Source organism: Paenibacillus turicensis (genome assembly GCF_050461185.1).
Taxonomy (GTDB): Bacteria; Bacillota; Bacilli; order Paenibacillales; family Paenibacillaceae; genus Fontibacillus; species Fontibacillus turicensis_A.
In genome coordinates this window covers 1-57,671 of sequence record NZ_JBCMOR010000012.1, presented here as the reverse complement: position 1 = coordinate 57,671, position 57,671 = coordinate 1, and the positions used below count along the sequence as shown (strand labels likewise).

54 protein-coding genes (1 of these 54 running past the window's edge) are annotated in these 57,671 nt (G+C 38.4%); 15 read left to right on the top strand and 39 right to left on the bottom strand.

The window, feature by feature from the left end:
• The 5 genes from ABE099_RS16425 to ABE099_RS16405 form a co-directional block, all read right to left on the bottom strand.
• Positions 1-1,032, bottom strand: partial view of an alpha-N-arabinofuranosidase gene (locus tag ABE099_RS16425; RefSeq protein WP_430032168.1) — the 5' portion only. Its footprint begins 477 nt before the window's first position; 1,032 of the gene's 1,509 nt are visible here — the first part of the coding sequence; it begins with the start codon at positions 1,030-1,032; the stop codon falls past the left edge of the window.
• Positions 1,033-1,259: 227 nt separating this feature from the next.
• On the bottom strand, positions 1,260-2,702 hold the full coding sequence (locus ABE099_RS16420; RefSeq protein ID WP_430032167.1) for a glycoside hydrolase family 1 protein: 1,443 nt from the start codon (positions 2,700-2,702) through the stop codon (positions 1,260-1,262).
• 39 nt (positions 2,703-2,741) lie between these two features.
• Positions 2,742-3,086, bottom strand: a complete 345-nt coding sequence (locus tag ABE099_RS16415; protein WP_430032166.1) for a PTS lactose/cellobiose transporter subunit IIA — start codon at positions 3,084-3,086, stop codon at positions 2,742-2,744.
• Positions 3,087-3,106: 20 nt separating this feature from the next.
• The gene (locus ABE099_RS16410; RefSeq protein WP_430032165.1) at positions 3,107-4,336 is read right to left on the bottom strand and encodes a PTS sugar transporter subunit IIC; all 1,230 of its coding nucleotides are present in this window, start codon (positions 4,334-4,336) and stop codon (positions 3,107-3,109) included.
• Positions 4,337-4,349: 13 nt separating this feature from the next.
• On the bottom strand, positions 4,350-4,676 hold the full coding sequence (locus ABE099_RS16405) for a PTS sugar transporter subunit IIB (protein ID WP_430032164.1): 327 nt from the start codon (positions 4,674-4,676) through the stop codon (positions 4,350-4,352).
• 214 nt (positions 4,677-4,890) lie between these two features.
• On the opposite strand from ABE099_RS16405, the gene ABE099_RS16400 reads away from it, so the two are divergent.
• Entirely contained in the window at positions 4,891-6,795 is a 1,905-nt protein-coding gene (locus ABE099_RS16400; RefSeq protein WP_430032163.1) for a BglG family transcription antiterminator, read from the top strand.
• 91 nt (positions 6,796-6,886) lie between these two features.
• On the opposite strand, the gene ABE099_RS16395 is transcribed toward ABE099_RS16400, so the two are convergent.
• Positions 6,887-7,819: an alpha/beta hydrolase fold domain-containing protein gene (locus ABE099_RS16395; protein WP_430032162.1), complete on the bottom strand. Its 933-nt coding sequence runs from the start codon at positions 7,817-7,819 to the stop codon at positions 6,887-6,889.
• A 388-nt stretch (positions 7,820-8,207) separates the two neighbouring features.
• Between ABE099_RS16395 and ABE099_RS16390 the strand changes: the two genes are divergently transcribed.
• From ABE099_RS16390 to udk, 3 genes are all read left to right on the top strand, one after another.
• A complete protein-coding gene (locus ABE099_RS16390) occupies positions 8,208-9,365 on the top strand; it encodes a hypothetical protein (protein WP_430032161.1) in 1,158 nt (385 codons plus the stop codon).
• Between the two features lie 139 nt (positions 9,366-9,504).
• On the top strand, positions 9,505-9,927 hold the full coding sequence (locus ABE099_RS16385) for a hypothetical protein (RefSeq protein ID WP_430032160.1): 423 nt from the start codon (positions 9,505-9,507) through the stop codon (positions 9,925-9,927).
• Between the two features lie 359 nt (positions 9,928-10,286).
• On the top strand, positions 10,287-10,925 hold the full coding sequence (udk, locus tag ABE099_RS16380; RefSeq protein ID WP_430032159.1) for a uridine kinase: 639 nt from the start codon (positions 10,287-10,289) through the stop codon (positions 10,923-10,925).
• A gap of 79 nt (positions 10,926-11,004) precedes the next feature.
• Here the strand turns inward: udk and ABE099_RS16375 are convergent, their stop codons facing one another.
• Positions 11,005-11,997, bottom strand: a complete 993-nt coding sequence (locus ABE099_RS16375) for an Ig-like domain-containing protein (protein ID WP_430032158.1) — start codon at positions 11,995-11,997, stop codon at positions 11,005-11,007.
• A gap of 280 nt (positions 11,998-12,277) precedes the next feature.
• Positions 12,278-12,475 carry a hypothetical protein gene (locus tag ABE099_RS16370; protein WP_430032157.1) on the bottom strand — a complete coding sequence of 66 codons (198 nt, stop codon included), beginning with the start codon at positions 12,473-12,475 and terminating at the stop codon, positions 12,278-12,280.
• Positions 12,476-12,793: 318 nt separating this feature from the next.
• On the opposite strand from ABE099_RS16370, the gene ABE099_RS16365 reads away from it, so the two are divergent.
• Positions 12,794-13,162: a hypothetical protein gene (locus tag ABE099_RS16365; protein WP_430032156.1), complete on the top strand. Its 369-nt coding sequence runs from the start codon at positions 12,794-12,796 to the stop codon at positions 13,160-13,162.
• Positions 13,163-13,326: 164 nt separating this feature from the next.
• Here the strand turns inward: ABE099_RS16365 and groL are convergent, their stop codons facing one another.
• The 5 genes from groL to ABE099_RS16340 all read right to left on the bottom strand — a co-directional run bounded on the left by groL (position 13,327) and on the right by ABE099_RS16340 (position 18,952).
• Positions 13,327-14,955 (bottom strand): chaperonin GroEL, encoded by a 1,629-nt coding sequence (gene groL / locus ABE099_RS16360; protein WP_430032155.1) that lies wholly within the window; start codon positions 14,953-14,955, stop codon positions 13,327-13,329.
• A 72-nt stretch (positions 14,956-15,027) separates the two neighbouring features.
• On the bottom strand, positions 15,028-15,309 hold the full coding sequence (groES, locus tag ABE099_RS16355; RefSeq protein WP_210087233.1) for a co-chaperone GroES: 282 nt from the start codon (positions 15,307-15,309) through the stop codon (positions 15,028-15,030).
• A 345-nt stretch (positions 15,310-15,654) separates the two neighbouring features.
• Positions 15,655-17,406: a carboxylesterase family protein gene (locus tag ABE099_RS16350; RefSeq protein ID WP_430032154.1), complete on the bottom strand. Its 1,752-nt coding sequence runs from the start codon at positions 17,404-17,406 to the stop codon at positions 15,655-15,657.
• 319 nt (positions 17,407-17,725) lie between these two features.
• Positions 17,726-18,211: a MogA/MoaB family molybdenum cofactor biosynthesis protein gene (locus tag ABE099_RS16345; RefSeq protein WP_430032153.1), complete on the bottom strand. Its 486-nt coding sequence runs from the start codon at positions 18,209-18,211 to the stop codon at positions 17,726-17,728.
• 105 nt (positions 18,212-18,316) lie between these two features.
• Positions 18,317-18,952 (bottom strand): 5-formyltetrahydrofolate cyclo-ligase, encoded by a 636-nt coding sequence (locus tag ABE099_RS16340; protein ID WP_430032152.1) that lies wholly within the window; start codon positions 18,950-18,952, stop codon positions 18,317-18,319.
• Between the two features lie 307 nt (positions 18,953-19,259).
• Between ABE099_RS16340 and ABE099_RS16335 the strand changes: the two genes are divergently transcribed.
• Complete coding sequence (locus ABE099_RS16335) at positions 19,260-21,224, top strand: ABC-F family ATP-binding cassette domain-containing protein (RefSeq protein WP_430032151.1); 1,965 nt, start codon at positions 19,260-19,262, stop codon at positions 21,222-21,224.
• Positions 21,225-21,570: 346 nt separating this feature from the next.
• On the opposite strand, the gene ABE099_RS16330 is transcribed toward ABE099_RS16335, so the two are convergent.
• Positions 21,571-22,086, bottom strand: a complete 516-nt coding sequence (locus tag ABE099_RS16330; RefSeq protein ID WP_430032150.1) for a hypothetical protein — start codon at positions 22,084-22,086, stop codon at positions 21,571-21,573.
• A gap of 132 nt (positions 22,087-22,218) precedes the next feature.
• Between ABE099_RS16330 and ABE099_RS16325 the strand changes: the two genes are divergently transcribed.
• The 3 genes from ABE099_RS16325 to ABE099_RS16315 all read left to right on the top strand — a co-directional run bounded on the left by ABE099_RS16325 (position 22,219) and on the right by ABE099_RS16315 (position 24,478).
• Positions 22,219-22,605 carry a rhodanese-like domain-containing protein gene (locus ABE099_RS16325; RefSeq protein WP_430032149.1) on the top strand — a complete coding sequence of 129 codons (387 nt, stop codon included), beginning with the start codon at positions 22,219-22,221 and terminating at the stop codon, positions 22,603-22,605.
• Between the two features lie 382 nt (positions 22,606-22,987).
• Complete coding sequence (locus tag ABE099_RS16320) at positions 22,988-24,028, top strand: M23 family metallopeptidase (protein ID WP_430032148.1); 1,041 nt, start codon at positions 22,988-22,990, stop codon at positions 24,026-24,028.
• Positions 24,029-24,478 (top strand): bactofilin family protein, encoded by a 450-nt coding sequence (locus ABE099_RS16315; RefSeq protein WP_430032147.1) that lies wholly within the window; start codon positions 24,029-24,031, stop codon positions 24,476-24,478. It abuts the gene before it with no gap.
• 188 nt (positions 24,479-24,666) lie between these two features.
• On the opposite strand, the gene tsaD is transcribed toward ABE099_RS16315, so the two are convergent.
• The 5 genes from tsaD to ABE099_RS16290 are packed head-to-tail and all read right to left on the bottom strand — an operon-like array spanning position 24,667 to position 27,647.
• The gene (tsaD, locus tag ABE099_RS16310; RefSeq protein WP_430032146.1) at positions 24,667-25,695 is read right to left on the bottom strand and encodes a tRNA (adenosine(37)-N6)-threonylcarbamoyltransferase complex transferase subunit TsaD; all 1,029 of its coding nucleotides are present in this window, start codon (positions 25,693-25,695) and stop codon (positions 24,667-24,669) included.
• Positions 25,696-25,741: 46 nt separating this feature from the next.
• Entirely contained in the window at positions 25,742-26,236 is a 495-nt protein-coding gene (gene rimI, locus ABE099_RS16305; RefSeq protein WP_430032145.1) for a ribosomal protein S18-alanine N-acetyltransferase, read from the bottom strand.
• 12 nt (positions 26,237-26,248) lie between these two features.
• The gene (gene tsaB / locus ABE099_RS16300) at positions 26,249-27,073 is read right to left on the bottom strand and encodes a tRNA (adenosine(37)-N6)-threonylcarbamoyltransferase complex dimerization subunit type 1 TsaB (protein ID WP_430032144.1); all 825 of its coding nucleotides are present in this window, start codon (positions 27,071-27,073) and stop codon (positions 26,249-26,251) included.
• Complete coding sequence (gene tsaE, locus ABE099_RS16295) at positions 27,074-27,553, bottom strand: tRNA (adenosine(37)-N6)-threonylcarbamoyltransferase complex ATPase subunit type 1 TsaE (protein ID WP_430032218.1); 480 nt, start codon at positions 27,551-27,553, stop codon at positions 27,074-27,076.
• Complete coding sequence (locus ABE099_RS16290; RefSeq protein WP_430032143.1) at positions 27,525-27,647, bottom strand: hypothetical protein; 123 nt, start codon at positions 27,645-27,647, stop codon at positions 27,525-27,527. The genes tsaE and ABE099_RS16290 overlap by 29 nt, the downstream gene beginning before the upstream one ends.
• A 76-nt stretch (positions 27,648-27,723) precedes the next feature.
• Here ABE099_RS16290 and ABE099_RS16285 point away from each other — a divergent pair, with 76 nt between their 5' ends.
• Positions 27,724-28,638: a Ku protein gene (locus ABE099_RS16285; protein WP_430032142.1), complete on the top strand. Its 915-nt coding sequence runs from the start codon at positions 27,724-27,726 to the stop codon at positions 28,636-28,638.
• Between the two features lie 6 nt (positions 28,639-28,644).
• Here the strand turns inward: ABE099_RS16285 and ABE099_RS16280 are convergent, their stop codons facing one another.
• On the bottom strand, positions 28,645-29,592 hold the full coding sequence (locus tag ABE099_RS16280) for a DNA ligase (RefSeq protein ID WP_430032141.1): 948 nt from the start codon (positions 29,590-29,592) through the stop codon (positions 28,645-28,647).
• A gap of 95 nt (positions 29,593-29,687) precedes the next feature.
• Here ABE099_RS16280 and ABE099_RS16275 point away from each other — a divergent pair, with 95 nt between their 5' ends.
• Positions 29,688-30,584, top strand: coding sequence for a DNA polymerase domain-containing protein (locus tag ABE099_RS16275; protein ID WP_430032140.1), 897 nt, complete (start codon positions 29,688-29,690; stop codon positions 30,582-30,584).
• A 7-nt stretch (positions 30,585-30,591) separates the two neighbouring features.
• Here ABE099_RS16275 and cls read toward each other — a convergent pair whose 3' ends face one another.
• The gene (gene cls / locus ABE099_RS16270; RefSeq protein ID WP_430032139.1) at positions 30,592-32,022 is read right to left on the bottom strand and encodes a cardiolipin synthase; all 1,431 of its coding nucleotides are present in this window, start codon (positions 32,020-32,022) and stop codon (positions 30,592-30,594) included.
• A 140-nt stretch (positions 32,023-32,162) separates the two neighbouring features.
• Here cls and ABE099_RS16265 point away from each other — a divergent pair, with 140 nt between their 5' ends.
• Together ABE099_RS16265 and ABE099_RS16260 are read left to right on the top strand one after the other, a co-directional pair.
• Positions 32,163-33,206 (top strand): M23 family metallopeptidase, encoded by a 1,044-nt coding sequence (locus ABE099_RS16265; protein WP_430032138.1) that lies wholly within the window; start codon positions 32,163-32,165, stop codon positions 33,204-33,206.
• A gap of 42 nt (positions 33,207-33,248) precedes the next feature.
• Positions 33,249-33,638 (top strand): bactofilin family protein, encoded by a 390-nt coding sequence (locus ABE099_RS16260; RefSeq protein ID WP_430032137.1) that lies wholly within the window; start codon positions 33,249-33,251, stop codon positions 33,636-33,638.
• Between the two features lie 33 nt (positions 33,639-33,671).
• Here ABE099_RS16260 and ABE099_RS16255 read toward each other — a convergent pair whose 3' ends face one another.
• From ABE099_RS16255 to ABE099_RS16200, 12 genes are all read right to left on the bottom strand, one after another.
• Complete coding sequence (locus ABE099_RS16255; protein ID WP_430032136.1) at positions 33,672-34,448, bottom strand: ABC transporter permease; 777 nt, start codon at positions 34,446-34,448, stop codon at positions 33,672-33,674.
• Positions 34,432-35,340 (bottom strand): ABC transporter ATP-binding protein, encoded by a 909-nt coding sequence (locus tag ABE099_RS16250; protein WP_430032135.1) that lies wholly within the window; start codon positions 35,338-35,340, stop codon positions 34,432-34,434. Before ABE099_RS16250 ends, ABE099_RS16255 begins: the two co-directional genes overlap by 17 nt.
• A 187-nt stretch (positions 35,341-35,527) precedes the next feature.
• A complete protein-coding gene (gene mtnN / locus ABE099_RS16245; protein ID WP_430032134.1) occupies positions 35,528-36,250 on the bottom strand; it encodes a 5'-methylthioadenosine/S-adenosylhomocysteine nucleosidase in 723 nt (240 codons plus the stop codon).
• A 14-nt stretch (positions 36,251-36,264) separates the two neighbouring features.
• Positions 36,265-37,122 (bottom strand): MetQ/NlpA family ABC transporter substrate-binding protein, encoded by an 858-nt coding sequence (locus ABE099_RS16240; RefSeq protein ID WP_430032133.1) that lies wholly within the window; start codon positions 37,120-37,122, stop codon positions 36,265-36,267.
• Between the two features lie 19 nt (positions 37,123-37,141).
• Complete coding sequence (locus ABE099_RS16235; RefSeq protein ID WP_430032132.1) at positions 37,142-37,912, bottom strand: SDR family NAD(P)-dependent oxidoreductase; 771 nt, start codon at positions 37,910-37,912, stop codon at positions 37,142-37,144.
• Between the two features lie 6 nt (positions 37,913-37,918).
• The gene (locus tag ABE099_RS16230; RefSeq protein ID WP_210087256.1) at positions 37,919-38,380 is read right to left on the bottom strand and encodes an S-ribosylhomocysteine lyase; all 462 of its coding nucleotides are present in this window, start codon (positions 38,378-38,380) and stop codon (positions 37,919-37,921) included.
• A gap of 258 nt (positions 38,381-38,638) precedes the next feature.
• On the bottom strand, positions 38,639-39,319 hold the full coding sequence (locus ABE099_RS16225) for a methionine ABC transporter permease (RefSeq protein WP_430032131.1): 681 nt from the start codon (positions 39,317-39,319) through the stop codon (positions 38,639-38,641).
• A complete protein-coding gene (locus tag ABE099_RS16220) occupies positions 39,316-40,386 on the bottom strand; it encodes a methionine ABC transporter ATP-binding protein (protein WP_430032130.1) in 1,071 nt (356 codons plus the stop codon). Before ABE099_RS16220 ends, ABE099_RS16225 begins: the two co-directional genes overlap by 4 nt.
• Before the next feature lie 236 nt (positions 40,387-40,622).
• Entirely contained in the window at positions 40,623-41,489 is an 867-nt protein-coding gene (gene rfbD / locus ABE099_RS16215; RefSeq protein WP_430032129.1) for a dTDP-4-dehydrorhamnose reductase, read from the bottom strand.
• Positions 41,490-41,593: 104 nt separating this feature from the next.
• A complete protein-coding gene (gene rfbC, locus ABE099_RS16210; protein ID WP_430032128.1) occupies positions 41,594-42,145 on the bottom strand; it encodes a dTDP-4-dehydrorhamnose 3,5-epimerase in 552 nt (183 codons plus the stop codon).
• 197 nt (positions 42,146-42,342) lie between these two features.
• Positions 42,343-43,824 carry a DHA2 family efflux MFS transporter permease subunit gene (locus tag ABE099_RS16205; RefSeq protein ID WP_430032217.1) on the bottom strand — a complete coding sequence of 494 codons (1,482 nt, stop codon included), beginning with the start codon at positions 43,822-43,824 and terminating at the stop codon, positions 42,343-42,345.
• A 351-nt stretch (positions 43,825-44,175) separates the two neighbouring features.
• A complete protein-coding gene (locus ABE099_RS16200) occupies positions 44,176-47,430 on the bottom strand; it encodes an S-layer homology domain-containing protein (RefSeq protein ID WP_430032127.1) in 3,255 nt (1,084 codons plus the stop codon).
• A 223-nt stretch (positions 47,431-47,653) separates the two neighbouring features.
• Here ABE099_RS16200 and ABE099_RS16195 point away from each other — a divergent pair, with 223 nt between their 5' ends.
• Complete coding sequence (locus tag ABE099_RS16195) at positions 47,654-48,850, top strand: hypothetical protein (RefSeq protein WP_430032126.1); 1,197 nt, start codon at positions 47,654-47,656, stop codon at positions 48,848-48,850.
• On the opposite strand, the gene ABE099_RS16190 is transcribed toward ABE099_RS16195, so the two are convergent.
• From ABE099_RS16190 to ABE099_RS16175, 4 genes are all read right to left on the bottom strand, one after another.
• Positions 48,786-50,414 (bottom strand): xylulokinase, encoded by a 1,629-nt coding sequence (locus ABE099_RS16190; RefSeq protein ID WP_430032125.1) that lies wholly within the window; start codon positions 50,412-50,414, stop codon positions 48,786-48,788. The genes ABE099_RS16195 and ABE099_RS16190 overlap by 65 nt on opposite strands.
• 221 nt (positions 50,415-50,635) lie before the next feature.
• Positions 50,636-51,628 carry a PHP domain-containing protein gene (locus ABE099_RS16185; protein ID WP_430032124.1) on the bottom strand — a complete coding sequence of 331 codons (993 nt, stop codon included), beginning with the start codon at positions 51,626-51,628 and terminating at the stop codon, positions 50,636-50,638.
• 65 nt (positions 51,629-51,693) lie between these two features.
• Positions 51,694-52,431, bottom strand: a complete 738-nt coding sequence (locus tag ABE099_RS16180; RefSeq protein ID WP_430032123.1) for a class I SAM-dependent DNA methyltransferase — start codon at positions 52,429-52,431, stop codon at positions 51,694-51,696.
• 132 nt (positions 52,432-52,563) lie between these two features.
• Positions 52,564-53,520 (bottom strand): DMT family transporter, encoded by a 957-nt coding sequence (locus ABE099_RS16175; RefSeq protein ID WP_430032216.1) that lies wholly within the window; start codon positions 53,518-53,520, stop codon positions 52,564-52,566.
• A gap of 235 nt (positions 53,521-53,755) precedes the next feature.
• Here ABE099_RS16175 and ABE099_RS16170 point away from each other — a divergent pair, with 235 nt between their 5' ends.
• On the top strand, positions 53,756-55,261 hold the full coding sequence (locus ABE099_RS16170; protein WP_430032122.1) for a PLP-dependent aminotransferase family protein: 1,506 nt from the start codon (positions 53,756-53,758) through the stop codon (positions 55,259-55,261).
• 163 nt (positions 55,262-55,424) lie between these two features.
• Here ABE099_RS16170 and ABE099_RS16165 read toward each other — a convergent pair whose 3' ends face one another.
• The gene (locus ABE099_RS16165; protein ID WP_430032121.1) at positions 55,425-55,727 is read right to left on the bottom strand and encodes a hypothetical protein; all 303 of its coding nucleotides are present in this window, start codon (positions 55,725-55,727) and stop codon (positions 55,425-55,427) included.
• Between the two features lie 22 nt (positions 55,728-55,749).
• Positions 55,750-57,671 (bottom strand): RHS repeat-associated core domain-containing protein (locus ABE099_RS16160; RefSeq protein WP_430032120.1); only part of this gene is annotated, 1,922 nt, incomplete at its 5' end.

Genomic DNA, 57,671 nt, shown 5'->3' with positions numbered 1-57,671 from the left:
TTTCACACGATTCGCATGCTTCAACAAGCTAATTAACATACACCCTACCACTAAAGCATCTTCATGGTTATATACGTCTTCCAGTTGTGGGGGAGCAATTTGCCATGGATCTAGCTTTTGATCATTTTCATTAGAGTGGAACCATACATTCCATTCATCAAAGGAAAGGAACATCGTCTTTTTACTACGTTTTTTCGCTTTAATATAGTCACAAGTTGCATTTACAGTATCAATAAAACGATCCATTTCAATGGAGCGAGCTAAGAAAGTAGGGGTATCCTGATCATGATTGCCATAATATTGATGCAAGGATAAGTAATCCACATGGTCATAAGTATGATCTAAAACTGTCGCTTCCCATTCAGGGAAAGAAGGCATGCCAATGTTCGAGCTTCCGCAAGCAACTAGCTCAATACTTGGATCCGTCCATTTCATTACTTTTGCCGCTTCTAAAGCAACTCTTCCATACTCTACTGCATTTTTATGTCCAATCTGCCAAGGTCCATCCATTTCATTCCCAAGACACCACGTTTTTATATTGTGTGGTTCCTTGTAGCCATGCTTCACACGTAAATCACTATAGTATGAGCCACTTGGATGATTGCTGTATTCTACAATATTACGTGCCGCGTCAACGCCACGAGTTCCTAAATTTACTGCCATCATCACTTCGGAATTGGCTTGCTTGCTCCAATCCACGAACTCATTAAATCCAAATTCATTGGTCTCAACGGTACGCCACGCTAACTCCAATCGACGTTTACGCTCAGCTACTGGACCTACTGAATCCTCCCAATTGTAACCGGATACAAAATTTCCACCAGGGTAACGGACAATCGGCACTTGGAGTTCTTTTACAAGCTCCAACACATCCTTACGAAAGCCGGCTTCATTTGCCTCAGGATGTCCTGGTTCGTAAATACCCCCATACACCGCACGTCCTAAATGCTCAATAAAAGAGCCATATAAACGTTTATCTACTTCGCCAATTGTAAAATGTTTATCTACTGTCATTTTTGCTTTTGCTACCATAATGTCCAACTCCCTGAATTAATAATATTGTTAATTCTATAATATTGAATTAATGATTACATTTATATTAAAAGACATTACAGCAAAAATTGCAAGGATGTTCTCAGAAAAAATTAATGACTAAAAGAAATGAAACAACTGATGTCAGCTTAAAAATACAAAAGACAAAAAATCTTTAATCCCTAGTACAAGGGATTAAAGATTTGATCCTGCTAAACACTATAAAATCAGGCTAGGTCTTCACCATTTGAAGAGATTACTTTCTGCATCCAGTAGAAGCTATCCTTACGTAAGCGCCGCTGACTTCCTTGACCATAATCATCCTGATCTACGTAAATAAATCCGTAACGTTTACTCATTTCTGAAGAAGAACAGCTAACAATATCAATAGGTCCCCAAGCATAATAGCCTCTTAAATCTACACCGTCTTTAATCGCTTCTTTCATTTGTTCGATATGAGCGCGGTAGTATTCAACACGATAGGGATCGTGGATACTATTATCTTCTTCTAACTTATCATGGTAACCAATGCCATTCTCCGTAATATAAATTGGACACTGATAGCGATCATAAAATAAATTTAACGTTGTACGTAGACCGATTGGATCAATTGTCCATCCCCATGGATTAGCTGGTAGCTCTAAATTGCGATATGGCCCTGTTTTATTTTTCATACTTTCTTGGTCAAAGATACGAGTATAATAGTAGGAGAAAGACATAAAATCAGCCGTATGTTTTAGTGCTTCTTCGTCTCCTTCACCGAATTCCACGGTAATATTATTATCATCAAAATAGCGAAAAGCATATCCTGGATAATAACCACGTAGCAGCACATCAGAGAAGAAATATTCCATTTGATTATTACGTACTGTCGCAAATACATCTTCTGGTTTACATGTTGCTGGATACGCGGGTCCACCGCAAAGCATCATCCCAATTTGCAAGTCAGAATTTAACTCTTTCGCATATTTCGTAACCAAACCACAGGCCACCATCTCATTATGCACACCTTGATATTTAGCAGATAACAAATCATCCACTTTATCTTCAGCAATCCCTAAGTGATTAAAGGATTCATGAACAATTAAATTGATCTGGTTAATAATTATCCATTTATTCACCTTAGTATGATAACGATCCAGAATAACTTTGCTAAAACGAACAAAGAATTCAATCATTTCTCTGGAGTACCAGCCCTTATAAGCTAGCGTTAGGTGTAACGGCATTTCATAATGTGATATCGTAATCATTGGCTCCATACCATTAGCTATAATTTCATCAATCAATTGATCATAAAATTTCAGTCCTTCTTCGTTAGGTTCGAGTTCATCACCCTTAGGGAAAATTCTTGTCCAGTTAATGGAGGTACGAAACGTTTTGAGCCCTAGTTCGCTTAACATTTTTAAATCTTCACTATACGTATGATAAAAGTCAATGCCCCATCGTTTAGGAAAGACACCATCTTCTTTATTCATTGCATCCTTGATATAATCTGTTGTCAGTTCCATATTATATTTTTTATCTAATGGAATTTTATCTGTATATTCATTAATATCTGCTACACTTAATCCTTTTCCACCTAGATTATAAGCACCCTCTGCCTGATTAGCAGCAATAGCACCTCCCCACATGAAATCTTTTGGAAACCCTGATGGGATACTTTTCTTCATTCTAGATACCATCCTCTCCTCAATTGATCACAATATCAGTTATTGTTTGTTTTCTAATTGGCTTAATCTATCGTTAAAGCTCTCAAAAATATTTAAAAGCCGCTTTGCAAGGTTAATTTCACTGTATACGGTCATTAATGTGTCTTGAGCGTGCGCAAACAGCACAGAGTATTCTCCCGCTTCACCATCTGTTTCCTTTTGAATACAATTCGTTTGTACTCGATGCGCAATCACAATTTTATCATTGGCTAATTTCATGTTTTCCTTAGCAGCATCAAATTCACTATTTTCAATATTTTTTAATGCATCCATACATAATTTTCTTGCCTCCCCGGCATGCAAAATTATCTGCATTGCATTTTGAGCTACTTGTTCCGTAATCATAATAAGCTCTCCTTACTAAATTAATGAGTTTGTACAGCTTCTTTATCAACTTCTTGCTTTTCATAGGTTTTGAAAAATGGATACCAAATCAATGTAGATACTGTCGCACAGATGAGCATTAGTAAAATACCTGAAATCGTTCCTGTCGTAACCCAAGTAGATATTGGGAAAGGAACATACCACATATCGAAAATTACTTTCGGTATAGGTGCAAATGCAATCACTTTTGTACCGATCCATACAATGGCTGGCAAGATAATCCCATTAATCCACATGGGTAACATCATAATTGGATTCCATGCAATAGAACCAAATACCATAGGTTCATTAATATTAAAAATTGAAGGAACTAGACTGGCTCTTCCTAGCGCTTTCAGCTTACTACTCTTGGAAACCACATGCATAATAACAAGTGGGAATGTACATCCAATTCCGCCAATCCATAAATAAGCTGAAAAAATCGTTTCTGATGTTACAAGATTGTGAGCCCCCATTGTCGCATTTGCTGTTATCGCAGCCAAAAAAATAGGCTTAGTTACCGGGGTTAATACCCAGCTTGAAATCCCCATCGAATATAGGAAGCAATAAATAAACATAATGAGAATAAATCCCCAAGGTGTCTCGATCACATTGGCTAGAGGCATAAAAATATTTAAAATGATATTGTAAATATCAACATGCACAATATCCACGACTATCCAAGCTGTAACTAAAACAATTCCAATTGGTAGCATAGAGTCAAACCATGATCTTACAAAATCGGGAATGACTGAATATTCTTTGAAAAAGGAAAACTTACCAAACAGTCCCATAATATATCCGGTAAAAACAGCCGCTATGATGGCTACGAACATACCTCCAGCACCTAAGGAGCTATGACTAAAACCAATTGTGCCATCTTTAATCACTTGTGGAGAAACAACGATTAAAAAAGTGATTAAGCCTGTACAACCAGCAATGAGGCGCTGTTTTCTTAATTTTTTCTTCTCCATTAAATTAAAAGGAATAAGGAAAGCAATTAGAAGTGACAACATCCCCATCGTCCAACCAAATGGAACCCAAAAATTCGGATAATTTTTTATTTCATAAGCAGCACCTGGTATAGTGAGAAGGCAAAATACCGAACCTAAAAGGATAAAGGGTAACAATTGCATGACTGAATCTTTAAGAGTTATAATCCATACATTGTTATTGATTTTAGTCATCTTTGGAGAGAAGTCATTTTTGAGCCATTCCATGAGTTTGTTCATTTCTCTATCCCCTTTATTTATTCAACTCACTTAACAAATCGTCTAAAGCCGCTTCTCCATCTAAGGTGGAGTAATAATCAGATTTCATTAATAGCATAATAACATTAGTGTTTTTTGTAATTTCCTGAATATCTTCCATAATGTAAGCCAAGTGAGGACCTACTAATAACGCGTCAATATCATCAATATAGTTTTCAATTTCTGCCTCTCCTCTAGCTTTGATGTCCATATTGAAGTTCCGATTTTTTGCAGCCTTACGAATATTAGCAGCCATAAACCCTGAGCTTGCCCCTGATCCACATACTAATAGTACCTTTAATGCTTCAGTTGAATTTACCATGGTAATCCCCCTCACTTTTTTTAATCATCAATTATTAAAGCTTTCTTGCGCCATGATCCTCCTAACTGCAAAACTGTACATTGTCAGAAGTTTTTCTTATAATCATGATTGATAGCGCTATCTCTTTACAAGTCAACTATATTACATTCATGAAAGCGATCTCAAATAAAAAACTGCACTGCTATGGTGCAATAGTTTGAAGTGAGGACATCATATGAAGACACAGTACATTGATCTTATTCAATATTTAAACTCCTGTAATCAATGGATTTCATCACAGACCTTAGCAGCCAAATATGGTGTATCCAAACGGACTATTAAATCATATATCGGAGAAATTAATCAAATACACCCCGGATTAATAAGTTCATCTAATAAAGGCTATAAAGTAGATAGTGATCAGATAAATACCTTTTTAATTCATGAACAACAAGCAATTCCCCAGACACAATCTGAACGTATTGCTTATATTTTGAAAAAATTAGTTCAATCCAATCAGCCTATCTATATATATGATTTAAGCGACTCCCTTTTTATTAGCGAGTCAACGTTAAGGCTAGATTTAAAGCAGGTCAGGGAAAAACTCGCGAAAAATAATTTAGAAATAAATATGATTAAAGATCAATTAAGTCTTCAGGGTAATGAGAAGGATAAACGTAAATTAATGAGTAGGATTTTACATGAGGAGGCCAATGGAAGCTTCATTGATATTGATAAAATCAAAGAAGTTTATAAAGAATTAGATGTAGATTATATTCGTAAAGTCGTGATTGAGACCTATTCTTCACACCACTTCTTCACAAATGATTTTTATCTATCAAATGTTATCATTCACATTACTATTGCTCTGGACCGGATGAAGCATGACTTCCAGTATTTGAATAAAAACGTCATTTATCATACGGATAATAATGCTTATCGTATTGCCAAAGATATGGCTATCAAATTAGAGTCTTATTTTAATGTGATGTATTCAGATGAAGAGGTCGCAGATTTAGCCATTTTAATTGCCTGTAACGGGACAAATGTTAACTTTACCCAAATTGAAGCCAGTGACCTAGAGCAGATTGCGGGGAGAGCTTGTATTGAGCTAGTCAGTCAAATTGCATTCAACTTAGATAAATACTATTATGTAAGCATTGCTGATACTGAATTTATTACAAGGTTTACGTTACATGTTAAAAATTTGTTAATGCGATTACAAAACAACCATACGGCAAAAAATCCATTAACCAATACGATTAAAAAAGAATGCCCTCTCATTTATGATTGTGCCGTCCATGCTTCACATGTAATAAAGGAAAAAACAGGCTATCAAATCAGTGATGATGAGATCGCTTATTTAGCTTTTCATTTAGGGTATGCAATTGAATTACAGCGTCAGACGAACATCAAAATTTCTTGTACTGTACTGTTTCCTCTCTACTACAATATGAATGTCCAACTCATTAATAAATTGCAACAGTATTTTGGTGATGATATTTCTATTCATGCTATTGTTACAGATGAGAGCGATTTAAACAATGTGGTCAGTGATTTAATTATTTCCTCTGCACAGCTTCATAAAATTCCTGAAGTTCCATACGTCGTGATTACTCCATTTTTTATAGAAAGTGATCGTGAGAAAGTATCTACTAAAATTACTGAATTAAAAGAACAAAAAAAGAAAAACCAATTTAAACTTCATTTAAAATCTTTTTTGGATGAAAGACACTTTTATTATGCCGTAGAAAAGAGTAGGAAAGAAGATGTTTTACAATTTATCTGTCATGCCATGTATCGTGATGGTTATGTAGATGAAGATTTCTTCATTAAAATTATGGAACGTGAAGCAATGTCTTCAACAGCATTTGGGCAAGTTGCTCTTCCCCACGCCATTAAGATGGAATCACGAAAAACTGGGATGTTTATTTATTTAAATACTAATGGAATTAATTGGGATAATTCAATTGTGAAGATTGTTTTATTAATTACAGTAAGTGAGGACGATCGGAAGATATTCCGTGATGTATTTGATGCACTTGCCACCATTTTGACAGATGATATTCATGTAAATTTATTGTCTTCTATAGACAATTTTGATAATTTTATAAATCAATTGATCGCGTGTTGGGAATAGTTTTGTACTAATGTATAATTGAAAAAGACACCAAAACGTACTTAGGAACGCTGGTGTCTTGTTTTAGACTTAATATTAGGTTTAGCCTTATCTACTCGTCGCTGTGCTGAAACGGCGGTCTATTAAGGTTAGGACGATATAGATGCGCAGATAAAAACCGCTCAGTAATTTCAAGCACCTGAGGGTTCCACACCCCTGTTCCATGATCCGCATTTATTACCTTATAAAATAAAGCCTTTTGTCCATGCTGCTTCAATGCCTTATATATCTCAATACTTTGGTTAACATGAACAATTGAATCGCTATCACCATGAATAATGAGGAATGGCGGGAGCACCTTATCTAAGTTTTGATGAATTGGGCTAGCTTGCTTCGCTAATTCAATATTGTCCTTTACTCGCCCACCAATCAACAATCCTTCTGGTGAATCAGGCGCGTCATGATCAAGAATATTGTTATACTTCCCTAATGTGAGCAAATCAGTAACCCCATAATAGTCAATAACTGCACTAACTTCATCACTTTGTTCGCCATGAATCCCATTATTGTATTGCCCTATCGTAAGTCCCGTCATCAGAGAGAGATGTCCACCTGAGGAATCACCCCAAACTGCAACGCGATTTGGATCAACTCCATATTGGGCCGCATGTTTACGCATATAACGGATCGCACATTTTACATCCTCTAACGGAGCAGGGAAACGTGCAATATCCGTATCTCTAATCTCAACGCTAGCAACAACATACCCTTTTGCCGCAATCTGACAAAGATTTGGGATGCTTGCATTCAGATCTTGTTTTCTCCAAGCAGAGCCCTGAATAAAAACAACAAGAGGAAATTTATATCCAAACCGCTGTGGAACTATAATTTGTAGTCTTCTTTCAATATCACCATATTTAGCATAAACTACGTTTGGCCTAAAAGAACAGGAATAATAGGCGCCTCCCTCAGGAAAGTCACCGTAAAGTAGCTGAGTTCCCTCTGGTGTCTCATTGGCTGCAATAATCGCTGCCTTTTCATCCATATTGAACACTCCTTCTTAAAAAGTAATTCCTATACCAATATAACCCAATCTGCTTCAGATCGGAGTTAGGTTTGTTACATTTTCCATGAAACTATTATTTTAGTTCCATGGAATCAATATATGAAATTCAATTCATAGCAGTAACGGATAGATCATCGAAGGGAAACAACTATTTTAGGAGAATTGAGAGTTGGATGTTGGGTAGTTTTGTAGCCGTATATTCAGGGGTTTGAAGTAAACCATTCTGTTCTAGCTTAATAAATTGATCCACATTTATTTTTCATATTTTATATGGTTTTATTTTACAAATAATGCTATCAATTCTATAAACAAAGTGCTATTATAAAATTGTTATAAAATACCATATACAAAAAGGAGTGTGAAAGATTTGTTTAAAAATGTACTAAAAGCATCATTAGCAGTAGTATTGGTTGCCTCACTTTCTCCTCACGCTGTACTCGCTCAGCAATCAGACCCCGTTGATAAATTTGAGCAATACAGAATCGAAGCAATTAATCAAGAATTAGCTCAAAATGGTTATTCAACGTTAACGGATTCTAGGTTCAGTCTATTAGACGCGATTGATCCTACTACTAGTGAAAATATTGAAAAACTTAAAGATGCAGAAATCGTCATTATGGACATTAATGAACTTGGAAAGTTATCTTCTGCCGAAAGCTCCCAGGATGGCGACGCAATTGATCGATTTGCGATAGAAAAGCGAGAAATAGATGATAGTACCGAAAACACCCCGTCTCTACTCCAATCAAATGAAACCCAATCAGAAGCAAAATCTAATCTTTCACTCCAATCTATTTTAGGAAATACAAGTCCAGCACCAGAAGGTTATAAAACAGGCGCTTTTCATAGGTTAACCTCCCCTACCAGTAATAGTTCAATTAACTATTCAGGTGCAGTCGCAGATGATGTTACACTCCCTAATTTTAATTATGCAAATGGAAATGGGGAAGCCGCATACCTTTATACAGGGATTGACCAAAACGGAGTGGGGATTGCAGAAATTGGTTTTGGTACCTACAACGGCACCAAAGGAAAGGGTTGGTTCCCACTTTTCCATGCCAGAGCTGCACACACGATAAACACTCAACCAGGAAGCGAACCTAACAGTACAGAGTACATTTATGATTATTCAAAAAACTATGGTGCTGGAGATAAGACGATTACAGGCTATAAGGTTTTCTATAAAACAACCGATGCCACACTTACTGTCACCTATCAAATTGGTTATAACACCATTTATGTTGTTAAATTTGGTGGTTATAACTCACAAAATAAAGCGGTCAAACGTGTAACTGCCATTGCTATGTCTAAAGATACTGGAGCAACAACAAAATATATTAACAAATATAACTCTTATGCCAATTGGGGTAACTATAGATTTTTAACTCAAAATGGCTCTGGCACCGTTTACCCTGCAGCAGTCAGTGGGTTAGTAGAACATACATGGTCCCACGGAGGTACGATTGATTATATAAAAAATGTAATCAGTTCAACGGATCGAGATGAGAAGTATTTGTTTTATTAATAATACTGACTCTTATGTATGTTATAAGTTTGATTCCCACTTAAGGGGGTGATCCATTAGCTATATTGAACAACTATTACATCCATGTATCCTGCATAAGTAAATGATTTAAAAATTTATTTATTAGGAGATGTTTTTTTTGAAAAAGAATAAAAAGTTAATAGCTTTGTTCTCAGCGGTCACTATGCTTTTAGCACCTGCTTCATCTATTTTTGCAAGCGATACTCCTGCTCCTTCATCTCAAGTGGTGCAAGATTCTAAAGCATCAATACAGTTGAATAATCTCATATACAATTTAGGTAACTGGTCTACTCACATCTATTTAACGGGAGATTTTAAAGTTAAAATTTATCCAGATCAATATGCGCTACATTATATTGATATTTTTGATGTTAACAATAATCTAGTTAGATCAAATCAAGTATATGCGCATCGAACTTCAATTGATAGCCCTGATGGTGCAACTACTTTAAATTATACTGGAGTAAATGGTTTGTTTGGATACCATAAAGTTATGGTTAGGTCAGCAACTAATGCAGGACACTTTCAAATTTTGTGGTAAAAATGTGTTAGGGATTATATAAAACCAACATATGGTTGTTTAACTCAAATTTAATCAAGAGCTCTTACTGGGCAAGGAGATATCTTCTCCTATCTAGTAAGAGCCTTTTAATTTTTTACCACAGGATCATAATTTTCAGAATGAAAAGTTTACTCCCTCATCTTCTAGGACAGTCAGCCTCCTAGCCCCAACAACTAATCTCGCAGTGTTCTTTTCTGTTTATGCATTACTCCTAGCTATTTCATGTTACAATTCATAACGACATTAAATTTTGATTTTTAGCCATATATAATAAAGAAATTTAGCTCATTTTATGCTACAATACTAAAATTGTACAAGTTTTAGGGGGAGAACATAATATGCTCATTATTGGCATCGCTGGGGGCACTGGCTCTGGTAAAACAACCGTGGCACGAACGGTCATCGATCGTCTTGGCTCAGATAAAGTTACATTTATATCACAAGATAACTACTATAAAGATCACAGTCATCTCAGTTTTGAAGAACGTGGCTTAATTAATTATGATCATCCATTTGCTTTCGACAATGACTTACTCATTCAACACCTAACTATGTTAAAAGAAGGACAAGCTGTTCAGGGGCCTTGCTATGATTTCTCACAACATGCACGTTCTACTACAAAGACCGAGGAATTATTGCCCAACAATATTATTATCCTTGAAGGTTTACTTGTTCTTGCAGACGAAAATCTTCGCAATTTACTGGATATTAAAGTTTTTGTGGACACAGACCCTGATGTTCGAATTCTTCGCCGCGTTTTGCGTGATATCGAAGAACGGGAACGCACGATTCAATCTGTGTATAATCAATATTTATCCACCGTTAAGCCAATGCATGAAGCTTTCATTGAGCCTTCTAAAAAATTCGCTGATGTCATTATTCCCGAAGGAGGACATAATGAGGTTGGGATTGAGTTGCTTTCTGTTTTAACTGAAAAGTATTTGTCAGGGGATAAAAGTTGGGGTGGAATTAACTAATTAGCCTAACAAAATTAAAGAGGCTGTCGAATAAGCTTCGACAGCCAATACATTTTTTTATATGCTGCAGTACATGTCTCTAATCCCTTACTCTAACATATATTTGACCCACTATATTTCCTTGTTCATTTTTAGCATTTATAACCGTTAATCCTTCACTAATTGCTTTGACTTTCCCCTTATTCGATATTGTTGCTACATTTTGATCCAATGATGTCCATTCTACAAGTTTTGTAAAAGTATAATTATCTATCGTTAGTCTGCTGGTTTGACCTATTCTCAAATCAATTGCCAGTCTATAGTCACTTGCATCGTCTACGACTAACACATCAATATATTCCGTTGTACCGTCTGCATAAGTAACACTAATCCTTGCGTCACCCTTTGTGAGAGCGTTCACTAATCCGTTTATATCTACACCTGCAACCTCTGAATTCGAGGATGTCCACTGACCATTTGTATTTTCAGAAAGATCACTATCAATACTAAATTGCAATTGTTCAGAAACCTCTAGAACTACTTTTAGTTGACTTTCTGGAACCTTAGAAATAGGAATTAAGCTTATGTTTCTAAAGTTTGCATTTAAATCACTTCCATTACGACGTCGTCCCTCTAAGATTACTCTAGCAAAGTTTGCTTCCTCAGGAACAAGCATAGATATAGTTTTAGTAGTAGGAGTAGCAGTTGCATGTTCAACTTTTTGTGAAACTAGTATTTTAGTTTTATCACTATTTAAAATTTCTAATTTTAATGTTCCTACGTCTGTAGGTGACTGATTAAAAGAATACATGATAGCATTCAGCTGCAATTCAGTTCCAACTGAAAGATTGTCAATCGGAATATCCTGATACATCGATGCAGAAGCCACTGCTTTAGGCATAAATGCTTTATCCCTAATTTGCCATTGACCTGCATTACTCCAGCCTGAAAGTCCCTGTTCACAATTCCCATTTACTACAAGGTTTTTATTTACAGGTGTTTCTGGCTCAACAGCATAAGTTGCTGTTGATAGGGTTGTACAAATAAAGATAAGAAGTAAAGATACAATGGCAACTTTCTTTTTAATAAGCATAATATCCACCTTTTCATAGTAATTTAAAAACATTTTTCCTATAAAATTACTTTTACATCTTTATACCTATAATAAATAAATAATAGTAATTAAACAAGGAAAATATGGATATAATTTATAAATTTTTAAATATTATTAATAATAAAGAACCACTTTCTAACGAATACATCTCAAAAAATTAAGTCTATAATAATAGGTATTTTTTCATAAAATATAAAAAAGTTTAAATTTAAAATAAAAAACTCCCTCTCGGGAGTTTTTAAAATTTCTATTATAAAAATTAATATTGCCTTCTTGCATTAACTACATTTTTTAACAAACTAATATCCTCTAAGTATGAACGCAAGTTATAAGAAACGAGGTCAATCATCCGTTCAGCATATCGATCAGTATCACCAGCAATATGAGGTTTTATAATTACGTTATCCATATCCGATAACGAATGTGTTGAACGATCTATTTTTAAGCTTAAGCACATTTAAAAAACAAGATATGAAATTAAATAATTCCCATTTGCTTAGAAAACTTTAATTACATATTAATTATAATTATATAATCAATAGGTTTTTTTACATATAATACTATTCATTTGATTTAAAAAATGATAATATAAATTTGTAATAAAATTCCACTGTAAAGACTTACCTCGAAACGGATAAAAGGTACAGATATTCAATTTAACTCTCATTTAAGGGGGTGATGCGAGCTAAGTTACATCCATTTTATTACTATTGTAAAGAATTTAAATTTGGTAGATTAGGAGATGTTAAATATGAAAAAACTACAAAAATTATTAATGTCTAGTCTAGCCTCCATGATGGTAGTCTTACTACCTGCACAAGCCACCTTCGCTGACGAATTAATTACTAGCAGTAATTCAACAATAGAGGCAGTAAAGGAATCAAGAGATTTTTCTTTATTTGCTAGTACAAGTCCTATAGACGTTCGTGATTCTACTACTGATATTTATTTTAACGGAGTTACTAAAATCAATGTTGTCGGTCAACCAGAAGGAACTTATAAAGTTTATAAGATTACTAGTGATGGAAAGCATATATGGTTGGGAACCGTACAAGGTACAGGAACTGTACGTACGCAAATGTACGGATATCACAAAATCTATATCGAAACAAGTTATTATGGATACTACACCGTAGACTATTAAAATATATTTTAAATAGTTTGTATGTAATAAGAAACCACTCCTTAATTTATTAAGGAGTGGTCTTTATATCATTTATAATTCGTTACAGTGACTGCTTCACAAATCTTCAATCTAATTGATCAAAAATCTACTCAGTTTAGCACGGATATAAGGGCTTAAGCGCCTTACATCATGCCGCCCATTCCACCCATACCGCCCATGTCAGGCATTCCTGGCTTTTCTGGTTCTGGTTTGTCTGCAATGACTGCTTCTGTAGTTAGGAACAAGCCTGCTACGGATGCAGCGTGTTGCAATGCGGAACGAGTTACTTTCGCAGGGTCAACGATACCTGCTTCAATCATGTTTACCCACTCGCCAGTTGCAGCGTTGAAGCCGATTCCTGGTTGTTCTTTCTTCAAGCGGTCAACGATGACGGAACCTTCTTCACCAGCATTAGCTGCGATCGTGCGGATTGGTTCTTCAAGTGCACGAAGCACGATGTTTACGCCTGTTTTTTCGTCGCCTTCTACATTTAATCCAGCAACTGCACTATATACGTTAACTAGTGCAACACCACCACCAGATACGATACCTTCTTCAACTGCAGCACGAGTTGCGTTTAATGCATCTTCGATACGCAATTTACGTTCTTTTAATTCAGTTTCAGTAGCCGCACCAACTTTAACTACCGCAACGCCACCTGCTAATTTAGCAAGACGTTCTTGTAGTTTTTCCTTGTCAAATTCAGAAGTTGTTTCTTCTAATTGAGCGCGGATTTGGTTTACGCGAGCTGTAATATCAGCTTTGTCGCCATTACCGTCTACGATTGTTGTGTTTTCCTTAGTTACACGTACTTGACGAGTAGTACCAAGTTGAGTGATTTCTGTGCTCTTCAGGTCAAGACCTAATTTTTCAGTAATCACTTGACCACCAGTTAATGCAGCGATATCTTGCAACATTGCTTCACGACGGTCACCAAAGCCAGGAGCTTTAACAGCAACAGCGTTAAATGTACCACGCAATTTGTTCACAACAAGCATCGCAAGTGCTTCGCCTTCGATGTCTTCAGCGATGATTACAAGCGGACGACCTTGTTGTACTACTTTTTCAAGTAGAGGCAAGATTTCTTGTGTGCTGCTGATCTTTTTATCTGTGATCAAAATGTAAGGATTGTCTAGGACAGCTTCCATTTTGTCTGTATCTGTAATCATGTATGGAGAAATGTATCCACGGTCAAATTGCATACCTTCTACAACTTCCAATTCAGTAGCGAATCCACGGGATTCTTCAACAGTGATTACACCGTCTTTACCTACTTTTTCCATTGCTTCTGCAATCAATTCGCCAACTTCATCATCCCCAGCAGAGATTGCTGCAACTTGTGCGATAGATTGTTTATCTTCGATTGTTTTGGAGATCTTTTGTAGCTCAGCTACAGCAGCTTTAACCGCTTTGTCGATCCCTTTACGAAGACCAATTGGGCTAGCGCCTGCAGTTACGTTTTTCAAGCCTTCACGAATCAAAGCTTGCGCAAGAACAGTTGCAGTCGTTGTACCGTCACCAGCTACATCGTTGGTTTTAGTTGCAACTTCTTTAACTAATTGTGCACCCATGTTTTCAAATGCATCTTCAAGCTCGATTTCTTTTGCAATCGTTACACCATCGTTAGTAATTAACGGGCTACCGAATTTTTTCTCCAAAACCACGTTGCGACCTTTAGGTCCTAACGTAACTTTTACTGCGTTTGCCAACGCATCTACACCATTTAGCATTGAACGACGAGCGTCTTCACTGAATTTAATATCTTTTGCCATTGTAAAATTACCTCCCTAAATAAATTGTAAGTCAGTATCTACAGTTAAAAAACGAAGAGCATCTTAGCGTAATTATTCAATTACTGCGTGGATGTCGCTTTCTTTCATAATTAAGTATTCTTTACCTTCGTATTTCACTTCAGTTCCTGCATATTTAGAGAACAAAACACGGTCTCCTTCTTTAACTTCAAGAGGAACTCTAACGCCATCTTTTAATACACCGCTACCTACAGCAATTACTTTACCTTCTTGTGGCTTTTCCTTTGCTGTATCAGGAAGTACTAGTCCAGATGCAGTTGTTTGTACTTGTTCGATCGCTTCCACCAAAACGCGTTCACCTAAAGGTTTGATCATGAATAATGTCCTCCTTTAAATATGTTGTGTTAATTTTATAAGCATTTTACACTCTGTTAGCACTCGATATGCTTTAGTGCTAACAACCAATTTTTATGATACTCAACTTGAGACAAAATTTCAAGTTTCTTTGTTAATTTTTTTAAAGAAAATTTGCTAAGGTGATCAAAACTAACTAAAACAGCATACAAAATGGCTCAATACGAAACTTCATGCTATTTAGAAGTAATGTATGGCGAAGGCACTTGGGAGAGTATCAATCGCCAATCCATCTAGCACGATTTTCTATATTGAGCCAAAATAATTTTAAGTACTAAGAATTAAATTTTCATTCTCCATTTAGCTTTATTTTACCCATAAGGAAGGATTGTTATATTTTTGATCCAAACGCTTACTAAACCATCTCCCATTTAAAACCTTAGAAATAATATTTTGCTTAGTTTCTGCAGAAATACTATGATCTTGGTCCATCGCATTTAGGACGATCTCATACGTATATGGTTTATTTGACATGTAAGCTAATGCTTTAAAACGGTTTGCATCTAAAATCATCAACGATTGGCCATCCATTTCATTGCTGTTAGTCCATGGATTCCAGTTTGTTAAGCCTTGACCATTTGGATTTCCCGTCTTCAGGAAGTTAGAAATATAACCTCTAAATACGCGACTTAAATCTTTGGCACCTTCTGTTTTGTACCCATCACCAACTAGTGTAGCGTAGTTTTGGTTGTCTGGCGCTAATAGTGGGACAAAAACACCATGAAACGCACCAAATGTGGCTAACTCTTTCCCTGCAACATAAGCATCCTTACCAAAGTTAATTTCTAACCCATAAATATCAGACTTATAAAATGGAGCCATTTTTTGAGCTGATTCCTTCACGTTAAATAAGCTGTATAGCTCCCCACCGTATTTGTTCACAAAATCATATTCTGCAACTTTACTTGGATTTGTATTGATTTCATTGTTCGCAACATCTTTTGCAAAATAAGCATCAAATCTTCCGAATAAAGAAAATTCATTAGCACCAGTTAACATTAATAATGGCACAGAATTGTAGGTGGTTGTGTTAAAGCCCTCTTTTGGCAATACATAACCATCGTTGTATAAATGCGGGAATACACTCATTCTAATTCCTGCGTTCCCCATCAATTTAGCCAGCTTTTCTGCTGGAACAGAATATAAGTAGTCCTTCACATCATTCCCTGTCGTAAGTAACCATTGATAAGCTTCAGCTTCTGTAGCTTTAACTTTATCTTCTACAACCAAAGGTGCGATTGCTTTTGCAAATACTTTAGCACTATCTTCTTTATTAGCAATGCTCATGCCACCACTAAAGGAGATCGCTTTATGAAACTTTCCTTTAAACACAGGTGACGCTAAAATTGCCATCACATCACGACCACCAGCCGAAAAACCTGATAATGTGATATTGTTTGCATCTCCACCAAACTGAGCAATATTTTCTTTGACCCAATCTAAAGACTTAGCAATATCTAAAAGAGCATAGTTACCAGAATCCTCTAGCTTATCGCCTGTATTCAGAGCTGGCAGTGGATTAAAACCTAAAGGCCCAAGTCGGTAGTTAACAGAAATAAAAATCGCATTCATATCCTTAACAAAGGAATTACCTGTAATTTCGCCAGAAATCCCCGTCTGGTTATTTCCACCATGAATATATACAAATACCGGAAGTTTGCTGTTTGCATTGTCAGGACGATAAATATCTAAGTTTAAAGCGCTTTCAGAACCAATAATATTTTTACCACTAAGTTGAATCGCTACATCCCCTGGTTTAGTAGCATCTAATTCGCCAGACCATTTAATAGGATCTACAGGCTTTTTCCATCTCTGTTTACCTGTGGTTGCTCCACCATAAGGTACCCCTTTCCACACTAAAGCTTGGTTTAGTTCATCCTTAACCCCTTTGACCTTGCCAAATTTGGTTTCTTGTACAATGCCTGGCTTATAAACAGCAGCAACCTGCTTATTGATTTGCTGGTTTGCACTTACTTGCTGTGGTGCAGTGTAAAAGCTAGTTATTGAAGTCATCATAACTGCACTTAATAGTAATGCAATAATTTTGTTCTTTTTCATGTTGAAACCCTCCCTATACGTATTCTCTTAAGTTGCCATGAATTCAAAATGAATGTACTCATGTCCCCCCTTTATTTTGTAAGAAAATACAGATAGACGCAAAAAAACCCAAACCAATACAAACGCTGTTGTATCAGTCTAGGTTATGCCCAAAGTAAGGTTACATCCCTATCTGTAAGAGGAATATATCATATTTTGAAAGCACTTGCAATTCAAATATTATAGGGAAAATAAGGGAATCCTTAGCCTTAGTAATCTTGTATAATTATACAAAAAAGCATACTAATTCAAACTTTCTAGTTTTCTAATTTACTAACCTCTATAATCTAAATTGTCCTGTGACCATAAGCAATGCTTCGGGTAGTTGTTCCATAATCGCGGCTAGGTTCTCATGCACACCTTTTGGTGTACCAGGCAGGTTCACAATTAAGGTTCGTCCACGTATACCTACAATTCCACGAAAAAGCATCGCGCCTGGATTTTTTTGCATTGCTGAAAAACGCATTGCTTCTGCCATTCCTGGCACCTCTCGCTCGATTACACGACGAGTTGCCTCTGGGGTGACATCACGTATCGCCAACTCTGTACCCCCTGTAGTAAATACTAGGTCAGCGTGGAAATAATCTGTCATTTCAATTAATGCTGCAATAATTTCATCTGGTTCGTCAGGAACGATACGGTATTCAACTATCTCGCCCCCTAATTCCTCTTCGACAAGCTCTCGGATAACCTGAGCACTCGTATCTTCACGTTCACCTCTTGATCCTTTATCACTTGCCGTCAGAATTGCTGTCTTCCATATCATGAAGCCACTCCTCCCATCCACTTAGAACTACAAATCACATTTTAAAGTTAGTTATTATTTCCATTTATATATTTAAAAATTTATGATTAAACTAGCTAGTATTTGTTAACACTTGTACACTTTTTCACTTGTAATTAACATATTTACTTTAAAATCATGTGGTGCTATAGGTACTTCGTTGATAAGCTGTTCCTTAAATAATAAGGATACTAACAACGGATGTTTCGCATCTACACCTGCATCTTCACCTTCAGCATCTCTGTACAACTGGGCGATAAATCTATCATAATAACCACCACCATATCCAATACGTCCACCTGTGACATCATAAGCTAAGCCTGGGACGATGACGAGGTCAATACCATGATATCGTGCTGGGGGCAAAATTGGACTATTGGGTTCGGGTTCAGAAATCCCCATTTTATTGACAACGAGCTTTTGATTAGAATGTAGCTCATGCAATTGAAGCGCTGTTTTAGAAGCTACGCGTGGGACAACAACAGTATCCCCAGCCCGCAAACAATGCTGGATCAAATAAGAGGTGTCTAGCTCGTGTCCAAATGAGAGATAACTAAATACAGTAAGCGGTCGATCTAAATTACAACGCAAAGGTACGATAACCCGCTCAATTAAAAGGTCGTTCGCAAGCTCACTCTCTGTGGCGCGTGTGTGTGAAGACTTACTGGAAAGCAGTTCCCTCATGTCTTGACGAAGCTGTTTTTTCTTATCTGTAAGTTCCATTCCCTTTTGACGTCCTTCCAATTCTTAGTCCATTCTCATCTTAGTGTATCATTGTTACTCCAAAATGAAAACAAAGCAAAGCAAATCATTTTACAAATGACTCCATTTTGTTTGAATTTCCATATCTAGTTTAATAATAATCCCAAAAAACTACATGTGGTATATAAATAGCTAAATTTTTAAATTTTATTAACGTTGCTACTCTATGAAAATAAATCATCTTGCCATAACTCCTCAATGCAAACCTTCTTCATTTCATGTAAACTAATACTATAGTGTTTTGTTGATTAGGAGGATTAATACAAAGATGCTGCTTCAAGCTAGTAATATAAGTAAATTATTTGGAGTTACACCGATATTAAGTGGGATTAACCTGCAAGTCCTTGAACGAGATCGAATTGGACTGGTTGGGGTCAATGGCGCAGGTAAATCTACATTATTACAAATTTTAGCTGGTGAATTATCTCATGATGGGGGACAAATTTTTAAATCAAAGGAAACGACGATTGGTTATCTCCCACAAAATAGCGGTCTACAGTCCAATCTAACGATTTGGGATGAGATGCTGACGGTATTCGAGCCTGTGCTTCAAGCAGAGCGTGAATTAAGACAGATGGAAGTTGAAATTGCCAATCCTTCTGAAGCTGTAAATGAAAAGGCATATGAAGCCTTGTTAGAACGCTACGCACTTAAATCTGATTGGTTTAAGGATCATGGTGGTTACGAAATTGAAACGCGTATTCGTAGTGTGCTTCACGGTATGGGCTTTGGACAATTCCCACCCGATACACTTATTTCAACTTTAAGTGGTGGACAAAAAACGCGCCTTGCATTAGCACGTATTTTGCTACTAGCCCCTGATTTACTTATGCTGGATGAGCCTACAAATCATCTTGATATCGAGACATTAACATGGTTAGAGGACTACCTTCGCAATTACTCTGGTGCGCTATTAGTTGTATCCCATGACCGCTATTTTCTTGATCGACTTGTTACAGCCATTGTCGAAATAGAACGGCACCAGTCACGTAAATATACGGGCAACTACAGCAAATATATTGAATTAAAGGCCGCTGAATACGAAAGCCAACTCAAAATGTACGAAAAGCAACAAGACGAAATCGAAAAAATGGAAGATTTTATTCGCAAAAATATTGTTCGTGCTTCTACTACAAAACGAGCACAAAGTCGTCGTAAAGCGCTGGAAAAGATGGATGTAATGGATCGTCCACTTGGCGATTTAAAGCGGGCGAACTTCTCATTTGAAGCTGAAATTATGAGTGGTAAGGATGTTTTACAGGTAAAGGATATTAGTTTTGCTTTTAAGCCGGGAGAAAACCCGTTATTCAAACATGTTTCATTTGAAATGCGTCGTGGAGAAATGATTGCACTAATTGGGCCAAACGGGATTGGAAAATCCACCTTACTAAAAATGCTAACCAATGAGTTTAAACCTTCATCAGGTAATATCAATTGGGGAACTAAAGTTAAAATCGGCTATTACGATCAGGAGCAAAGTCATTTAAATCCAAGTAATACAATTTTAGAGGAAGTATGGAGTGCCTATCCTCATCTTGAAGAAGTTCGTATTCGGAGTGTACTTGGTAACTTTTTGTTTAGTGGCGACGATGTACTGAAGAAGGTATCTGCGTTAAGTGGTGGTGAAAAGGCACGTGTCGCTTTGGCTAAGCTAATGTTATTACGTGCTAATGTTCTGATTCTGGATGAGCCTACAAACCATTTAGATTTATTTAGTAAGGAAGTATTAGAGTCTGCTTTGCTTGATTATGATGGTACATTACTATTCATTTCACATGACCGGTATTTTCTTAACAAAATGGCAGAACGAATCGTTGAACTACATCCAAATGGCGCAGAGCATTTCCTGGGTAATTATGACGATTATATTGCGAAAAAAGAAGAACTAGCGGAGTTAGCTGCCGAATTAGCAAACGAAGAAACAGTCAAAAACAAAAAAGTCGAAGAACTTACCTCCTCCACCAATGCTACCTCTCCTAAAAGTGGTGCGATTGCTTTTGAAGCAGATAAGCAAGCAAAACGTGAGGAACGAGCTAGAGCAAGACGAATTGAGCAACTTGAGGATCAAATAGCAGAGTTAGAGGGTAAAATTGAAGCGTTGGAAGCTGAATTAACTTTACCAGAGGTTTATCAAGACTACGTTGCTGTTCAAAAACGACAGGTTGCTATTGATAACCATAAAAATGAACTAACCAACGTATATGAAGAATGGGAGTCTTTATTGTCTCAATAACTATATACAGTGTTATCCACAGATATTCAAAGGTTTAAAACCAACATTTAAGCGGCTGAAAAAGCCGCTTTTTCTATACTAAAATTTTTTTAGACATAAAATGTTCACTTTATCCACTTAGTTATGCACATTATCCACAATTTATTGAAAACAACTTGATTTATTTGCAAAACAATTAATCTAAGCTGTTGGATCAATGCTTTCAGCTTTTTCTGAAAATGTTACTCACTACCTGTGGACAATATTATTCACAAGGAGTCATACATCTCTATCATGAGACCTTACATTCTAGATTCTAACCATTTGATTATCTGACTCACTAATCCTCTTATTTACTGACCTTTCATTACTCTAAAGCTGTCAAATGAACATCTTGCTCGGAGCTTAATTCCATTTTTATGTTTCCTTTTGCCTTACTACCTACAATTTTTATCCGGTATTCTGTTGTTGGCTTTAGAGTAATTGAAGCTGTTTTTGCTTGGCTACCTTCACTCAGCACATTGATTTCACGAGTCTCCTTATCATCGCTAACCACAATCGTTTTAAATTTACCATCAGTAATTTTTTGGTCTATATCAATTTTTAGCTCCTGTTCAGTATCAGAGCTTACCACCCACAATGTATCAACACCTGTGAACGTACTAAATTCAAGAGTTAATTTTTTATCTGTTATACTTTTTTTTGCAGTATTTGTATACGTAAACGTATTAGATTGCTGCACTAAACGATCATTGTTAGTATAAACGTCCTCCTGAACTACCTTAGTACTGTTAAACGTACAACCTGATAATGTGAATAAAGAGAGCAAGATACATCCAGAAATAATCGTACGTCCGATAGGATTTTTATATTTTTTATCCAAATCTCTACACTTCCTTTATATAAATTTTTAAATTCTTGAAAGTTAGTTATGTAATGACTACAATATAAAATGAATAATGAGTTAAAATGAATAAAAATAAATAATCAGCATCCATTTAAAGGAGATCTAAATATGAGTTATGATTACCAAGGTATTTCCCATATCGATAGTGAAGAATTGTATAGATTATTACAGGATACTACTAAATCACATCTTATTATCGATGTTCGTGAGCCCCATGAATATGAGCAAGCTCATATTCCCGGCATTCCTTTAATTCCGATGGCCAATTTTCCGCAATATGCAGATCAGCTTGATAAAGAGCGAGAATATGTCTTTGTGTGCCGCAGTGGTCAAAGAAGCTTTGAAGTTGCTAACTATTTGCAGCAATTAGGCTTTCAGCATGTTCATAATTTAGATGGTGGCATGCTTGGGTGGATGTATGAGACGAAGTCAGGGCTAGAGCATGTTATTACGGATCTAAATGAGCATACAAGTCTTGAACGTCTAAAATCTTAATTTTTAAGCAGGCATGGTTTTTCTTTGGGATCAGTACTTAGGTAAGGGATTAAACGCTACAGGCTAGAAATCTAAAAATAAAGTATTGATTCCAAAAATTAAGCCATACTTATTCTCATCATTTTTTATCCTTTCCCCACTTCGCTCCTCCTTTACTTCACTCTTTTTTGTTTACTATTTTTGTACTTCTTACCTTTTATTTTACCCTTCTCTTTTGTTCTACTTTTTTCATTTAGATGTTGCGCAAAATCGATTTACTACAAACTTCTTTCACAAAAATGTCAAATTCGTTACTTTTTTTGCTGAACAAAACAGGATTTTGGTGTAGTGTGTCGAAATGTATCATTTGGCGAAGGAAAATATTAGGTAATGAGGTTTTGTAATGATAAATTTTAAATTTAAATTGAGCCGTCCTAAAAACAAACGATATTCTATTATGATCGTTCCCGAGGGCAGCCAACCTGTTATGCGTTTTAAGCTTACTTCTTTTTATGTTATTGCTGGTAGTGTGGCGACAGTCATCATGATTTTGACGATGTTGGTTCTGTTTTATATGAATCAAGCTCATTCTCAGAAAATAACTACTTTACAAGCAAAGCTAGATTCGTCTTCAGATGAACTTAAAACAACGATGGTAAATAAAGATCAAGCGATGGATGAGTTACTTTCTCAGCTACTAGAGCTATCAGAGCAATCCAAAAATGTAGAATCTAAAATGGCTGAGCTCCAAACCCTAGAAGCAGAATTAAAACAAATGACGAATAAAAATGAAGGTAAGGATGCAGCAATTACTAGTTTTTCTACTAAACAAAAAGATTTAACCTCTCCTTCATCTTCAGCTTTAGATGGGGTGGGTGGTGAAGATATTGAAATGACACCGCAAAACATTGCTGCACTCATTGAGCAAACAAAGCAAAGTATCGCTAATACATTGCAAACCGCACCAGCCTTACAATCTAGCTTAGAGAAAACTAAACATTCTGTGAAGCAATATCAGACGTTGCTAGCGACAACACCTACCTATTGGCCAACCGTATCGACGCGAATCACCTCCCATTTCGGGAGTCGTAAAGATCCGTTTACAGGTAGAGTTAAATATCATGGAGGTTTGGATGTTGGTGGCGAAGTGGGCGACCCAATCTATGCCGCGGCAGATGGCAAGGTGACTGATGCTGGGGTAAGTACTTCTAGAGGAAACTATATTGTTATCTCTCATCCCTCTGGCTTGCAAAGCCATTACATGCATTTAAATGCTGTTTCAACAACAACGGGCGCAACTGTAAAGCAAGGTGAAGTAATTGGAGAGCTTGGAAACACAGGCCGGAGCACAGGCCCTCATCTCCATTTTGAAATTGTAAAGGATGGGATGCTCGTTGACCCTGCTGATTACATAAGCCCTAATAGAGAGGAAGTTTCAAACTAAATGTTTAAAAGTAAAGTAAAAGCAACAAAGGTAGACCCTAACACGACAGATACAATTATTGGGGAAGGTAGCAGCTTTGAAGGAAATATTAAATCTGATGCTGGTCTAAGGGTAGAAGGACAAATTAAAGGGGACATTGAGTGCCAAGGCGATGTGACTATTGGTGAAAAGGGACTTGTGCATTCCAATATTAGCGCACGTAATATTATTATTGCAGGTACTGTACATGGGAACGTTCATGCGACAAACAAATTGTCAATTAACGCCAAGGGGAAGCTATATGGGGATATTGTAACTCATACTTTATGTATTGAAGAGGGTAGTATTTTTGAAGGATCAAGCAAGATGGAAAACGTCGCTGAGTCCAATGGCAATAGCAATGTTAATACTAACGCTAAAACAACAAGCGAAGCTTCTTCTTCTAAGTCTACAGCTAAAGAAAATAATTAACTAGCTAAGAGACAGAGGGATTCTGGAGAAGTGGAATGTTCGTCTCTTAAAACCAGATTTTCACAATCAAATCATCAATAACTATGAAATCTGGTTTTAACAACGATTGGAAGAACCCTCTGTCTCAAGCCATCCATCTCCATGGTTTAGAACCACTAATTTTTATTGAGAGCCCTCCTACTCGTTATTTACACCGACCAAGCCTCTAACGAAAATGAAGGCTCTCCTTTAAGATCAAGGGAAGAAAATTGTCCTCTTTTCCATTTCAAATATGCAGCCGCACCAATCATTGCGGCATTATCTGTACAATATTTTAATGGCGGAATCACAAGTGCAATCCCTTCTGCTTTTGTTCGTTTTGTAAGATCATCTCTTAGTCCACGATTAGCAGCTACACCACCACACAATAGCAATTGCTTAGCACCTGTCTCTTTGACCGCTCTAATCGCTTTTTCAACTAAAACATCAACAACCGACTCCTGAAATCCACGCGCAATTGCAGCTTCGTAACCAGTCTCCCCCCGCATTTTATGCTGATTCACAAGGTTTAGTACAGCCGATTTTAAACCACTAAAGCTAAAATCATAGCTATCTGGCTCCAGCCATGCACGTGGCAATTTTTCTGCCTCCGTCGATTCTTTTGCCAATGCATCTACATAAGGCCCACCTGGGTATGGAAAACTTAATGCTCGTGCAACCTTATCATAAGCTTCTCCTACAGCATCGTCACGTGTTCTACCTAACCAGCTAAACTTCCCTTCTTGCTCCATAAGAACAAGTTCAGTATGTCCACCTGATACAACGAGGGCAACAGCAGGATACACGATTTCCTCTACGAGTTGATTGGCATAAATATGCCCTGCAATATGATGAGTCCCTATAAGTGGCTTATTCCATGCAAAGGCTACACTTTTCGCGGCCATAATCCCAACTAATAGCGCACCAACTAACCCAGGCCCCTCCGTTACTGCAATAGCGGATAACTGCTCATGCGTTACGTTTGCTTCTTCAAGTGCCTGTTCGATCATCAGTGTAATGCTTTCCACATGCTTACGAGAGGCGACCTCGGGTACGACTCCTCCAAAAGCTTTATGAGTTTCGATCTGACTTACAATTAAATTAGATAATACATCGGTTCCATTTTTAACTACTGCCGCAGAAGTCTCATCACAGCTAGTTTCAATCGCCAAAATGTAGCAATCCTCTTGATTTGACAAATTATGTCGCTTCCTTCCCTTTATCCCATGCTCAAAAGCTAAACACCTAATGAACAATATCTGAAATTTGATCTAGCTCGCACCACATTATCATGGCATCTTCATTATTATCTGAATAATATTTAGGCCTTACCCCTTGCGAATAAAAACCTAATTTACGATAAAGCGCTTGGGCAATATGATTAGACACGCGTACCTCCAGTGTCATTCTTTCCATTCCCAATTCACGTGCCCACATCATTAGTCTCCGTAGTAATGTTTCTCCTAAATGAGCACCTCGATATGAAGTTCGCACTGCAATATTTGTAATATGAGCTTCATCCATGACCGTCCACATGCCAGCATACCCGATCACTTCTTCATTCAGCTCCATTATTAAATAATGTGCAAAATGATTTTGTATAATTTCATTGCGGAATGCTTCCGCACTCCAAGGTAATGTAAAAGCCTCATGTTCAATGATCATAATGGCATCAATATCATCCAAGGTCATCTCACGAAATGTAACTTGATTAGAATTAAACATGTTTAGTGCTGCCATATGCTCTCTCCTTTACTTCCTAGCAAGTAAAGCCGCTTCAGCTTCAGCAAGTTGCGTATAATTGGGTACTAACGTATGTGCTTCATCATGTTGACCTTGTTCAAATGCATGTTCACCACATTGTCCAATCCATTTTGCACCTAACTCATAGGCAGAAATATGTAATGTGTCACCCAGCTTATCCCCAAGTGTATCCATTATTGTTTTTGTATGCATTTCTGTAGTTTCACCAACAAACCATATCCCTGAAGGCTTACTCTCTTCCTTTAAAGCCTCCCATTTATTAGCTAGATTTTCACACCACAGTGTCATTAGCGTAATTCGATCAGTTTCTAATTCGAGTGGAATTTGTTCTGAGAAATCACCTTGCTCTAGCTGATACAATCCAGTATATACTTGCCCACGCCGAGCATCTACTAATGGAATTACCCAATGAGAAGGTTTGTTATGCATTAATTCGGAATTCTCTTCAGACTCAGCTTGTTGAACAGATAGAGCTGAAGCCAAACCACCTAATGCTGTTGCCGCAAGACTAGATACCCCAACGATTGGAATATTAAGACTCCAAGCCAATGTTTTTGCTGTTGTAACAGCGATACGGATGCCAGTATAAGAACCAGGTCCTACACCTACTGCAATTAATTCCACATCTTTAATAGTCAAACCTGCTTGATTTAACGTATCTTCAATTCCTTTCATCATATGAATGGAATGATTACGCTCTGCTTGAGTATTACTTTCAAAGATTTGTCCCGCCTCATTTTGGACTGCAACGGCGAGTGTAGCTGTAGACGTATCTATCGCTAATACTTTTGTAAACAGTTTATTATTATCCACCTATAAAACCCCATTTTCCTGCATAGTTGCAACCCATTTTTCATAGATCGAGCCTGTTCCATAAATAAAAAAGCGCCGTTCGAACTCCGAAACTGTCTCAATCTCAATCCGCAATAGCTCCGAAGGAAGTAGCTCTTCAATAACGCTAGCCCACTCCACGAGTGTAACGCCTGTCCCATAAAAATATTCATCCAACCCTAATTCATCAGCCTCATCTAAGGACAATCGATAAACATCCATATGATAAAAAGGAAGTCTTCCTTCATATTCCTTAATAATTGTAAATGTTGGACTATTCACTAACTCCTGCACTTCAAGCCCCTTAGCAAACGCCTTGGAAAATGCCGTTTTTCCTGCGCCTAAATCGCCATCTAACCCAATAACAGTACCTGGCAAGGACTGCTTTGCTAAATAAGCCGCTAATGAGGCGGTTGCATTATAATCTTTTGCTTCATATACAAACTGTGCCGAAGCTTTTATATCCAATCGTGAAACCACCTTTATGCTGTACTTTATCAACCTGTATTTTCCCATTATATCGACCATAGTCAACACCCGCAAGTGTAATAGCCATATACAGCAAGCAAGGATTAAAGCCGTATCCCTCGGGTAAACTAAAGTGACAATCACAGTGAAAGGAGCACTTTTACATGCATACAGTATGGAAAGGCGCAATAAGCTTTGGCTTAGTTCACGTCCCCGTTAAAATGTTTTCTGCAACAGAAGATAAAGACATTTCCATGAAATATATTCATAAAAAATGTGGCAGTTCTCTTTCTTATGTTCGGCGTTGCCCTGTATGTGAAGAAGATGTCGCTTGGGAGGATATTACGAAGGGCTACGAATACGAAAAAGGAAAATATGTGCTATTTGAAAAACAAGAGCTGGAGCAGCTTTCCGCACAAGCAGAGAGAAACATCATTATTTTAGATTTTGTTGACCTACATGAAATCGATCCAATTTACTTTCAAAAAACATATTACTTATCTCCCGACCAAACTGGCTCTAATGCCTACAAATTGTTAATGGAAGCGATGTTGCAGTCTGGAAAAATTGGGATCGCAAAGGTTGCGATTCGTTCTAAAAGCAGCTTGGCGGCCATACGTGTGATGGATGGGTGTCTGGCTATCGAAACGATGTTTTTCCCTGATGAAATCCGACCCATCGCACAAGTGCCTAACCTACCAGAAGCCGCCGTGGTAAATGATAAAGAGCTAACGATGGCAAAGCTGTTAATCGAACAGCTCTCAACACCATTTGAGCCAATAAAATATAAGGATGATTACCGAGAAAACCTACAGACTTTAATTTCACAAAAGGTCGCAGGCGAAGAGGTTACACTTGCACCAGCGAAGCAGGAAAATAACGTAATCGATTTAATGGCAGCACTCCAAGCAAGCATCGAGGCGGCAAAACCAGCGCCAATTATTACGGATACAGGTGAGGCAACAAAAGCTTCAACCCGAGGTAAAGCAAAAGCAACAACGACAGCTAAAGATAGTAAAGGCACAAAAACAACCAAAAGTAAAACAACTGCCACGCCAAAAGGAAAGAAAAATGCTTGAGTTACGTTATTGAGAGGTTACACATTCATAGGCTGGCTTATGTGCGATTCCCTGCAACACCGGATGTCTTAACGTATAATGTGGCGTCCACTGCATATAATTTACCTTTACACTCACAAGAGGCTCCACCCATAGAGCCTCCTTTGTGCGGTCAGGCTTATTGATAAAAGGCATCTTGCTTACCTTATGGTTTTGAAGCTGTTGCACTAAAGCTGACCATGCACTCTGGTTTAACACCCCAGGACCAACATGTCCAACATAAATAAATTGTCCCTGCTCATTAAATAGTCCTAATAATACCGCATTATATCGGCCATCCTTCATACTCAAGCCGCCAATTGCTGCGTACAAATCAAAACCAAGCTTAATTTTACGCCACCTACCATCTTTCCCCCCACAAGCATATGTACTATTTATTTCCTTGCAAACAATGCCTTCCCACTCTTTTTCCTTCATTATATTTAATAAGGGTAAGCTTTGCTCTGAGGATACACTTGGAACAAGCTGCACACGCTCCGACGGCATAAGAATGTCTTTTAACTTCTCCTGTCTCGTGCTAAGGGGTAAATCATTAACCCATTCGCCATTTAAATAAACTAGATCAAACACCATATATACGGGATGAATACTACGGATAGCTGAAGCAATTTGCATGTCCTTCCTTAAGCTATCGCGCTTCATAATGCCATGAAAGGAAGGCTTACCTTGCTCCAACACAATCATTTCCCCATCTAAAATAACCGATTTTGCCTTACAAAATGAATGGATATCGCTAAATTCAGGATATTGCTGTGTGCGTTCGTTTCCTTTGCGATTAATGAGCTTTACCTCTGTCCCATCGTAATAGGTCAATATTCTAACGCCATCCCATTTAATTTGAGACAACCATCCATCCCCGCTGGGGATATCCTTAGCAGCAATCGGTTCAAATGGGACAATGACAGGCAACTGCATAGTTATTTCTCCTTCCCTCTCAGTGAAATCGTTAGCTCATAGTTTCCCCATACTTTGGGAATGCTATCCTAGGTCAAAGAAGGGAGGGATAAAACATGGCAGTTTCATCCGATTTGATCATCAAAGTAGGTCAGCATGACATCAAAATTACAAATCCAAATAAGCTATTATGGCAAGAAATGGGTATCACCAAATCGATATATTTAGAAAAGCTTACGGTACTTTTCCCTTATTTATTGGCTCGCTGTAACAACCGTTTACTAACAACGATCCGTTACCCGCACGGCGTACATAGCAAATTTTTTTATCAAAAAAATGCACCAGAACCTCTCCCCTCCTTTGTCACTACCGCTTGGGAGGAAAGCATACATTATGTGGTGCTTGATCAGCTAGCTACGCTGTTATGGTTAGGAAATTTAGCATGCATTGAATTTCATCCGTCCCTCCATTTTGTAGGGGAGCAGCTACCTTGCGAATGGATTATTGACCTTGATCCTTCTTTGCCAGAGGAGCCACGCATTATGGAAGCAGCATGGAATGTTGGGCAGGTACTAAACTCGTTAGGCATACAGTCCATTCCAAAAACATCAGGGGCAACTGGCGTCCAAATCATTGTCCCAATTCAATATGGCATCACCTTTGATGAATTGAGATCACTTGGTCATTTTATCGCACAATACACCGTTCAAAAGTATCCACAGCTATTTACAATCGAGAGGTTAAAAAAGCATCGTGGCGATCTAATCTATTTTGATTATTTACAGCATTATAAAGGGAAAACGCTGGCTTCAGCCTATACGCCTAGAGCAAACGAGGCGGCTTGTGTATCTACGCCATTAACGTGGGAGGAGGTCGCACAAAATCCACGTCCTTCAGACTATCATCTACTTAATATAGAGGAACGGTTACAGCAAAAAGGCGATTTAATTGCCACAGTAGCACCTCAAGATTTAAAACCTATTATTGCCCAGCTAGGTAAGATCCAAGGCTGATATTTTGTTACAATAAAGGGGAAACGAGGCGGGCCAATAGCTCGGCTCCTTTTTGTAACTTAGGGCGAAGCTGGAATTCACGTAAATCTATTCTTTTACTATGTTCTAAATCTTCTTTGAAATCTGTAATTAGCTCAGAAACTGAATTTTCGTCAAACAACAAGGCAATCATTTCAAAATTATAAAAAAAGCTACGCATATCCATATTGGCTGTACCCACCGATCCAAGCAGATCATCAATAATAATAATTTTGGCGTGGACAAAGCCTTTTGTATATTGATAAAACTCGACCCCTGCAAGCATAAGCTCCTCTACATAAGATAATGAAGCGAGCTGCACAATACGACTATCCCCTTGATTAGGGATAAGCACCTTCACCTCTACCCCACTCACCGCCGCAGTTTTCAGGGCTGTTCTTAACGCTTCATCTGGAATAAAGTAAGGCGAAGTTATCCAGATTCGTTCCTTTGCCGCAGAAATGGCACCAAAATATAGCTCCTGCACCGTATCCCAATGCTGATCAGGCCCACTTGTTAAAATTTGCACCTGTTTACTCACATTACAGCTATGCGGAGGATACAAATCCTCACTTACTACCACTTGCTCCGAAACAAGTGACCAATCATCTAAAAATGTATTTTGCAAAAAATAGACGGCATCTCCCCTTAATTCAAGGTGTGTATCTCGCCAAAAACCAAGCTTTGGAGATAATCCTAAATATTCATCCCCAACATTAATCCCACCCATAAATCCAATCTTACCGTCCACAATTAATATTTTTCGATGATTCCGATAATTCACTCTTCGATCAAGTGTAGCAATCCATGGTGGTAAAAAAGCTCTGACCTCAATCCCAGCACGACGCATTTCTGCAATAAAGGAGGACTTCAGCTTATAACTGCCAAGCCCATCATAAATAACTCGTACCTCTACGCCCTGCATCGCTTTACGAATCAGCACTTCCTGAAATCTAGTTCCAATTCCATCATGACGGAAAATATAAAATTCCATATGAATATGGTGTGTTGCCTGTTCCATCGCATTTAGCATCGCGGCAAATATTTTTTCAGATTCACTCATGACCTTCACTTCGTTATGGCCTGTAATTGGATTTTCAGAAATTTTAGTTAATAGTCCAAATAAACGTGTCTGATCGCTAAATGCGGGATATCTCATCTCAGAAATATGGTGGATGATTTTCGACTGACGAAATACCGTTGATTTCAGCATTTGAAAAATACCCGTTCCTCTCAGACGGATCGTTCTTCTTTTCTTATATTCTTGAGCAATAAAATAGTATAAAACAAAACCGATGATGGGGATGAGGAATAGGATGAACATCCAAGCCATTGCCTTTCCCGGATTACGAAACTCTACAATTAAAATGGTAGCAATTTGAAATATAAAAGCAATTAATAGTAATAAGAGCCACTGCATATACTCACCTCTTCCTCAATCAGCATTAACCAGCTACGTTCCTATTTATTCATCTTTATCAAAATAATAATAGACATGTTTCGAAAGTTATACGAATAGATAATGGTAAAGTGATATTTTATAGAAAGGAAGGGGATGCGATGAAAAATACTAATCTTAGTCGACAAATGACCATACTGGTTGTAAGAGAAGCTCATCAGCCTGTTAGGCAAATTCAATTGTCCAAGCCACTTGTCATCGTCGTTCCAATGATCGCCCTACTTTCCATCTCAGGCTTAATTGTTCATATGAAGCTGCAATCTAATCAACAAATCGCACAACTACAACAGCAGGTCTACGCCCAGCAATACCAATTTGATGTCGTCGTCACAAATAAAGAACAAGCCATCACACGGCTCCAAAATGAAGTGATTCAACTGTCAGCCGAAGCCAAAAATATGGTAGGAAAATTAGAACGTGTCTCTGCTCTTGAGGATGAGCTACAACGCTTTATTAATAAATACCACACAGGTAGCAAGGTTCCTGCTTCGGCGTCAACTTCTGGCACTACTTCTGGTTCTACTTCTAGTTTCACTGCTGGTTCAGCTGTCACTTCCTCTAGTAAGGATAGTGATGATTTAAATGGATTGGGAGGTGAGTTTATCGCAGTGCATGACAATGAAATAGATCAGCTTGCTATCGAGACACACCAAGACTATGAGGTCATCAACGAGATGTTAATTGAAATGGAAAAAAACCTACCAATCACTTTGAAGCGTGCTAGACAGACGCAATATAGCTTATCTGGTACACCATCCGGTTGGCCTACGTTATCGACACGGCTGACCTCCAATTTTGGTTATCGTACTGACCCTTTCTCAGGTAGAGCCGCCTTTCATGCTGGTATCGATATCGGTGGAAAAATAGGGGACCCTGTGTATGCAGCGGCAGCGGGTACAGTCATTACAAGCGAGGCTAGCTCTTCGCGTGGCAATTATATAGTGATTCAGCATCCCAATGGAATACAAAGCTGGTATTTACATCTGCAAAAATCGAGCGTAGCTAAAGGAGAGCAGGTGACGAAAGGCCAGAACATCGGCAAACTTGGCAATACAGGACGGAGCACAGGTGCTCACTTACATTTTGAAATTATGAAAAATAATCAGCTTGTAGATCCCTTAAACTACGTCTCTCTCGAAGAGTGATGTGAACGCCTAAGTAATCTAAACAATGAAGGAGGATATAATATGAGGAAAAATAAAGCTATTCCAACCATTTTAGGGGTAGGGAGTAAAAGTGAAGGAAAAATTAATTGTGAAACAGACCTGAGAATTGATGGTCATTTTAATGGTGAAATTCATTGCGGAGCTACAGTCATTATCGGGGAGCAAGGAGATATTAAATCGAATATTATGGCAAATGAGGTTATCGTTGCAGGCAAGGTCACGGGTGATATTCAGGCTCAAGATCGATTAACGATATTAAAAAATGGACAAATTGATGGCAATGTCCATGTAACCCAACTTGTCATTGTAGAAGGTGGCATGCTAAATGGCACTAGTAAAATGGGACGTCCCTCCTCCGCACCCGTGAAGGAAAAAAACAGAAAATTAGCACAACAACCCGAAGCAGGGTAAGCTAATCACCCTGCTTCTTTTTTTAAATAAATTTTAAGCCGCCACATCTCTTTTCTTAAATACCCAAAAGGAGATCCCCAAAAATAAAAGGGCATGAACAGCCAAAACAGCTAACGAGAAGGACAGTGACATCCCTTCAAACCTTGAACCACCACCTAAATATTGCGTTAAATTTAGATTCACAAAAATTAAATATTTTGCCCATGCATACTTTTCAGGGTTAAATAACAACATCCATATGTTCGACGTCATATACAGAAACATCGCCAAACCAATCGCAATCCCACTAGAGCGGAACACTGTGGACAACATAAAAGCAAAAGTTAAAATTACAAATAATGTAATCAACCCATAACCAAATTCCTTTGTCATATTAGCAAACATAAGATCTGCCTGCGCCCCACCTGTTGTCTTAAACAAGGTAAAGGAGATCACTCCTGCTGCAAGCAGAAAAACTAACGTAAAGCCAATTGTAAATAGTAACGCTGCAACTAGCTTGGATGCTAATATTTTATAGCGTGAGGATGGACGGATTAATAACAGCTTGATCGTTCCCCATGTAAATTCACTTGCTACAATTTCTGCGATAATGACAATCGAAAAAATATTAACTAGAAAAACCATTGAAAGCAGGTTATTCATCATTACCACAGCAGTCATATCTGAGGTTGAGGGCTCAAGCTTACTTACGATACCAAAAATAAAAACTAAAGCAATCGTTAAGCCAATCATAATCCATGTACGTGGACGACGATACATTTTCATATTTTCGTTTTGAACTAATCTTACAAAGCTATTCAATATGCCCACCTCCAGTCAACTCAAGGAATTGATCCTCAAGTGAGGTAACCTTCGTATAAATGCTATATACCAAAATACCTGCCATTACAAGCTTCGCATTGATCGTCGCGATTTGCTCTCGATCCGCAGAAACAATGAAGGTATTGCCCTCATCGTGACCTTCACCAACAATCTCTACCGCCCGCTTCGCATCATTAACTTCAAAAGCAACCTGATGTGCAGTGAGTAGTGAATCACTATCCTTTAACGTTCTCACATCGACTAAACGCCCACTCTGAATAACCGCTACGGAATCACACATCAATTCCATCTCAGACAACAAATGGCTAGATACGAATACTGTAATCCCTTCTTCTCGCGCAAGCAGTCGTAAATAGTCTCGTAGCTCGCGAATCCCTTGTGGATCTAAGCCATTGGTGGGCTCGTCCAAAATTAAGAGGCGTGGACGGTGTAAAATGGCTTGTGCAACACCAAGCCGTTGTCTCATCCCCAGAGAATACGTCTTAACCTTATCGTGAATTCTTGCCCCCAAGCCTACTAGTGCGATAGCCTCTTCAATGCGTTCCTCAGTAACGCCAGAAGACATCCGTGCATAATGAAATAAATTTTGATATCCGGTCAAAAATTTATACATTTCTGGATTTTCCACAATTGCCCCTACATGAGCGATCGCTTGCTCATAATGCGATTTTATACTTTGATCTTGAATCAAAATATCGCCTTGGGTTAATGACATCAGCCCAACCATCATCCGAATCGTTGTTGTTTTCCCCGAGCCATTAGGTCCAAGGAAACCAAAGACTTGTCCTGCTGGAATGTCTAAGGTCAAATTATCAATAATCTTTTTTTTGCCAATTTGCTTCGTGACGCCCTTAAGTTGAACGACGGGTTCCCCTGTCATTAGTGCATACACTCCCTTTTTTGAACATGTCTAGTTAAGTAACTCTTTACACTTCACTTGAGTAAAATGTATATTTACAGTTTACCATATTAAAACGGCAACAAAAAATTCACCGCTAATCACTGGAAGAGGGATTAACGATGAATCTTTAGCAATTTCATTATATTTGCATTACAAATTGTTAAACCTACGAACTTAGCTTATATAGCAGCAGCTCAGCAAAATGAATGGAACGCTCTGCTGCAAACCATAAATTATTGTCAAAGCTGTCCGCTGACTCTTGACCATGTCCAACGATGTCCGACACCGCCTTCACTGCGATAACAGGGATACCATACTGATCTGCGGCTTGAACAATCGCAAGCCCCTCCATGTCAGATACTTTTGTAGCTGGGAAGTTTCGATAAATGTCAGCGACCTTCTCATCATCACTCATGAACGAATCTAGTGTTAATGCAAGACCAAAATCTACAACATAGTTAATCTCATTTTTCGACTGATCATAAATCGAGCGTACTTCATTTAGTCTATCAGCATCGATAACATACCCTGATGGCATTTGTGGCACCTGTCCACGTTCATAACCAAAGCAGGTCGCATCCACATCCCCATACGTATAGGAGGTTGGAATTACAACATCACCAACCTGGAGCTGAGTATCAAACGCACCTGCTGAACCACTATTGATGAGCAGGTCTGGCTGATAACGTTCAATCACGATCGTAGCCGCAACCGCAGCATTCACCTTGCCAATTCCACTTTCAACAAGGATAAGCTCATGCTGATTAAGACCGTCCAATTGCACTTCTTCAATGATCGTTTTCCCAATCACCGTTTTTTTCAAAATTGTTGCTTTTTTACGTAAAGGCGCAATTTCCTCTTCCATTGCACAAATGAGGGCGATTTTCATATGAAACCTTCCTCCTATTGCTCTAAGTAAGAGATGGGTTTATTCACAGCGACCTTTGTTCCCCCAAACTCAGCTTCAATATATTTTTGCGTATCCTCACTGTGGTAAAGCTCACCTAGCTTTAAAATACCAGGATCATTTTTCTTATCCTCAGTTGTTACTAATACATTGATATTATTACGCGTATCCTCGGAAATTTGCTCATGGAACAAGGAGTCCTTTAATACATTAAGTCCACCCTCAAGCGCAATTGTGTTACCGATTAATACTAAATCAACGTCTTGAATGACACGTGGTCCTGTTGTATCATCAATAAGCTCAAATTTTAGATTTTTAGGATTTTCTGTAATATCATTTACTGTTCCAGTCGCAGCGTTAAAGTCAGACTTTAGCTTAATAAGACCTGATGCTTGTAATAGATTAAGTCCTCTTGCAGTGTTCGCAGGATTATCCGCCAATGCAACTAATGCACCCTCAGGAACATCTTTAATATCCTTCACCTTTTGAGAATAAATTCCCATTGGCTCTAAATAAGTTGTAGCTACTGCGGTAAGATTTGCTTTACTATCTTTGTTGTAGCTAACAAGATATGCCCAGGATTGAAAGGCATTCACATCTACTTCGCCTTCTTTTGTTGCATTGTTTGTTTCCACACCGCCTTCAATTTCCTTAACCTCGATTTGCAGGTTCGCATCCTTTGCCCCTTGAGACGCCGCGATGTGCTTCCAAATCTGTGCATCAGACCCCATAGAGCCAATGACGATTTTTTGGGCTCCAGATGAAGTTTTGTTGCTGCTAGCGTCTTTGCTGCCGCATCCTGCTACAATTAATAGTACACTTAACGCTAAAATTCCAATTAACTTCTTCTTCATCTTTTTGCCCCCTAAAATGTTAATTCATCGTCATGCCGCCTGTTACATTAATCGCTTGCCCAGTCATATACGAAGATAATGGACTCGCTAAAAATAAAACAACATTGGCTACATCACTCACTTCTGCAGTTCGACCAAGAGGAATTTGTGAGCAATCCTCTTCATATATTTCTTGTGCCGTCATCCCACGAATTACGCCACCCTCCACACGCTCTCGGTGCTTCATGGGTGTCTCGACGATGCCTGGACACACTGCATTCACCAATACATTATGCTTAGCTAGTTCTACACCCATTACTTTAGTTAGTCCTAACACCGCATGCTTAGAGGCACAATAACCTCCCATTGCTCTGTATCCATTTTTGCCTGCTTGTGACGCAATTTGAATAATACGTCCTGCCTTGTTGCCTCTTACCATAGCTTCTGCAAATAACTTAGAAATCCAATATAGACCTGTAGAGTTAATTGCAAATACCTTATTCCAATCCTCTAGCTTACTATCAATCACATAATCCATCGTGGAAATTCCAGCACAGTTCACGACCACATCAGGAATACCGGCTTGTTGCTGTACGACTTCAAAAAAGCGATTGATATCCTCTGAGCTCGCGATATTTAAATGTGCTTCAATTAAATGAGAATCAACACTATGATACGTCTCTGGATAAGCTATATCAGCAGAAATCACTGTTGCCCCGCTCGTTAGAAACAACTCAACAATGCCTGCGCCAATCCCTGATTTTCCGCCAGTAACAACAACTGTCTGTCCCGATAGATCAATCGTAATCATAATCTCTTATAGCACTCGCTCAAATGGATCTCTACTAATTCCTGCTTCCAGTACAAGCTTTGCATATTCTTTTGCCGAGAATAAGGAATGATCTTTATAGTTACCACACTCAAGTGCAGAAACCGCTGGAACATCCGTAGTTTCTAATACTTTACGTAATGTTTTTTCTAATGCTGTCGCAACCTCTTCTGGGGAATGCTCATTCCACAAAATCATATAAAAACCAGTTCTACAGCCCATTGGAGAAATATCAATAATGCCCTGAAGCTCGTCTCTTAAATATGTTGCTAGTAAATGCTCTAACGTATGAAGTGCAGCTGTTGGAATTGCATCTTTGTTAGGTTGTAAAAATCTTAAATCGTATTTTTGAACCGTGCTTCCTTTTTCATCATGCTCCACACCTGCTGCTCTTACATAAGGTGCCTTTACGATATTGTGATCTAATTGAAAGCTTTCTACTTTTGCCATGATTGATGTCCTCTTTTCAATAGTTTTTTGATATAGATTAGGGCTCAAGAAAATCAGCGTTGCTGTGGAAGAGGTGCCGCTTCACTCCAAAGGGTTGTTACGCTAACTACCACTCTTCCATTTTACTACTGATTTTAAGTTTGACCCTTAATTATACTGCTTATTGTAAGGTGAAGCATAGATTTATGCAAAACGCCTTTTAATAGAGTGGCGTTTTGTACTCATTAAAGTTTGCTTATTACCAATTTATCTAGAATCTTAATGCGTAGATTTTTTGGTAAAGTAATCGCCAATAAATTGGCAAATAAATACGAGAATTAGAATTAAGATCGTAGCAACGATTGTAATGTCGCTCTGGAATCGGTTATAGCCTTTGTTAATCGCTAGGCTACCAAGTCCTCCTGAACCAATTGCACCTGCCATGGTTGTTAAACCAATTAGGTTAATAACAGTGACAGAGGAGGCACGGATAATGCCCGTTAGTCCTTCTTTTAGGTACACTCTAAAAATAATTTCAATTGGCCCTGAGCCCATCGATTGTGCCGCCTCAATAATACCAGGATCAACCTCAAGTAATGCATTTTGAATTTGTCTGGCGTAAAAGGGAACGATTCCAATGACTAATGGGACAATCGCTGCGTTCATCCCGATAGAGGTGCCAGTAATAAGCCTTGTTAATGGAACAACTGCCGCAATCAAAATAATAAAAGGAATGGATCTAAACAAATTAATGATTTTCCCTAAAATGCTATATAACCATTTGTTTTCGAGTATCCCGCCTTCATCAATTACTACCATAATAACGCCTAGCAAAATGCCAAATATAGCAGAAAACAATGAGGTCGCAGCAACCATATACAACGTTTCATACGTACTGCTAATGATGTCATCCTTTAGGTCAAAGACATTTGGGAAATATTGCTGAAAAAACTCTATCATACTAACGCACCTACCTTGCTTTGCTGCTGCAAACCGGGAATATTAATGTATTCAATGGATACTTGGTTTACATTTAAATAGTGGATGGCTTCCTCTAATTTTGTTCCGTCACCTGAAAACACAACGATAAGCTGGCCAATTGCTGTCTGCTGGAGTACCTCCACATTTCCAAATAAAATGTTTGTAGATACGCCATACTTTGCAGAGATTTCGGAGATGATAGGTTGGCTTGTGTTGTCCCCAACAAATGAGATTTTACACAAAATATCATGTGGTCCTAGCTTTGTAAGCGAAGGGTGCGCCTTAATTTTGTCGATCATTTGATCGATGTGTGTCGCAGTATTAATAAAATCCTTCGTTAAGCTGTTTTGTGGATTGCTGAAGATCGATACGATATCACCTTGCTCTACAACCTCTCCCGCTTCCATCACCGCAACTCGATTACAAATCTCCTTCACCACCTGCATCTCATGGGTAATAATGACAATTGTTAAACCTAGCTTTTTATTTAAAGCTTTGAGTAGCTCCAAAATCGATTGTGTTGTTTTGGGGTCAAGTGCACTTGTCGCCTCGTCACACAGTAAAATTTCAGGATCATTAGCTAACGCTCTTGCAATCGCCACACGTTGCTTTTGTCCGCCAGATAGCTGTGAAGGATATGCCGCTAGTTTATCTGACAAGCCTACTAGCTCTAGTAACTCCCTAACCTTAACATCTCTTTCCTTCTTTGAAAGCTTCGAGCTTTTAAGCGGATAATCTACGTTATCATAAATCGTACGTGATGCCATCAAATTAAAATGCTGAAAAATCATCCCGATTTTTTTTCTTGCTGTTCGAAGCTGCTTTGCATTTAGCGATAATAAATCTTGCCCATTCACAATCACTTTTCCCGAAGAAGGTCGTTGCAACAAATTAATAATGCGGACGAGTGTGCTTTTCCCAGCCCCACTATAGCCTACAATACCAAATATATCGCCGGCCTCAACCTGTAAGTCAACGTTCCTTACCGCGACAACAGACTGAGCTTTACTCTGAAATGTAACATTAATATTTGATAACGAAATCATGCTGCTCAACCTTCCTTTTTTTCTTTCCGTAATTATACATTGGTTTACTCGGAATTGCTACAGTATTTTTATGTAATTTTTATTAAATTATAATAGTGCTTGATTATTATTCATACATTTATTCGTATATTTATAATTTTAATCATAGTTAATCAAGCACTAAATCCTTCTACACAGCATAAATAACCACTCTTTTAAAAAAGCCTTACCTGCTTGTATTTAATACAGTGGTCAATTTAACGAGGAGGTAATAGCGATATAAACTCGGCTAATGCTTCCTTCCATGGTCGAGGTGTATTGAATCCATTTAAACGTAATGACATATGATCAAATACGGAATAGGATGGCCTTGCAGCTGGGCGTGGAAATTGCTCTGTAGACACTGGATTTGCCAATGTACCACTCTTTGTTAACTCAAAAATAGCTGAAGCAAACTCATGCCATGAACAAGATCCTGAATTAGACACATGATAAATTCCGTATTTTGAAGTTTTTATTAAATCAATAATTGTCGCTGCTAGATCCATTGTATAGGTAGGACAACCAATCTGATCATCGACGACTGAAACTTCTTCATGCTTCGCAGCTAGAGATAACATCGTTTTTACAAAGTTTTTGCCATGTTGTCCATAAACCCAAGATGTACGAACAATAAAATATTGAGAATGTAGTTCCTTTACAAAGGATTCTCCTGCCAGCTTAGAGGCCCCATACACATTAATAGGTGACACGGTATGAAACTCATTTCTCGGTTGCTTCCCTTGCCCACTAAACACATAATCAGTACTAATATAGACAAGCTTGGCACGAAGCTGCTCTGCGACCACCGCTACATTGCGTGTACCATACGCATTGATAAGAAAAGCGGCCTCACGATCATGTTCTGCGGCATCTACCTCAGTATACGCCGCAGTATGGATGACAATATGTGGCTTTATACAGTGCATCACCTCATGACACCGATCAAAACTTGTAATATCCATTTCTTCCCGATCTACCGGAAAAACCTCATACCCTGCTTGCTTAAGTAGCTCTACTACGTCCTTGCCTAATTGCCCCTTGCCCCCCGTTACCATCACACGTTGCCTTGAAGCATGTTCCACTGGTTTCCCCCCTTAATATTTAAAAGCCAACAAAAGTGAATCTCGAATACCCACACTAAAGCAGGCAGGCTGAAAAATCCTGTCTATCGATATAATGCCTATCCTTATAACCGAAAACGAAACTCCGCATCACGTAAATAAGGGTGACTTCGATCCTTATCAGACAACGTGACCTCCTTTTCAGGCCAATCAATATCAAGCTCAGGGTCATTCCATGCAATTCCTCGATCGTGCTTACTCGAATACAAGCTATCCACCTTGTAGGCAACCTCTGTATCTGGAACTAAGGTACAAAAACCATGAGCAAATCCCTTGGGAATAAGCAGCTGACGTGCGTTATGTTCGGTCAAAATAATACCGTACCACTGCTTAAACGTTGGCGAGTCCTGACGTAAATCTACTGCAACATCATAAATTGCCCCTTTTAAGACACGTACAAGCTTACTTTGTGCCTTTGGTGCAAGCTGATAATGTAAGCCTCTAATCGTCCCTGTCTCACGAGAATATGAATGATTATCCTGTACAAATTGATAACTTAAGCCTAATGCTTCAAATTGTGCCTGATTATACGTTTCCATAAAAAAACCTCGATCATCCTTGAACACCTTTCCCTCAATGACGATCAAGCCAGGTAATGTCGTTGCAATTGCCTTCATGTTGTTTCCTCCTTATTCGCTCACTGCTACTATTATATTCAGCGGGCAAAGCGGGAGTGCTTAGCGCAATTCAATTTCATTAAAACAACAAAAAAAGGAAGATGATATTGTTGCTAATCATCTTCCTTCTTAAATTAATACTATATTATTTACTATGCTAACTACCTATAAAAAATACTAAATATAATTTCTAATTTTTAATGCATATTCCCCTGCTGTGCTTGCTTATTTCCTACCACAACACGCTTAATAAATAATGAAATTACAAAGCCAATAATACAGAGCACAAGCGCAAAAATAAATGCATTTTGTACCCCATGCGTGAAGCTGTTCAGTTTATTCACTAGGCTTTCTGGATCGCTCACATCTTTTAAGAAGCTGATTTGACTTGCCGCAAGAATACTCACAGCAACCGCCGTCCCAATTGCGCCAGATACCTGTTGCAAGGTATTCATAATCGCTGTCCCGTGTGGATAATATTCAGGTGGAAGCTGATTTAATCCATTCGTTTGAGCAGGCATCATAATCATAGAAATACCAATCATCATAAAAATATGCATCGTAATAATGGTACCCAATGAGGTTGTTGGTGTTATCCCTGTGTACATATATAAAACGAGAGCTACAAGCAGCAGTCCGATTTTAACTAACCACTTTGGTCCAAATTTATCAAATAGTCGTCCCATAATCGGAGACAATAAGCCATTTAATAAACTTCCTGGAAGCAAAACTAATCCTGCAGTTAATGCCGTAACCGCCATACCACGCTGGAGATACATTGGCAAAATGAGCATCGATGATAACATCATCATCATACAAATAAAAATGAGGATTAAACCAATCGTAAACATCGGATACTTAAATACACGCAAATCCATCATCGGTTGCTTCATTTTAAGCTGTCTAATGCTAAATAATAACAAAGAAACAATCCCCATGGCTAGCGAAATCATAACAGTTGGACTAGACCAACCTCCGGCTCCTTCACCATGGCCTCCCGCACTACTAAAGCCATAAACAACGCCTCCGAAACCAAGCGTGGATAACACAATCGAGAAAATATCAATCTTAGGCTTGGTCAATTTTGAAATATTCGGAAGGAACATCAATCCAAATATAAGTGAAATAATAAAAAACGGTAATGAGATCCAAAAAATCCAATGCCAGCTTAGATTCGCTAAAATTAAACCTGAAATGCTTGGCCCACTTGCTGGCGCAAACATGATGACAAGCCCAATTAAGCCCATCGCTGAACCACGTTTTTCAACTGGAAAAATAATTAGAATCGTGTTAAACATCAGTGGAAGCAACAAAGCAGTTCCTACCGCCTGTAAAACACGTGCTACAAGCAAAAACTCAAAGGTAGGGGCAAGCGCCGCTACGATTGTACCTGCGATCGAAAAAATCAAGGATGTCGTAAATAACTGTCTTGTTGTAAACCACTGTAACAAAAACCCTGAGACTGGAACAAGAATCCCTAATACAAGCAAATATCCTGTTGTTAACCATTGTATCGTCGTTTCGCCTACCTGAAGTATTTCCATTAGCGGTGTTAATGCTACATTTAATGCTGTTTCACCAAATAAACCGATAAAACCACTTAACAGCATCGCAAACAATATCGGTACTGCTTTATATTTCGTTCTTTCTGTCTGGCCCGTTGCAGAACCAGCTTTCATGGTCGTCTCCAAAATCCCATCCTCCTAAACTAGTCAAGCACTCTGTCTGTGTGTAATTAATACAATAGGTCTATACAATTAGAACAGCTTTCGCCTTTAGATGTCAATATTAAAAGTTTAACATTTAAAATTTTAATATTAGCTTAGACCCAAATTAGTGCTTGCTAACTTCCGAGGAAAACAGCTACGTTAAGGGTGGCTTCGCCCCCTGTTACAGCCTGATTTTTTAAATTAAATAATTATTGCTATTTTTGCATCCTCTCAACCACTAATTTCTAAGTTGAGCCTTAGTAGTAGCATAATAATTAAAAGCCTCACTTTTGATTTAAGCCAAAAGTGAGGCCAAAAAAATTAGATTAGTTCAGCAAATTTCAGAATGCGTTGCATTAATGCTGCTGTTTCCGCTCGTGTTACCGCATTACGCGCGTGAAGTCTACCCGTAGTATCGCCAGCCATAATGCCCTTTTCCACTAAATAACTTACGTTCATTTGTGCCCATTCAGAAACCTGATTAGCATCTTTATATGCACTTAGTGTATTGATATCTGTTATAGATGCATCAATTTTAGCTAATTTAATCGCACGAGCTAAAATAGCAGTCGCTTCTTGACGGCTAATGTGCTGAGAGGGTTTAAATGAACCATCATTGTAGCCCTTTAACAACCCATAGGCTGATGCTGTATTTACATACTCCGAATACCAGGCATCACTCGCTACATCTTCAAAGCCTTGTCCTTTTGCTGTCTCATCCTGCAATCCAAATGCACGAACAGCGATCGCAGCAAACTCCGCACGCGTAATCTCACGGTTTGGATCAAAGGTTTTCTCCGTCACACCTTCTACAACTAATCGAGAAGCCATTTCATCAATAATGTCCTTACCCCAATGATTTGCTGTATCTGCAAAGGTCTCTTCATTCCATATTAAAGCAAACGTACCCTCGCTTACTAAGCTGTTTATTTTTGCAAAGTATTGTCCTTCCAATTTTACAACTTGTGTAGGGACATGCATAAAGGATTTTTGAGATTGATCATAAATAATCCCCGTCGTAATTTTATTTGGATCATATCCTTCAGGCAATGCAATTAAACGTACTGCGTACTGGTCAAAATTAGGGACTTTCTTCTCTACCCCATTCATGCTGGAGGATACACCAAAGTTTACTGCTGAACCAATAACACTGTAGCCATCTTTAGTAGCGATGCTCTTCACATTTTGCATTACACTGTCTGACGCTTTAGACACCGTTACCTTATATTGAAGCTCTTTTAAGCTTTGCTCTTCATTATTTCCAGTTGTGAGCTGACTAACGCCGAGCTGTTTTACTGGTAATACATAACGTCCTAATTTCGTTTTAAGTTCAACTGAACCTTCTTTTTCATCTAACCATTTCGCAAGAGGACCTGGAATTTCAGTCACAGTTTGATCAACGTCTTCATTAGAATCGATATCTAACGATTTACGATTCGATTTGTTAAGTGTATCTTTTGCCTTATCCACATCCAATTTGATCGTTGTTTCCTTCTTACCATCCTTCTCTTGCTTCACTACCGTCCCTATTGATTCACCACTAACAGGGTCTTTTAAGTTATCACCTTTATTGACAGGCTGAGGTGTCCCTTGATTTGTTCCTTGGTTGCTACCTGTACCTCCACCGGAACCATTACTACCATTACCGCCGGATTCACCTGAGCCATTACCACCATTACCACCTGATGATCCACCAGGTCCTTCTCCATTACCACCAGAATTGGCACTATCTTTTACAGTAACCTCAATCATGATAGTAATATCCCTATAGCTGACTTTAATTTTTACTGTTCCAGCTGCCTTAGCTGTAATTAGCCCATTATGATCAACGGTTGCTATACTTTCATCTAAAGAAGTAAATACCAAGTCGTCTGTTAATGGCAAATAAGTGTCATCATCGTATACAGCTTTAATTACCGTTTGTTGTGTCTTTCCTTTTTCAAGCGTGTACTTATTGCTTTCTGAAGCTATATTAATAAGTACAGGCGCAACATTGCTCACCTTAACCGAGATTTCAACAGACACCGTTTTATATAAAACAGTAATCACTGTATCTCCCTCAGTATGCGCGGTTACTAGTCCATGCTCATCTACTGAAGCAATCTCGGAATCTGCTGAGCTAAAGGTTAAATCCTCTGTCACCACATCACGCGAATCATCTTCCTCATTTAAAACTTCTACTACAGTTTGATGCGTTCCGCCTACTCTAAGGCTATAGTTTGTACTATCCACATAAATTGGAGGATGCTCTAGCGTATGAAAGCTACCTTCATTTGAAGCATAGGTCACACCATAGAAATCAGTGGCATACGCTCTGTACGAATATGTGGTGTTGGGCATTAAATTATTAGCTTTTGCTGTAAATGTGCCAATGCCACTATTTTGACTTGCATATTTTACAGTTACATTAGTAGTAAGATTTTTAACCTCGATTCCTTGCTCAATCACTGGTTTTTTACCTGATACCACCAACTCACCATTCAGTTCAGCAACTGTTGAACCTTCAGATTTTACAGACCCTGTTGTCACAATCGGCGACGACTGTAGTGTCCATGTTTCATTAATGATTGGACTTCCTGATGAGCCGCCATAACCACCAAATGAAACAACCTGATCGTTTCTCTCATCGTAGACCATTCCGATATGTCCACGATTGTTCGTTACAATATTTTGCTGAGTCCAATTACTTCCATCCCAAAACCAAGTATCTCTAAGCTGCACATTGCCAGCACCATCTCCACCAAAGAGAATAATGTGTGCCCCATCATACGATAAACCATACCCCAAACGTGCAGGTGGAGTATTTGCAGTAGCATGTTGTGTCCAATCAGTTCCATCCCATGTCCAAGTATCACTTAGAAATTGACCGTTCCCATTTCCACCAAACAATACAACATTTTGATTTATTGGATCATAAGACATTTGTCCAAATGCACGTGCTGAAGGAGAATGTGCTGGATTTTTTTTAACCCAAGTATGATTTGCTCCGTCCCATACCCATGTGTCATTTAAGGTGTGCCATTCCTCTTCATTTGAAGTGCCCCCACCAAAAAGGACAACATTACTATTTTTATAATCATAAGACATAAATGGTATACCACGTGGTGGTGGGCTAATGAACGGATCTTGTTGCTCCCAATCCATCGTCTCCCAATTCCATAGCCAAGTATCGCCAAGTGAAATACCTACACCATCTCCACCAAACATAACAATACGCTGTGTAGCTTGGTCATATGCCATTCCACCACCACTACGAGGGGCTGGTAAATGACGAGTATCCACAGTACTCCAGTTACTACCGTCCCATATCCATGTATCATTTAACCGAATCTGATTTCCACCGACATAGCCACCAAACAGTAGTGTTTTGCCTTCCTTTTGGTCATATGCCATTAAGGGAGCTGTACGTTGACTTGGAGCATTTTGAGGAAAACGTTGATTCCAAGTGTAATTTTCTCCACTTCCAGATGTTTCTTGATCTGGTTCTATTGCTCCTACTAGTCCAGCATTTAAAGGTAATACAATTAATACACTCAAAAACAATACTATCATTTTAAAGCTAAGCTTCTTCTGCAACGGTCACAACCTCCATGATGTGAATATTAGTATAGAATATTAGTATATTAGTTCTAACGTAGCAGAAGAGGATACAACATTTTCTCAACATTTGAGTAGCAAAATTTAATATGTTGTTCCACTGACTAACCAAAATGGTAAATTCTAATGTATAATAATGACAGTGATGTGTAAAATACAATCCCAAATCCCATCCAATCACAAAATTCATCTGAGGTGCTTTATGCTAATTTCAGTATTTAACTATATTAAAAGTATTTTCTTTCACCCTCTGACGCAAACTATACTTCGAATATTCAGTTTTTTGTCGATGGTTACTACGATTGTAACAATAGGTGGTCTTGTATTTTACACTATTGGGTATTCTTTTCTATACGGATATTACTTTTCAGGTTCTATGGACTCTAGTATAAGCTTAATAGATCTTCTCATTAATAATATTCCTTTTCCTACTTACTCTGTGATTATAACTAGCATTGCGTTTACACTAGCTATCATTTTATTTATTTTTATTCTTTATAGTTTAAACCTTGGGATCAAACAGTTAATGCGTAAGGGAGAACGAGAAAACGGAATAGTACGTGTACTTGTAACCTTAATTGGATCATTTATATTTCACATGGGATTAACAACATTTTTTGTTGGGGATTTTTCCTCTCCATCTAATACTTTCATTAAGTTTAGTTTTATTTGGATTGGACCTTTTCTTCTTGCTATATCTATTTACTTCTTCACTCGTTATATGAAAGGAATATTTTCAACCTTATCTGGTTTTCTTTATGGAATAATAGGAATGGCCTTCTTAACCGTGTTTGTGGATAATCCACCAGAATTGTCAATCTTATTAATTTTTATAGTAGCACTTGTTTTAAGTTATTTTGAACACCTAATAAGGTTTTTCTGGTATAGGTCTATCCTATTTTTTCCAGCTATCTTTATTTTATTTTTGGTTTTCTTGCAGTTTATACCCTCTTGGAAACCAAGCCGTATCATTATCTTTAGTATAACAATTGTTATTTCAATAGTTTTAGGTTGTTTTATTGGTAGAAAGAAACATACAACCTCAAACGATTTAAAGCAAATACAAATAAAAAATAAGACCAATCAACCGAAATTTGGATCATTAGCTATTCTACTCACGATTGTCTTTCTGTCTTTTCTAGCCACAACTATACCTTTCTTGGCACAAAAAACAGGAATCTATTTTCGAGAGTCAACTCCGAGCAAAACTCGCCAGACCATTGTTTACGATAACAATAACTCTATTGATAATGCTACATTAGTAGCTGAAAGAGAAAATCTTTATTACATCTCGAGCGAAGATTGGAATTTAATAATACTGAAAACAGAATTCCTCAAGGTTGAGGAAACTCTTTCTTCCCATTTTCCACAAAATAATCTACCGCAGCCTGCTCAATAGCTAGCCCTTTCGTATAACGCTCCATAAATAAAGAAAAACCATCTACATCAATCGGATTAGGACAAACCTCTTGTCCTTCTCCATGCTTAAATACCTTATTGGTAAGGTAATACGCTAAGCCCTTATGCCTTTCCTTATTAACCATAAAGGAGGCCAATATTGCTATTCCCCATGCGCCACCCTCACCAGCGGTAGACATCACCGATACAGGAACATTTAGTGCAGCAGCACATATTTTTTGACCTACTAAGGGTGTTTTGAACAATCCGCCATGCGCCAAAATACGATCAATGGTTACCTGCTCCTTCTGTGTCAAAATATCCATACCAAGTCTTAGTGCAGCAAATGCGCTAAACAGATGTACTCTTATAAAGTTAGCCAGATTAAAATGGCTTTCTGGAGACCTGACAAAGACTGGACGCCCCTGTGTAAATCCTGTAATGTTCTCACCTGAATAATAGCCATAGCTAAGCAACCCACCTGCATCTGCGTCCCCTTCTAACGCTTTGTTGAATAATACACTAAATATCTGATCTATATCAGTTTTAAGCCCCATTGCTTCATAAAAATCTCGGAACAAGCCTATCCAAGCATTAATATCACTGGAACAATTATTAGCTAGAACCATACTAACCGGGTTGCCCTCCGGTGTGGTCACAATATCAATCTCAGGGTACACTGTAGACAAATCCTTCTCCATTACAAACATCGCAAAAATCGAAGTACCTACAGAAATATTACCAGTACGCTTCTCCACACTATTCGTAGCCACCATCCCTGTTCCCGCATCACCTTCTGGAGGGCACATTGGAATACCTGCTTGTAGGGTGCCTGAAGGATCTAACAGGCGAGCACCCGCTTCACTAAGATAACCAGCATTCTCACCCGCAGTATACACTTTTGGTAAAATATCTTTAAGCTCCCATGGGTAACCTTTATCAGCAATCAAATCGGCAAACTGCGCGATCATTTGTTTATTAAATTGCTTAGTAGATTGATCGATTGGGAACATGCCTGAGGCATCTCCTACACCCAGAGCCTTATTGTCAGTCAACAACCAATGGATATAACCCGATAAAGTTGTAATATACGTGATGTTGGCGACATGCCCCTCCTCGTTTAAAATCGCTTGATATAAATGAGCAATACTCCAGCGTTGAGGAATTTTAAACTGGAATTTATCCGTTAATTGTGATGCAGCAGTATATGTGGTCGTATTTCGCCATGTACGAAATGGAACCAACAGCTCACCAGCTTGATTAAGTGCAATATAACCCTGCATCATAGCAGAACATCCGATCGAGCCAATTTTTTGCAATGGCAGACCATAATTATTTTCAACCTCTTGCTTTAGTTGATGATAAGTTGTCTGTAATCCGATAATGGCTTCATTTAGATCGTATGTCCAATAACCATCAATTAATTGATTTTCCCACTGATAGCTACTAGAAGCGATGGTTTCAAAATTTTGACCAAGTAGTACAGCCTTAATCCGTGTTGAGCCAAATTCGATGCCAAGTGAGGTTTCTCCCTTGATTATTGCTTCTTTTCTATGTTCATCCATAATGCATTGCTCCTCTCTCATTTTGAATATTTTCATACAAATAACAGTAATAAAGTACATATTATATTCATTCTAAATCATGTAATTCTGCTCAAACTACATATTCATTTTTATAAAAAATACAGCTTATTTTTCTCTTTTAAGGAAGTGAAAATAAGCTGTACTAGTATGATATATCTATATATGCAAGTCACATTGAATCTATTTTCATTTTAAGCATATCAATCATGAATCGGTAGCATTTTCCGTTTACCATCTCGAAAGATTGCCAGTTCCTTATAACCTGCTTTGATAGCAGCCATATGGGCTTCATCAAGCAGCATCCCGATATCGTCAGGAAAATGGGAATCAGAGGACAAGGTTAACGGAACATTATGCTCTGCAAGCACAGATAAGAAAAGTGGGCTTGGACAGCTCTCTGCAATAGGATAACGGTAAGCTAATCCTGTATTAATCTCAGTAATTACATCACATTGTTTCATCACTTCTGCAATGCTATGGTAATAAGGCAATAGCTCTCTCTCATCGTCAGGACGGAAGCCAAACACTTTGAGATTGTCTGGGTGGGCAATAATATGAAATAGTCCTGATTCACACGCTTGCCTAAGCAATTCATAATACTCCCCATACATCTGAACAGCATCTCTGCCTAAAAATTCATCTTTTGTTTTACGATTATCAAAACCCCATCCATCCATAAAATGAACCGAACCAATCACATAATCCCAATCATAGGCTGATAATATCTCACCTAATTCCGCCTCTCCACCTTGGAAAAAGTCAGCCTCGATGCCAAGCGCTAAGTCTGGACGTGTACGCTGAGCCTTTTTAATAAAGTTTACAAAGTCAGGTAATGAGACCACACAAACTTGGTCTAACCATTGCTGTTGTAGCTTACCTATAGGACTATCATCAAGCAGCATGTGCTTTTCATAATAGGGACGACATTCCCGAAAGCGATATAAATGATCGACAATGCCAAACTGCTTAATTCCTCGCTCCCGTCCTTTGATTAAATAACGATCTAACCACGCCTCGCTAAAGCAACCCTGCGCTATACGTTCAGAAAGATGTTGTGTCATTGCTTTCGCATAATGCTGTCCTAGTTCTTCATTCGGTTTAGGTTCTGTTGTTGCTAATGCCTGCAAAGTACGAGATAACCATTGTAATGAATATGGGCCTTCTTCTAGATGAAAATGGAAATCAACCTTCAATATATCTCAACTCCTCTTCACTCTTGATCTGAGCCTTTACTTAACAATGTTTGTAGGTGCTAGCCCTATTCCTTTTTTTCCGCCACAAATATAATCATTGCATCCTTATCATTAAATGCTGCTCGATTCCAGTGACTATATTCAGCCTGAATTTCAAACCCATGATTAACTAACAATTTGCGAATTTGTTCTGGTTCCGTAAACAAGCATAAAATATTTGCAGTGGTCTCAAAGTTTTGGAATTTTCGCACCGTCGTCCATTTCATAATATTACTTTGTGGATCAAATCGTTGTTCTCCCCCAACCTCAACGGGGTTACCCTCCACATCCTGAAACGTATGCCAATACTCATATTCACAATCTTTCAAATCATTTCCATCGGGATTCCGAGTCTCAAAAATAAATTTCCCACCTGCTTTAAGCAGCTTGTTCACATTTTGCAGTAATAAGTTTTGATCCTTTTCATTTAAAAAGGCTTGAAAAGCGTTGCCTGTTAAATATACAAAATCGTATAGGATGGTCGAGGTAAAGGTTATTGCATCACCAACAAAAAAGCGTGCATTGTCAACCTTGTTTTTTTGCTTGGCATATTCGATCATATTTGGCAATATGTCTGTCCCATCTATATTTACACCTTTTTCAGCAAGATATAATGTCGTTAAGCCTGTACCACAAGCTAGCTCAAGCACATGCTCGTGTCCCTTTGCCTCCTGTAGAAAGAATTCATACTTCTCCCATTCTCCACCAAACTCTGCATCATAGTTTTTGGGGTCAGTATATTCTTCCGCATTAAAAAAAGTCATAGGCTCCTCCCATCAATTACAATTATAGGTCCTTCAATAATTAAAATTATACCAATCTGTATACGCTAGTGCATGCTCCTTTATTTTTATAATTATTTTTTCCGTAGGCTTCATTAATCAGTGAATTCACTTTCAATCTACTTTCTTCACGATAGATCTCTGTATAGGTTTTGTTCGCAAATTATTGTTTTTCCTTAGCTTTAATACAAATCCCTCGAGTGCTGCTGCATTAACAAGCATCGTTCCTGCAAGAATAGTGACAATTCCTATTAGGGTCAATCCATTCACCGTCTCATTGTAAAATAACACGCCTACTCCAACAGCAATTGGTGGAGCAACATACAGCCATGTTGAAGGAAAGACAGGATCTGTTTTGGCCACAAGCCAATAAAACAAGCTGTGACCCACCATCGAACCAATCACAGTTAAGTATAATAATGATAATGAAAATGGGAGTGAAAATTGAGCTGCCAAGTCTAGCTTTTCCGTTGCCAGAGATAACATTAAAAGTAATAGACCACCGTACATCATTTGTGCCGCATTTAGTGCAATTGGGGACACTTCTGCTAGCTCGTTACTTACCTTTTTAGAAAGAACAGCGCCTACAGAGTAACTTATTTCACCTAAAAGAATAACGATGCAGCCTATAAACCAAAGTGTTGAAACCTTTAATGCTAAATTAGGTAAAACAAGCAGTAACACACCAGTTAACCCCAAAATACATCCAAACAACGAAACAGCAGATGCTTTTTGACGCAATATAAAGGTTTGAAGTAACAAAATCATTATTGGCCCTGTTGCCGATAGAACAGCAGCTAAGCCTGAGGATACATATTGCTCTCCCCAATAAAGCGCAGCAAATGTGCCGAAGGTCAACGTCGCACCTGTGAGCAACATTTCCTTTCGTAGCAATAGCTTAAAATCAGCCTTCCCCTTCCAAACCATCCACAAAAACAAAAGTGTTCCTGCAATAAAAAACCGTAATCCTGCTGAAAAGAAAGGCGGCGCCCCTGCATCTACCCCAATTTTAATCGCTAAGAAGGTCGTACCAAAGATGAGACAGACGAGACCATAAGCCAGCATAATCATATTCATTTCCCCTTTGAAATCCATAATGTAACCCTGTGAAATCTATATTTCAACCATTATAAAGGAGCATGAATAGAACAGATGGAATGGAACAGAACAGTTTAGCTAATATTACTGTATAATACCTTAATAAAGATGTACTAATCACGAGAAGTTAAAAGTGAAAATTTGTTAAAAAACCATTGGAAGACATAATAAGAATGATGTTCTATTCTTAAAAAAGGAGCTGGGCGTTATGGAGCTATCGTCACAAACTGAGCATAATCCACCATTGTATCAGCTTATATTTGAGCATATGCTAAAACGTTTGGAGCAAGGGGAATGGCAGGCACATGACAAGCTTCCATCCATCCGTCACTTAGCTGTAGAGCTTGAAGTTCACCGTTTGACGGTATTTCGGGCTTATAAAATGCTGTGCGAGACAGGCAAAGTGTATGTCAAAGATAAATCTGGTTACTATGTATCCCATATATCACCAGTAACCTCAGTTTCCCCAGTCAAGATTTTAACGGAGTTACCTTCTCAAATGGCTAATCTTCCTAATACTAATTTTACGATAAATTGTATGGCTACTAGCAACTTGCCTACCCACAGCTTTTCTGAAATCCAACGAATTCCCGCTACTTACCAGTTTTCTCAAGCATTAATTGATCCTGGCTTACTCCCTAACCTGTATCTATCAGACTATGTGAAAAAGGTGTTTGACCTCTACCCTAAGCTGATGGGAACCTATGCATCGGTGCAAGGGGATGAGGAATTGAGGGTAATGCTGAGCCAACATTTCCACGAGCAAATGGGAATACAGTTAACTGCGGAGGAAATGCTTATAACATCTGGTGCACAGCAAGCCATACATCTGCTTGCGGAAATGTTGGTTGGACCGATGGACGCAGTATTAATTGAAAGACCTACTTACAGCATTGCGATGGATGTCTTTAAAAGTCGTGGCGCTCGGTTACTACCCGTAGATATCACCGAAGAAGGATATGACCTTGAACAACTGGAGGCATTGATTCACAAATACAAGCCCCGCTTGTTTTATATGAATCCAACACATCAAAATCCAACTGGCTATACCGTTCCGTCATGGCAACGCAAACAACTCGTAGAGCTAGCTGAACGTTACAACTGCTTGTTAATTGAGGACGATGCTTTTCACGATATATATTTTGCTGAGGAACCCCCTTTGCCGTTATTTACTTATGATACGTTTGGCAAGGTTGTCTACATTAGAAGCTTTAGCAAATATGTTGCCCCAGGTCTGCGCATTTGTGCTGTCGCCTGTCGCAAACCGTTGATAGATTCGCTGGTCTCCGCTAAGTCATTAGTAGATAACGGAACACCCCTTTTGAACCAAAAAATCTTTCTTCATTATTACACCTCTCCTCGCCTGCAGCAGCATGTAGGTAAGCTCCGAATTGCCTTGCAAATTCATAAGGAGATTGTGGAAAAGAAATTTGCCGCGGCAGGTTGGCAATGGACATCACCGCAAGGTGGGCTCAACCTATGGGCGAAGTTGCCTGATGGGATAACGGCTCAAGACCTACTTCAAGTGGCGGTTGGACAGTCTATTTCATTTATGCCCGGCCCTCTGTTTGATCACTTAGGGAAGTTTGAATCATGGGTGCGGCTTAGCTATTCGTTTACGAATGAGACAGTGTTGCGTGAGGGCGTGGAGAAGTTGATTAGGTTGGTGGAGAGGCTTGGGGATGAAGGAGATAGTTTTATTTCATTTCATTAAGCTCCTTCGTTTATTTTTTTCTGAACACAAAAAAGCTCATTCCTACTCATGAAGCAAGTTAGAATGAGCTTTGAAATTTTATCAAGTCTTTAAATTCTTGGTGTTTGTTTTGTTAGTTGTATTGTAAAGCTTTGTCGTTGTATTTATACATCCATAAATGAGTTTAATCCATATAACTTTCAGCAATTTGAATATGACTATTTAAGTCCAAATCTGGGTATCTTTCATCTAACAAATATAATAGATCAATGAATTTTCTACTTTGCAAATTATACGCAACATCTTCAAATACTTCACTAAGTAACAAAAGTTCAGTTTTTGAACATTGATTAAAAAAAGCTAAAGTTAAATCCTCATCTTTACTTAAGAGTTCAATTAATTCTGTCCATTTTTGTTTAATCGAAGGATCGTTATCATCTAGCAACGCACGTGCTCCTAAAACTGCTCGCACTTTTTCATAAAACATAAAAGCTGACCTCCAATATTAATTAAGGTTGTAACATATTGTCTGGAAAAATTGTCCCTATTTCCCCATTTGTTTTAATTACACCAACACGCACCCCACTGTATTCACCAAAAATAGGTACTCCATCTGCTACAGTTCTAAGTTCAGGAATATTAGCTACATACTCACCCGCTCTACGTATTTTTTCTCTAGTCCAATCTTCAGGAAACCATGCTTGTCCTATACCAGTCCTCTTACCCTTTGTCTTATGACCCGGTACATTACCTACCCTAACTTCATTGGAATATGTCATTTCAATATTATATTCAATTCCGTGACTCTCAAGGAAATTTATATTATCTTGACCATGTCCACCACCACTCATTTTAGAAATATCTCCCGTTCTAGGGTTTATTGTAAACTCTCCCAAGTTTGCATGATCTAATGAGTTATTGCTTACTACAAGATTTTTTGTCCCCCATACAACACTTCCATCCCCATATTGCTCCTTAAAGTACTGATTCCACTCTTCTCCGGTTCTAGGTACCTTTGCTTCTTCAAAAACCTCACACCCTAATCGTGCCAACCCCAGCGGATCAACATATCTCACTGGATCACCATTCACATACGCATAGCGATTAAACGTCTGTCCTTCGGTTATGTTACCTCTAATGACATCCCGATTCAAAAACCGCTTCAGCTCTGGATGGTAATATCGTGCTCGCATATAGTATAGCCCATTGATATCATGCATGACACCATCTCTACCGTTATACTGAAACGGTTGCGATGTTGATCCCTCGAAATGCTCTACTTCGCCATAGGTTCCATAGGCATATCGGTCTGTGACCAAGCCGTGCTCATTCGTTAGGATGGTTGTGCTACCCCGAATATCGCTATGATAGCTTTGATACTTCCCTGTCCCTACATCTTCTCTACCTATTAACCCAAGTCCATATACGTAACGAGCAAGGACATTCCCTTCACCATCTAACTCCATTAATAATCGACTAAATCGACTTGAATCGTCCACAACATAGCGTGTGACTTTTCCACGCCAAATGCTTTCAATGCGTTCATTTCGCCAGTTATACCGATATTTCATACGGCCAGTTTGGATGAGGCGGTTACGAGCATCGTATTCATAAGCTGCCATTTTCTCGCCATCAGTAAAGTATAACAGGTTCCCATCGGCATCATGCTCTGTTGGGTAGTTGCCAATACGACGTAGGCGATTATCTGCGCTATAGCTGAATACAGACATTGAGTTAGACGAACCTTGACTTAATTCACCTAGTTTGTCGCCTAAGTTTGTTGCCTTTGATTCTATTACTCCTCTTGTTCCTTCAATTCCAAGTCCCGTCTCTGTGTCTACTTCCTTCTGCTCCGTCAGGTTCCCACCAAGATCATAATGATAATACGTAATTTTACCTTGGTTCGCTCCACTAACTAAGCGGCGAAGCTGATCATACGTATATTGCTTGTTTTGCTCTCGTACAATTTGACCCACTTCATTATACTCATATTTTAAGTCCTGGAGCATAATCCCCTGCGCAGTGACATCCTGTTGGCGAAGAAGCTGACCTAAGACATCATAGCTTCGGCGTTCGCGTGTCCCATTTGGACGGTGGGTCTCGATCACACGTCCATTGGCATCATACCGATACCGTGTTAATCTGCCTGCCCAATCCTTCACCTCCGTCAATTCCCCTGCTAAGTTATAGCGGTATTCCACCACTTTCCCATCCGGATATGTCAGATGTGTAAGGTTACCGACTTCATCATACGCATAGCCAATTCGCTTACCCCATACATCCCATTGCTCGATCAATCTACCTAAAGCATCATAGCTACGACGGATAGTCTGTGTGCGTTCTTTCCCCTGATCTTCAGTTTGGAGTGAAACCTCTTGCTTCTGCTTTGTTTTCCATGCTCCAACCTGGCCTGAAGTTAGGCTGACCGTTT

Bases quoted from the DNA above. Each gene is read 5' to 3' on its own strand.
- ABE099_RS16420 (WP_430032167.1), bottom strand. From the start codon at position 2,702: ATGAAGAAAAGTATCCCATCAGGGTTTCCAAAAGATTTCATGTGGGGA.
- ABE099_RS16415 (WP_430032166.1), bottom strand. From the start codon at position 3,086: ATGATTACGGAACAAGTAGCTCAAAATGCAATGCAGATAATTTTGCAT.
- ABE099_RS16410 (WP_430032165.1), bottom strand. From the start codon at position 4,336: ATGAACAAACTCATGGAATGGCTCAAAAATGACTTCTCTCCAAAGATG.
- ABE099_RS16405 (WP_430032164.1), bottom strand. From the start codon at position 4,676: ATGGTAAATTCAACTGAAGCATTAAAGGTACTATTAGTATGTGGATCA.
- ABE099_RS16400 (WP_430032163.1), top strand. From the start codon at position 4,891: ATGAAGACACAGTACATTGATCTTATTCAATATTTAAACTCCTGTAAT.
- ABE099_RS16395 (WP_430032162.1), bottom strand. From the start codon at position 7,819: ATGGATGAAAAGGCAGCGATTATTGCAGCCAATGAGACACCAGAGGGA.
- udk (WP_430032159.1), top strand. From the start codon at position 10,287: ATGCTCATTATTGGCATCGCTGGGGGCACTGGCTCTGGTAAAACAACC.
- ABE099_RS16375 (WP_430032158.1), bottom strand. From the start codon at position 11,997: ATGCTTATTAAAAAGAAAGTTGCCATTGTATCTTTACTTCTTATCTTT.
- ABE099_RS16370 (WP_430032157.1), bottom strand. From the start codon at position 12,475: ATGTGCTTAAGCTTAAAAATAGATCGTTCAACACATTCGTTATCGGAT.
- ABE099_RS16365 (WP_430032156.1), top strand. From the start codon at position 12,794: ATGTCTAGTCTAGCCTCCATGATGGTAGTCTTACTACCTGCACAAGCC.
- groL (WP_430032155.1), bottom strand. From the start codon at position 14,955: ATGGCAAAAGATATTAAATTCAGTGAAGACGCTCGTCGTTCAATGCTA.
- groES (WP_210087233.1), bottom strand. From the start codon at position 15,309: ATGATCAAACCTTTAGGTGAACGCGTTTTGGTGGAAGCGATCGAACAA.
- ABE099_RS16350 (WP_430032154.1), bottom strand. From the start codon at position 17,406: ATGAAAAAGAACAAAATTATTGCATTACTATTAAGTGCAGTTATGATG.
- ABE099_RS16345 (WP_430032153.1), bottom strand. From the start codon at position 18,211: ATGATATGGAAGACAGCAATTCTGACGGCAAGTGATAAAGGATCAAGA.
- ABE099_RS16340 (WP_430032152.1), bottom strand. From the start codon at position 18,952: ATGGAACTTACAGATAAGAAAAAACAGCTTCGTCAAGACATGAGGGAA.
- ABE099_RS16335 (WP_430032151.1), top strand. From the start codon at position 19,260: ATGCTGCTTCAAGCTAGTAATATAAGTAAATTATTTGGAGTTACACCG.
- ABE099_RS16325 (WP_430032149.1), top strand. From the start codon at position 22,219: ATGAGTTATGATTACCAAGGTATTTCCCATATCGATAGTGAAGAATTG.
- ABE099_RS16320 (WP_430032148.1), top strand. From the start codon at position 22,988: ATGATAAATTTTAAATTTAAATTGAGCCGTCCTAAAAACAAACGATAT.
- ABE099_RS16315 (WP_430032147.1), top strand. From the start codon at position 24,029: ATGTTTAAAAGTAAAGTAAAAGCAACAAAGGTAGACCCTAACACGACA.
- rimI (WP_430032145.1), bottom strand. From the start codon at position 26,236: ATGGCAGCACTAAACATGTTTAATTCTAATCAAGTTACATTTCGTGAG.
- ABE099_RS16290 (WP_430032143.1), bottom strand. From the start codon at position 27,647: ATGGCTATTACACTTGCGGGTGTTGACTATGGTCGATATAATGGGAAA.
- ABE099_RS16285 (WP_430032142.1), top strand. From the start codon at position 27,724: ATGCATACAGTATGGAAAGGCGCAATAAGCTTTGGCTTAGTTCACGTC.
- ABE099_RS16280 (WP_430032141.1), bottom strand. From the start codon at position 29,592: ATGCAGTTGCCTGTCATTGTCCCATTTGAACCGATTGCTGCTAAGGAT.
- ABE099_RS16275 (WP_430032140.1), top strand. From the start codon at position 29,688: ATGGCAGTTTCATCCGATTTGATCATCAAAGTAGGTCAGCATGACATC.
- cls (WP_430032139.1), bottom strand. From the start codon at position 32,022: ATGCAGTGGCTCTTATTACTATTAATTGCTTTTATATTTCAAATTGCT.
- ABE099_RS16265 (WP_430032138.1), top strand. From the start codon at position 32,163: ATGAAAAATACTAATCTTAGTCGACAAATGACCATACTGGTTGTAAGA.
- ABE099_RS16260 (WP_430032137.1), top strand. From the start codon at position 33,249: ATGAGGAAAAATAAAGCTATTCCAACCATTTTAGGGGTAGGGAGTAAA.
- ABE099_RS16250 (WP_430032135.1), bottom strand. From the start codon at position 35,340: ATGACAGGGGAACCCGTCGTTCAACTTAAGGGCGTCACGAAGCAAATT.
- mtnN (WP_430032134.1), bottom strand. From the start codon at position 36,250: ATGAAAATCGCCCTCATTTGTGCAATGGAAGAGGAAATTGCGCCTTTA.
- ABE099_RS16240 (WP_430032133.1), bottom strand. From the start codon at position 37,122: ATGAAGAAGAAGTTAATTGGAATTTTAGCGTTAAGTGTACTATTAATT.
- ABE099_RS16235 (WP_430032132.1), bottom strand. From the start codon at position 37,912: ATGATTACGATTGATCTATCGGGACAGACAGTTGTTGTTACTGGCGGA.
- ABE099_RS16230 (WP_210087256.1), bottom strand. From the start codon at position 38,380: ATGGCAAAAGTAGAAAGCTTTCAATTAGATCACAATATCGTAAAGGCA.
- ABE099_RS16225 (WP_430032131.1), bottom strand. From the start codon at position 39,319: ATGATAGAGTTTTTTCAGCAATATTTCCCAAATGTCTTTGACCTAAAG.
- ABE099_RS16220 (WP_430032130.1), bottom strand. From the start codon at position 40,386: ATGATTTCGTTATCAAATATTAATGTTACATTTCAGAGTAAAGCTCAG.
- rfbC (WP_430032128.1), bottom strand. From the start codon at position 42,145: ATGAAGGCAATTGCAACGACATTACCTGGCTTGATCGTCATTGAGGGA.
- ABE099_RS16205 (WP_430032217.1), bottom strand. From the start codon at position 43,824: ATGAAAGCTGGTTCTGCAACGGGCCAGACAGAAAGAACGAAATATAAA.
- ABE099_RS16195 (WP_430032126.1), top strand. From the start codon at position 47,654: ATGCTAATTTCAGTATTTAACTATATTAAAAGTATTTTCTTTCACCCT.
- ABE099_RS16190 (WP_430032125.1), bottom strand. From the start codon at position 50,414: ATGGATGAACATAGAAAAGAAGCAATAATCAAGGGAGAAACCTCACTT.
- ABE099_RS16180 (WP_430032123.1), bottom strand. From the start codon at position 52,431: ATGACTTTTTTTAATGCGGAAGAATATACTGACCCCAAAAACTATGAT.
- ABE099_RS16175 (WP_430032216.1), bottom strand. From the start codon at position 53,520: ATGATTATGCTGGCTTATGGTCTCGTCTGTCTCATCTTTGGTACGACC.
- ABE099_RS16170 (WP_430032122.1), top strand. From the start codon at position 53,756: ATGGAGCTATCGTCACAAACTGAGCATAATCCACCATTGTATCAGCTT.
- ABE099_RS16165 (WP_430032121.1), bottom strand. From the start codon at position 55,727: ATGTTTTATGAAAAAGTGCGAGCAGTTTTAGGAGCACGTGCGTTGCTA.